Below are 56,749 nucleotides of genomic sequence, written 5' to 3' on the forward strand. Positions count from 1 at the left end.
CGGAGTGTCGCTCTCACAGAGGTGCTGTGTCAGGCCGTAGCCCGGATGCAATCCGGAGCTTTGCTCAGGAGGCGGTCAGTATGGTCGCTGGCTCGATATCGCTGCAGTCCAGCGGCGTTGGCGTGTGGATTGCCGCCTGGCGGTGCTTGAGCATGCCGCCTGTGCGCAGGTTAATGGCGGCGGTCATCTCGGCGAGAATCGCCGTGGCCACGCTTTCCGGCGTATCGCCGCCGATATCCAGGCCGATGGGATAGTGCAGCCGTTCCAGCGCCGGTAGTTGTTCGCTGTGCTGGCGAATCTCGTCCAGCAGGCGTTCGGTACGGTCGCGCGGCCCCAATTGGCCGATGTAAGCCGGTGCGCCCTGTAGCACGCTGCCTAGCCAATGACGATCCTGGCTGTAGCTGTGACTCATGATCGCCACCATGGCGCCGTCGGTGAGCGTGTGCAGATCGTAGGGCGGCCGGGCATCGACCTGCAGTACAGCATCGGCGTCGGGAAAGCGCTCTGCGCGGGCGAAATGGGCGCGGCCATCGACCACGGTGACGTGCCAGTCCAGCAGCTTGGCCATATGCGTCAGGGGCTGTGCATCATGCCCGGCGCCGAAGATCACCAGGCGTCGCTGCGGTGCCAGGTATTCGCAGAACACCTCGATCTCGCCACGCGCATCACGGTAGCTGCGCAGTGAGGATCGGCCATCGGTCAGGGTTCGTTGCAGATCGGCGCGAACCTCGGCGTCGAGCGCGGGATCGAGCAGGCGGCCGTTGTCGCTGAGCGATGGATGCAGCAACAGGCGCTCACCCACACGCACACGGGCGTTGCGATAACTGCAGATCACCGTGGCGACCGCCCCCCCCTGGCCGCTCTCACGCACCTGGCGCAGCAGTTCGAGCACGGCCAGCGGCTTTTCCGCGCTGTGGCGCTCGAGCAGCACATGCACGGTGCCGTTGCAGCCGAGGCCGAAGGTCAGTGCGGCGTCCTGATCGTCATCGTCGTCCTGGGTGGCGGTGCTGTAGCGACGGATTACGGCTTCGCCGCCATCGGTCAGCCACCAGGCCTTCTTCGCCACCTCGGACTCCAGGCAGCCGCCGCTGATGGTGCCCACGGTGCCGCCGTAGAGCGGGATCAGCATGCGCGCGCCGGGGCGGCGATAGGCTGAGCCTTCGACCTTGACCACGGTGGCGAGCACGGCCTGGCCGTTGTCGCGTTCGAGCGCGCGAAGGGCGCCGAGCAGGGCGCTGATTCCCGACAGCATTGATTTCTCCCAGGCAGGTTTTGGTGGAGCGATCCCAGGCTGCCAATGTCCCGTATGCCAGTTAAGAAGGGTTAGGCCGATCCTGCGAGATTCTTGCCCGATCCTGCGTGGCTGGGCTGGAAGCGTTCGGCCAGTTTGACGATTTGCGCGCGCTCGGTGCGGATGAAGTCGACGAAGGCCTGCGCCACTGGCGACAGGCGCCTGCCACGGATATTCACCACGCACCAGCTGCGCTGCAGCGGCAGTTCGGCCACCGGCAGTTCGCGCAGCAGGCCATGCTGCAATTCCAGGCGCACAGCGTGGCGCGGCAGCAGGGCGATGCCGAGACCGGCCAGCACCGCTTCGCGCTGCGATTCCAGCGAACCGATTTCCAGGGTGCTCGGGAAGTGCGCACGTTTCTGATGGCAGTACTCCTCACAGGCGCGGCGGGTCCCCGAGCCGCTTTCGCGAATCAGCAGCGGGTAGGGCGTGAGGTCGTGCAACTGCAGGCTGTCCGCCTCGCACAGGGGATGATCCGGCGGCGCCACGGCAATGATTGGGTTGTTGAGGAAGGGCATGAAGTCCAGCGCCATGTCCTGTGGCACCTGGCTCATGATCATCAGGTCGTCGCGGCTCTGGGTCAGGCGACGCACCACCAGCGCGTGGTTGACCACCGTTAGGTTGAGGCTGACTTCCGGGTATTGGCGGCGAAATTCGGCGAACAGGTGGGGAATGAAATATTTCGCGCTGGATTCCACGCACAGATTGAGCTGCCCCTGCAGCGAGCCCTGCAGGTCGGACAGCTGCATGTCGAGGCTTTCCAGGCGGCCGAAAATATCGCTGCTGGCGCGTTTGAGTGCCTCGGCGGCTTCGGTCAGGTAGAGCTTCTTGCCCACGTATTCGAACAACGGCTGGCCCACCAGCTCCTCCAGCTGACGAATCTGCAGGCTGACGGCGGGCTGGGTCAGTGACATCTCCTCGGCTGCGCGGCTGTAGGAGCCGTGTTCGCACACGGCACGGAACACCTGGAGCTGGCGCAAGGTCATGCGCAGCAGGGTTTTACGCACGGTTTCGTCCTCGTTCGGTCAATGCATAAGTAATTACTTATGCTCGATCAAATAATTATTCATTTTTGTTAATTCGTATAGCCGGATAGGGTTTCACCACGTTTGCAACCAACTGTTGCAGCGGCCCTTGCAGCTCTGCGCTGAGGATTGGATCGTGATAAGAAAAATACTGATCGCCAACCGTGGTGAGATTGCCGTCCGCATCGTGCGGGCCTGCGCCGAGATGGGCATCCGCTCGGTAGCGATCTACTCCGATGCGGACCGTCATGCCCTGCACGTCAAGCGTGCCGACGAGGCGCACAGCATTGGCGAAGATCCGCTGGCCGGCTATCTGAACCCGCGCAAGCTGGTCAATCTGGCCGTGGAAACCGGTTGCGACGCGCTGCATCCCGGTTACGGCTTTCTTTCCGAAAATGCCGAACTTGCAGAGATCTGCGCCGAGCGTGGCATCAAATTCATAGGGCCGAGCGCGGAAGTCATCCGCCGCATGGGCGACAAGACCGAAGCGCGCCGCAGCATGATCAAGGCCGGTGTACCGGTCACACCCGGTACTGAAGGCAACGTTGCCGACCTGGCTGAAGCCCTGCGTGAAGCCGAGCGCATCGGTTATCCGGTGATGCTCAAGGCCACCTCCGGTGGTGGCGGTCGCGGTATTCGTCGCTGCAACAGCCGCGAGGAGCTGGAGCAGGCCTACCCGCGGGTCATCTCCGAGGCGACCAAGGCCTTCGGCAGTGCGGAAGTCTTCCTGGAAAAGTGCATCGTCAATCCCAAACACATCGAAGCGCAGATCCTCGCCGACAGCTTCGGTAACACCGTGCACCTGTACGAGCGCGATTGCTCGATCCAGCGTCGTAACCAGAAGCTCATCGAAATCGCCCCCAGCCCGCAGCTTACCCCCGAGCAGCGTGCCTATATCGGCGACCTGGCTGTGCGCGCTGCGCAGGCCGTTGGGTACGAGAACGCCGGCACCGTGGAGTTCCTGCTCGCCGAAGGCGAGGTGTACTTCATGGAGATGAACACCCGGGTGCAGGTGGAGCACACCATCACCGAGGAAATCACCGGCATCGATATCGTCCGCGAGCAGATCCGCATCGCCAGCGGCCAGCCACTGTCGGTCAAGCAGGAAGACATCATCCACCGTGGATATGCCCTGCAGTTCCGCATCAATGCCGAGGACCCGAAGAACAACTTCCTGCCCTCGTTCGGCAAGATCACCCGTTACTACGCGCCCGGCGGCCCCGGCGTGCGCACCGACACGGCGATCTACACCGGCTACACCATTCCGCCCTATTACGACTCGATGTGCCTGAAGCTGATCGTCTGGGCGCTGACCTGGGAAGAGGCAATGGACCGTGGCCTGCGCGCGCTGGACGACATGCGCGTGCAGGGCGTGCGCACCACCGCGCCCTATTACCAGGAAATTCTGCGTAATCCGGAATTCCGTAGCGGCCAGTTCAACACCAGCTTCGTCGAAAGCCACCCAGAACTGACCCAGTACTCGATCAAGCGCAACCCGTCGCACCTGGCCATCGCCATCGCCACCGCCATCGCTGCCCACGCGGGCCTGTAGGGGACATCATGAGCAAGAAGATCACCGTTACCGATACCGTCCTGCGCGATGCCCACCAGTCGCTGCTGGCCACGCGCATGCGCACCGAAGACATGCTGCCGATCTGCGACAAGCTCGACCGCGTCGGCTACTGGTCGCTGGAAGTCTGGGGTGGCGCCACCTTCGACTCGTGCGTGCGCTTTCTCAAGGAAGACCCGTGGGAGCGCCTGCGCCAGCTCAAGGCGGCGCTGCCCAACACCCGCCTGCAGATGCTTCTGCGCGGGCAGAATCTGCTTGGCTACCGCCACTACAGCGATGATGTGGTCAAGGCCTTCGTGGCCAAGGCGGCGGTCAATGGCATCGACGTGTTCCGCATCTTCGACGCGATGAACGACGTGCGTAACCTGCGCGTGGCCATCGAGGCAGTGAAGGCTGCCGGCAAGCACGCCCAGGGCACCATCGCCTATACCACCAGCCCGGTGCACACCACCGAGGCCTTCGTCGCCCAGGCCAAGGCCATGCAGGCGATGGGTATCGACTCCATCGCGATCAAGGACATGGCCGGCCTGCTCACGCCTTACGCCACCTTTGCGCTGGTCAAGGCACTGAAGAGCGAAGTCGACCTGCCGGTATTCATCCATAGCCACGATACGGCCGGTCTCGGTTCGATGTGCCAGCTCAAGGCCATCGAAGCGGGTGCCGACCATATCGACACCGCTATCTCCAGCCTGGCCTGGGGCACCAGCCATCCGGGTACCGAGTCGATGGTCGCCGCGCTCAAGGGCAGCGAGTTCGACACCGGCCTCGATCTGGAGCTGATCCAGGAGATCGGCATGTACTTCCATGCAGTGCGCAAGAAGTACCACCAGTTCGAGAGCGAGTTCACCGGCGTTGATACCCGCGTGCAGGTCAATCAGGTGCCGGGCGGGATGATTTCCAACCTGGCCAACCAGCTCAAGGAACAGGGCGCGCTGAACCGCATGAACGAAGTGCTGGAAGAGATTCCGCGCGTGCGTGCCGACCTCGGCTTCCCACCGTTGGTTACGCCGACCTCGCAGATTGTCGGCACCCAGGCGTTCTTCAACGTGCTGGCCGGCGAGCGCTACAAGACCATCACCAACGAGGTGAAGCTGTACCTGCAGGGCCGCTACGGCAAGGCGCCGGGCAAGGTCGACGAGCAACTGCGCAAGCAGGCCATCGGCAGCGAAGAAGTGATTGACGTACGCCCGGCCGACCTGCTCAAGCCCGAGTTGGCGCGCCTGCGTGAAGAGATCGGCAGCCTGGCCAAGTCCGAAGAGGACGTGCTGACCTTCGCCATGTTCCCCGATATCGGGCGCAAGTTCCTCGAAGAGCGCGCGGCCGGCACCCTCAAGCCGGAAGAACTGCTGCCCATGCCGAACGGTCAGGGCAAGGCCGCGCCGGTGGGTGGCGAAGGCGTGCCGACCGAGTTCGTGGTCGACGTGCATGGCGAAAGCTACCGCGTGGACATCACCGGTGTGGGCGTCAAGGGCGACGGCAAGCGCCACTTCTACCTGTCCATCGACGGCATGCCGGAAGAAGTGGTGTTCGAGGCGCTCAATGAATACGTCGCAGGCGCCGCTGGCAAGCGCAAGCAGGCCGGTGCACCGGGCGACGTGTCCACCACCATGCCGGGCAACATCGTCGATGTGCTGGTCAAGGAAGGTGACACGGTCAAGGCTGGTCAGGCGGTGCTGATCACCGAAGCAATGAAGATGGAAACCGAAGTGCAGGCGCCGATTGCCGGTACCGTCAAGGCCGTTCACGTGGCCAAGGGCGACCGCGTCAATCCGGGCGAAGTACTGGTGGAAATCGAAGGTTAACCTCTATGGAGCCCGGCCTGTTGGATGGGCAAGTTTGACGGGGCGTAACCCGGGCTCCTTTTTTATTCAGCGCCACGGCGCAGGTTTGTCCCGGGGGCCGCGAGGCTCCCTTTTTTTGCACGGCACATCCATGTGCTTCACCCCTCGGCGGCCCCGCGCAAAATGCTAACGGCGTTTGTGCGACTCGCCAGCGCGGGGGCAGCCGGGCATGTCGGCTAAGCTTTTCGGCCATGCCCCGGCGTTTCGCCTTCGTGGCGAGGCAAAGCAGGGCGATCAGCACCGCCTTGTGCCGGGGTATGGCCCTTTCCTTTGCGTGTACGTGGCCGTCCGGGTGGGGTGCGCCGTGCGCACCGGGGCGGGTGGTGAACAGTGGCAGGCGTGCACAGCGCACCCTGAGAAGCAGGGGAGGTGAACTGAGGTGGGTCTGGATCCGGTGGTGCTGTTTTTCGTCTTCGGCCTGGTCGCCGGCCTGCTCAAGAGTGAGCTGAAGTTGCCGGCGGCGCTGTACGAGACGCTGTCGATCATTCTCTTGCTGGCCATCGGTCTGCACGGCGGTGTGGAGCTGGCACAGCAGGCCAGCCTGCAGCTGCTCGGTCAGTCGGCGCTGGTACTGGCGCTCGGCATGCTGCTGCCGATCCTGGCGTTTGTCCTGTTGCGCGGCCTGCGCTTCGACCGCGTCAATGCTGCGGCGGTGGCGGCGCACTACGGTTCGGTCAGCGCCGGTACCTTCGCCGTGGTGGTGGCCTACATGCTGGCCAAGGGCATCGAGTTCGAGAGTTACATGCCGCTGTTCGTGGCCATCCTGGAGATTCCAGCGATCCTGGTCGGTATCGTCCTGGCCAAGGGCATTTCGCGCGAGACGCACTGGGGCGAACTGGGCCGCGAGATCTTCCTGGGCAAGAGCATCATGCTGCTGCTCGGCGGCCTGGTGATCGGCGCGATCGCCGGCAAGGAGGCGATCAAGCCGCTGGAGCCGCTGTACACCAGCATGTTCAAGCCGGTGCTGGCGTTCTTTCTGCTGGAGATGGGCCTGATCGCCTCCGGCCAGCTCGGTGCGCTGAAGCAGTTCGGTGTGCGCCTGGCGGCCTTCGCCCTGCTGATGCCGCTGCTCGGTGCGTTGATCGGCGCCTTGCTGGCGCGCTTCATGGGCCTGAGCCTGGGTGGCACGGCGATGCTTGCCACGCTCGCGGCCTCGGCGTCCTATATCGCGGTGCCGGCGGCCATGCGCCTGGCCTTGCCCGAGGCCAACCCATCGCTGTCGCTGACCGCCTCGCTGGGCATCACCTTCCCATTCAATATCCTGATCGGCATTCCGCTCTACCTGGCGCTGGCCGAACGACTGATCGCCTGGGGGTTCTGAGATGAACGCACATAGCCGCACCCTGCTCACCGTGATCTGCGAGGCGGCGTTGGAGAAGCGCCTACTGGCCGATCTGGAAGCGCTCGGCGCACCCGGCTGGACCATCTCCGACGCCCGTGGCCGCGGCCACCGTGGCGTGCGCAGCGCCGGCTGGGACACCGAAGGCAACATCCGCCTGGAAATCATCTGCAACCGCGAATTGGCCGAGCGCATCGCCGAGCATCTGCAGGCGCGCTACTACGACCACTTCGCCATGGTCTGCTACCTGGCGCAGGTGGAAGTGCTGCGTGGGGAGAAGTTCTAAGGCGCATCAGGGGACGGAGCCGCCTGGGCCGTGAAACTCTGGGAGGAGCATCGCGGCTAAAGCCCCTCCCACAATACCCACCGTGACCCTGGGAGGGGCTTTAGCCGCGAGCCTGCGTATCAGCTTTGTGGAAAACGCGCGCGTGGCGTCGCCATTGGAATCTTGTCGCCGTCGAGCGGCAGGAAGCTGCCCAACTCTGCATCGTAGGCCTTGATCTGGCTGGTTTCGATGTCATACACCCAGCCATGGATGAACAGCTGGCCGCGCGCCAGTTTGGCCGCCACCGACGGGTGAGTACACAGGTGGTTGAGCTGCGCCACCACGTTCTCTTCGGTGAGTACGCTCAGGGCTTCCTTGTCGTCGCTGCAGTTGCAGTTCTCTGCCACTACGCTGCGCGCCACCTCGGCATGACGTAGCCAGGCTTTTACAGTGGGCATGGTTTCCAGTGAGGCCGGGTTGAGCACCGCCTTCATCGCGCCGCAGTCGGAGTGGCCGCAGATGACGATGTGTTGCACGCCCAGGGCCATCACCGCGTACTCGATGGCGGTGGAGACGCCGCCCATCATCTGCCCGTAGGCCGGCACCACGTTACCGACGTTGCGGTTGACGAACAGGTCGCCAGGCGAGCTCTGGGTGATCAGCTCCGGCACCACGCGCGAGTCGGCGCAGGTGATGAACATGGCGCGTGGGTTCTGGGCGGTGGCGAGCTTCTTGAACAGTTCTTCCTGCTGCGGGAAGACCTCGTTGCGAAAGCGCTTGAAGCCATCGACGATGCTGTGCAGCGCCTGCTCGGCGGTTTCGTTGCCCTCGTGGACCTGAAGCGGAATCACCTGATGTTTGTAAGGCATGCCCTGAACCTCTGGGTTATCTGAAAATACGCTGCTAGAACGACAGTCGCTGCGCTGTGCGAGTCACACACCAAGTGTCGCCTCCAGCGAGCTGAGCGACAACCGGCGGTTTCGGGCCATTCGCCTTGGCGCACAGGGAGCCTGTGCCGCTGCCAGGTGATGCAGCGAGGGGTGGCTCGGTCAGCGCGCGCTCTGCCGCTCCAGCTCATGCAGGTAGGGCAGGTCGGGGCCGACCCGCGAGCAGGTCAGCGCAGCAGACTCGATGGCCAGGCGCAGCATGTCGTTGATCTGTTCACGGCTCAGCGTTTCCAGCGCCTCGGGGGTGTCCAGGGCATGGCGGGCCAGGTAACTGAGCAGCGCGGCCTGGAAGGTATCGCCAGCGCCGACGGTGTCACGGGTGTGCACCTCCACTGCCGGGGCCGACCAGTGCCCGTGGCGGCAGTGGACGCTGGCGCCTTTGCTGCCGTGGGTGAGAAACACCAGTTGGCAGCGCTGGTTGAGCCAGCTCGCCGCTACCTGCTGCGGGTCGCGCTCGGGGTACAGCAGCTGCAGATCCTCTTCGCTGACCTTGATCAGGTGCGCGTAGCCGGCGAAGGTCTCGACGCGCTCGCGCCAGTGGGCGATATCAGGCGCTGGACCGAGACGCACGTTCGGGTCGAGGCTGATCAGGCGCTGCCGGTGTTCGCGTTGCACCAGCTGCAGCAGCGTGCTGGCCACCGGCTCCACCACCAGAGAGAAGGAGCCGACGTGCAGGCCGCGCACCTGCGCATCCAGTGTCGGCAGGTGCTCGGTGAGCAGTTGGCGGTCGGCACAGCCTTTGCCACGGAAGGAATACTGCGGTGAGCCGGCAGCGTCCAGGCCGACCATCGCCAGGGTGGTCGGCGCATCGCTGGCGATCAGGTAGGCATCGCTCACGCCCTCGTCACGCAGCACCTGGCGCAGGCGCTGGCCGAGGCTGTCCGAGGAAATCCCGGTGAACAGCGCCGAGTCGGCGCCCATCCGGCGCAGGCCCAATGCCACGTTGAACGGCGAGCCACCGGCGATGGCCTTGAAGGCCAGCTCATTGCCACGCCCATCGTCGCTCTGGATGAACACATCGAACAGTGCTTCGCCACAGACCAGGTACATAGGCGTCTCCTCTATCGTCGTGGCGTTCTCACGCCGGTATGTTTTCGGCGAGCCGGCGGACCTGCTCGCGGTAGCGTTGATAGACCATTTCGTACTGCGCCGTGCGCGCTGGGTCTGGCTGCGTTTGCGTGCTGGTATCGAGGTGCACGCAACGCTCGCACAGCGCGGCCAGCTGCGCCTGGCGATCCGCTCCGGGCGTCAAGCACCAGGCGGCCTGGATTGCGGCGCCCAGTGCGGCGGCTTCGGTGTGCTGCGGGCAGACCAGTGGCGTGCCCATGATGTCGGCGATCACCTGGCGCCACACCGGGCTCTTCGCCGCGCCGCCGATCAGGCGGATGGTCTGGCTCTGCAGGCCGCTGGCGCGCAGCAGGTCGAGGCCGTAGCGCAGGCTGAAACTGGTGCCCTCGACCACCGCCCGACACAGATTGGCGCGGGTCAGGTTGTCGCTGTCCATGCCCAGCAGGCTGGCGCGCGAGCGGGGCAGCGCCGGCACCCGTTCGCCATTGAAGAACGGCAGCATCAGCAGGCCCTCGGCGCCGATGGGTGATTGCCCGACCAGCTCGCCGAAGGCCTGGATGTCCAGCTCCAGCAATTGCTGGATCAGCCCGGTGGCGCTGGTCAGATTCATGGTGCAGATCAATGGTAGCCAGCCGCCGCTTGATGAGCAGAAGGTCGCCACCTGTGCATGCGGGCTGACCGTCGGTTGGTCGCTGTAGGCGTAGAGGGTGCCGGAGGTGCCCAGGCTCATGGTGATCGCGCCCGGGCGAATGTTGCCGGTGCCGATGGCGCCCATCATGTTGTCGCCGCCGCCGCTGGCTACCACGGCATCCGGGTTCAGGCCCAGTTGCCGGGCGATCTGCGGGCGGAGGCGGCCCACTGGCTGATCCGACTCGATCAGCTCTGGCAGCGCGTTGCAAAGGCGCCCGCTGGGGTCGATGAGATTCAGCAGTTCGGTATCCCAGGTGCGCGTGCGTACATCGAAATAACCCGTACCGGAGGCGTCGCCGTACTCGCTGCAGGCATGGCCGGTGAGCCAGTGGTTGAGGTAATCGTGCGGCAGCAGGATATGCGCGATACGAGCAAAGACATCGGGGTGCTGCTCCTGGGTCCAGAGTAGCTTGGACACCGTGTAACCGGGCGCGATGGCCACGCCCAGGCGCTGCAGCGAACCGGCCTCGCCGCCGAGATGATTGAGCAGGCGCTGGTTCTCCGGGGTCGATTCGGTGTCGCACCAGAGCTTGGCCGGGCGCAGCACCGCGCCCTGTTCGTCGAGCAACACCAGACCATGCTGCTGGCCGGAGACGCCGATGCCGAGAATCCGCTCGCCGCTGATTCCGGCGGCTGTCAGCGCCTGGCGGGTCGCCTGCTCGAAGGCATCCAGCCATTGCTGCGGCTGTTGCTCGCGGCGGCCGTAGGCACCGCTCTGCAGGGTATGGCTGGCGCTGCCGGCGCCAAGCACCTGGCCGCTGCCTGCGTCCAGGACTAGGGCTTTGGTGCCCTGAGTGCCGCAATCGATACCGAGGTACATGGCTCAATCGCCCAGCAGGGTCTGCAGGGTGCGCGTCACGCCGAGCTTGCGCAGGCTGTCGTAACACAGCTCGAAGGCGGCGGCGAACGCCGCCGACTGCGGGATGACCGTGCCAAAGATCGCCTCGACGCCCAGTACCCGTTCACACACCTTGTCGTCGTCGGCCACCAGTGCCTGGCAGAACTCGGCGCGCGGATCGGGGATGCGATAGCGCGTGCCGTTCTCGTCGATTCCTTTCAGGTACAGCGCCCAGGCTGCGACCACCAGCGCCACGCGCTCCAGCGGTCGACCGTCCTCGATCAGGCGGTTGAGGGTGGGCACGATGAACTTGGGAAACTTCGACGAGCCATCCGAGCAGACCCGCTCCAGCTGATCGGCGATGGCCTGGTTGGAGAAGCGCTCGATCAGCGTGTCCTTGTAGGTGCTCAGGTCGATGCCCGGCACTGGCGCCAGCTGCGGCGTCACGTCGAGGTCCATGAAGGTGCGCACGTACTGGCGCATCAGCGGGTCGTTCATTGCCTCGTGGACGAAGCGATAGCCCTTGAGAAAGCCCAGGTAGGTCAGCGCCAGGTGGCTGCCATTGAGCAGCTTGATCTTCATCTCCTCGTAGGGCGTGACATCGTCGGTGAATTGCACGCCGACCTCTTCCCAGGCCGGGCGGCCGCTGACGAACTTGTCTTCCAGCACCCATTGCACGAAGGGCTCGCAGACCACCGGCCAGGCGTCATCGACGCCGTGCTGCTCGGCCAGTTGCTGGCGATGGGCGGCGCTGGTCATCGGCGTGATGCGGTCGACCATGGCGTTGGGAAAGCTCACGTGCTGGTCGATCCAGGTGGCCAGCTCATGATTGGCCAGGTGGGCGAAGGCCAGCAGCGCCCTGCGCGTGACATCGCCGTTGTGCGGCAGGTTATCGCAGGACATCAGGGTGAAAGCCGGAATGCCGGCGGCGCGACGTTTGGCCAGGGCGGCGCAGAGAAAACCGAACACGCTTTGTGGCGATTCCGGGTGGCGCAGGTCGTGGGCAATGGCTGGCAGTTCGGCGAGAAATTCGCCAGTGCTGTCGTCGATGCAGTAACCACCCTCGGTGATGGTCAGCGAGACGATGCGAATCGCCGGGTCGGCCAACTTGTCGATCAGTGCCTGCGGCGACTCTTCGGCCAGCAGCATGTCGTTGATCGCACCGATCACCCGCACCGGCAGGTTCGGCTCGTCGCCCAGTTCGACCAGGGTGTAGAGGTAATCCTGGCTGGCCAGGGCATCGCGCATGGCGCGGTCCTCACTGCGCACGCCGACCCCGCAGATACCCCAGTCCAGCGCCAGGCCCTGGTTCATCAGGGCGTCGGTGTAAACCGCCTGGTGGGCGCGGTGAAAGCCGCCGACGCCGAAATGGGCGATGCCGGTGCGGATCATCTCTGCGGTGTAGCCGGGCAGCGCGACGGCGCCGCCAAGCCGGGAAAGCTGCTGGCGATTGAGTTTCATCTGGAACATCCCGTGGTGGAGCGGCGTCAGGCGGCCTGCTGCAGTGGTTTGGCGACGGCTTGGCCATCGGCGTCGAAGAGGTGGCAGTGCGCCGTGTCGAAATCCAGGGTCAGGGCTTCGCCATAACGCGGCGCGAAGTCGCCGCGTACGCGCACCGTGAGCATCTCGCCCGAGGTGCAGCGCACATGGCAGAAGGTGTCGCTGCCCAGGCGCTCGCTGACGTCGGCGGTCACCTGCATGCGGCCCGCGCCGGTGCTGACCACGTTGAGGTGTTCCGGGCGTACGCCCGGGGTCACCGTGCTGCCGACGCTCAGGCCAGCGGCGGACTGCGGCAGCGTCAGGTGCGTGCCGCACTCCAGTTGCACGTCGCAGTTGTCGGCCTCGACCCTGTTCAGGGTGCCACGCAGAAAGCCCATCTTCGGTGTGCCGAGAAAGCCGGCGACGAACAGGTTGGCCGGGTGGTGATACAGCTCCAGCGGCGAGCCGACCTGCTCGATACGCCCGCCATTGAGCACCACCACCTTGTCGGCCAGGGTCATGGCTTCGACCTGGTCATGGGTCACGTAGATCATGGTCGCCTGCAGGTCCTTGTGCAGCCGCGCCAGTTCCAGGCGGGTCTGCACGCGCAAGGCGGCGTCGAGGTTGGACAGCGGCTCGTCGAACAGGAAGATCTTCGGGTTGCGCACGATGGCGCGGCCGATGGCGACGCGCTGGCGCTGGCCACCGGAGAGCTGTTTGGGCTTGCGTTCGAGCAGGGCGTCGAGCTGCAGGATGCGCGCGGCGTTGGTGACCTTGGTCTCGATCTCCTGCTTGCCCACGCGGGCCAGGTCGAGGGCGAAGGACAGGTTCTTGCGCACGGTCATGTGCGGGTACAGCGCGTAGGTCTGGAACACCATGGCCAGGTCGCGGCGCGCCGGGGCCATGTCGGTGATGTCCTGGCCATCGAGCTCGATGTGGCCGCTGCTGACTTCTTCGAGCCCGGCGATCAGGCGCAGCAGGGTGGATTTGCCGCAGCCCGAGGGGCCGACGAACACCACGAACTCGCGGTCGCGGATGTCCAGATCGATGCCCTGGATGATCGCCGTGCCGTCGAAGCCTTTTTGCAGATTGCGGATTTTCAAATCAGCCATAGCGAGCTCCAGTCTTGTTCTTCGATTAGTTACAGACGCTGCAATTTTGCTTCGGTCCGACGGGCGTAGGAGCCCGGCTTGCCGGAGATCTGCTGGGAACCAGCAGCAAAAACTCCCTCGACCGTGACAGCAAAACGGCGTCTATCAGCGCTACTGCCGGTTCCCGGCAGATCGCGAGCAAGCTCGCTCCTACGGCCTGCGGCCAGAATCAAACACATATCGGCATACTCATTTCACGGCGCCGAAGGACAGGCCGCGTACCAGTTGTTTCTGGCTGATCCAGCCGACGATCAGGATGGGCGCGCAGGCCAGGGTCGAGACGGCGGAGAGCTTGGCCCAGAACAGACCTTCGGGGCTGGAATAGGAGGCCACCAGGGCGGTCAGCGGAGCGGCGGCGGAGCTGGTCAGGTTGAGCGACCAGAACGCCTCGTTCCAGCACAGGATCAGCGACAGCAACATGGTCGAGGCCAGGCCGCCGCGAGCGATTGGCAGCAGCACGCGGACGATTTCCTGCCAGGTGGTGGCGCCATCCAGGCGCGCCGCTTCGAGGATGTCCACGGGGATGTCCTTGAAGTAGGTGTACACCATCCACACGATGATCGGCAGGTTGATCAGGGTGTAGATGATGATCAGCGCCAGCCGTGAATCGAGCAGGCCGAACTGCTTGGCCAGCAGGTAGATCGGTACCAGCACGCCCACCGGTGGCAGCATCTTGGTCGACAGCATCCACAGCAGCGTGCGCTTGGTGTGGCGGGTTTCGAAGAAGGCCATGGAGTAGGCGGCTGGCACGGCCAGGAGCATGCACAGCAGCGTCGCGGATACTGAGATCAGCACAGAGTTCCAGGCGAAGGCGAAGTAGTCGCTGCGCTCGTTGATGTGCAGGTAGTTCTCCAGCGTCGGGGTGAAGATGAATTGCGGCGGCGTGGCGAACGCGTCGATCTCGGTCTTCAGGCTGGTCAGCACCATCCAGAAGATCGGGAAGAAGATCACCGCGGCAATCGCCCAGGCCAGGGCGCCGATGATCAGGCTCTGCAGGCGACGGGATTGTTTCAGCGTCAGCATCTCAGGGCCCTCACTGCTTGTCGGTCAGGTTCTTGCCGATCATGCGGATTAGCACGATGGCAGCGATGTTGGCGATCACCACCGCGATCAGCCCGCCGGCCGAAGCCATGCCGACGTCGAACTGCAGCAGCGCCTGGGTGTAGATCAGGTAGGCGAGGTTGGTCGACTCGTAGCCGGGGCCGCCGCTGGTGGTGGTGTAGATCTCGGCGAACACCGAGAGCAGGAAGATGGTCTCGATCATCACCACCACGGCAATTGGCCGCGCCAAGTGCGGCAGGGTCAGGTGCCAGAAGATGGCGATGGGGCCGGCGCCGTCCAGGCGCGCGGCTTCTTTCTGCTCCTGATCGAGCGACTGCATGGCGGTCATCAGGATCAGGATGGCGAACGGCAGCCACTGCCAGGACACGATCATGATGATCGAGAACAGCGGGTGGTGCGCCAGCCAGTCCACCGGTTGGGCCCCGAAGAACTGCCAGATGGCGGCGAGAATCCCCGATACCGGATGGAAGATCAGATTCTTCCATAGCAGCGCGCTGACCGTGGGCATGATGAAGAACGGCGAGATCAGCAGCACCCGCACGATGCCCCGGCCGAAGAACTCACTGGCTTCCAGCAGTGCGGAGATCAGCACGCCGAGCACCACGCTGATCAGCAACACGCTGCCCACCAGCAGCACGGTATTGCCGGCGCCGGAAAGGAAGGCGGCGTCGGTGACGAAATATTCGAAGTTCTCCAGGCCGACGAAATCGTTCTCGCCGGGGTACAGCAGGTTGTAGCGGATCAGCGAGAAATAGACGGTCATGCCCAGCGGCACGATCATCCAGATCAGCAGCAGGGCGACCGAAGGACTGACCAGAAACCAGCCGGGCGCCAGGCGTCGGGACTTGCGCGCTACCGGCGTGCTGGCCTGCGCGGCGGGGGTGTCGATGGCCGGAGAATTCATCATGCCTCCGAGGGCGGGATGGATGGTGGCGTAACGCGAGTGGCGGCCGGTAGGGTGGGCTTCAGCCCACCGTTCTGCTCGTTCCTACGCTCCGCGTTGGAATGCATCCTCGGGCGCTCTGCGCCCCGTGACACCGAGTCAGCGGACGCGGAGCGTCCTCACATGCGCTCCCACGCAGAGCGTGGGAGCGATCCTGGTGGTGTTACTTGGGATACCCGGCGCGCTTCATTTCCCGTTCGGTACTCTGCTGTGCGGCCTGCAGGGCCTGCTCCGGTTGCATCTGCCCGGTGAGCGCGGCGGTGAACAGCTTGCCGACGCTGGTGCCGATGGCCTGGAACTCGGGAATGGTCACCAGCTGGATGCCCACGTAAGGCACCGGCTTGGCGCTGGGGTGGGCCGGGTCGGCCTTCTTCAGCGAGTCCAGGGTGACCTTGGCGAACGGCGCGGCCTGCATGTAGGCGTCGCTGTAGGTCGAGGCGCGGGTGCCTGGCGGCACGTTGGCCACACCATCCTTCTCGGCGACAAGTTCGGCATAGGCCTTGGAGGTCGCCCAGGCGCTGAAGGTCTTGGCGGCGTCCTTGGACTTGGAGCTGGTGGGAATCGCCAGTGCCCAGGAGTACAGCCAGGAGGCGCCCTTGTCGGTGACTTGGGTCGGCGCGAAGGTGAAGCCGACGGCGTCGGCGACCTTGCTCTGCGAGGTGTCGGTGACGAAGGAGCCGGCCACGCTGGCATCGACCCACAACGCGCACTTGCCGCTGTTGAACAGCGCCAGGTTCTCGTTGAAACCGTTGCTGGAGGCGCCGGGCGGGCCGTACTTCTTCATGTTGTCGACGTAGAAGTTGAGCGCGTTCTTCCATTCGCTGCCGGTGAATTCAGGCTGCCACTGCTCGTTGAACCAGCGCGCACCATGGGCATTGGCCAGGGTGGTGATCAGCGCCATGTTCTCGCCCCAGCCGGCCTTGCCGCGCAGGCACAGACCGTACTGGCCCTTGTCCGGCTGGTGCAGCTTGCCGGCGAATTCCGCCATCTGCTCCCAGGTGGGCTGCTCGGGCATTTCCAGACCGGCCTGCTCGAACAGATCCTTGCGGTAATAGGTGATCGAGGCTTCGGCATAGAACGGCAGGGCGTACAGCGTGCCCTTGGCGGAAAGGCCTTCGCGTACCGAGGGGAAGACGTCGTCGAGGTCGTAGTTGGCCGGCAGCTCGGTCATCGGCTCCAGCCAGCCTTTCTCGCCCCACAGCGCCGCTTCGTACATGCCGATGGTGAGCACGTCGAACTGGCCGCCCTGGGTGGCAATGTCGGTGGTCAGGCGCTGGCGCAGCACGTTCTCCTCGAGCACCACCCACTTCAGGCGGATGTCGGGGTTCTGTTCTTCGAAGGTTTTGGCGAGCCGCTGCATGCGGATCATGTCGCTGTTGTTGACCGTGGCGATGGTCAGGGTTTCAGCGCCCTGGGCGATCACGGTGAGGGACAGGCAAGAGGCTGCAACGAGGGCCTTGATCGAGTTGTTCATGTTTGTGAACTCCTCTCCCGCGCCACTACGGCTACGGAAGAACGTTATTGTTTTTGTTTGGCTCGGGCCGGATTACACCCCCGCAGGTCTGCACGAACAAATCCTTGAGCGCACAGTGACCGATACTTTTTTGCACAGACTGGTCAGCAAGAAACCGGCTGAGTAAGGGATGGAGCTCTCTGGCATGAGGGGTGTAGGTGACGCCGGGGTAGAGAACGGCTGCCGATTCAGTACAGGTTTTGCTCGGTCAGGCGCTGCACTGCGAGCTTGCGATAGCCCGAGGGTGTCATGCCCTTGAGCTGCTGGAAGCGGCGGTTGAAGTTGGAAATGTTGCTGAAACCGGACTCGAAGCACACGTCGGTCACTGGCTTGTCGCTCTTGCTCAGCAGCTCGCAGGATTTGCTCACCCGCAGGCGATTGACGAATTCGACGAAGCCGCGCCCGGTGGCCTGCTTGAAGAAGCGCGAAAAGTAGGTGGTGGTCATGCTCAGGTGCTCGGCGACTTCCTCCTGGCTGATGCCCTGGGCGTAGTGCTGGAAAATGTAGTCCACCGCCCGGTTGATGCGCTCGACATGCTGCTCGTCGCCCAGCTCCGAAGAGGTCACGGCCGAGAGCAACTGGTAATCCTCGCTGCCGGCGAGCAGCTCCATGAGGATGAAGAAGTGCCCCAGGCGGGTGATGCCGCGGCTGCTGGCGATCTTGCCCATCAGCACGCCGGCTTCGCGTATCAATTGCGGGTCGCGGAACTCGATACCGAACTGCGCGCGGGCCAGCAAGGGCTGCAGGGTCTTGAGCTCGGCAAACACCGCAGTACCGCCGTCCAGCACTTCATCGGTGAAGTTGACCAGCATGTCGCGGGTTTCCACCACCTCGCCTTCCTCGACCTGGCTGATCCAGTTGTGCGGCAGACCAGGGCCGGTGAGGAACAGGGTGTAGGGTGAGAAATTGCCGATGTAGTCGCCGATGAACACCTTGCCGGAGCTGGCGACGATCAGGTGCAGCTCGTATTCCTTGTGGAAGTGCCAGCGCACCAGCGGCGAGGGAAAGCCGTGCTGACGGTAGATCAGCGAATGGCCTTCATGGTCGTCCATCAGTTCGTAGGAGGGGTCGGCTACGCGGGATGTGCGGGTCATGGTCGTCGTCGGTCAATGCCTCAAGAAGGGTCTGTACGAAAAATATCTGCGCTCGGAAACTTTCCGTACGGACCCTGCCACGTTTTAACATATCGAGACGTGCTGCCAAGTCAGAGCAGGCTCAATTGCGCACCTGGTGGACAGAACTGCGAACAGTCCAGCACCACGCTGCCTCGTCGATCCAGGCCGAGCCTGCGCCGCGCCAGGCGAAAGCGCTGCTCCAGCAGGTCGGCGAACTGGCCTTCGCCGCGCATGCGGCTACCGAAGCGGCTGTCGTAGTTCTTACCGCCACGACTCTGGCGAATCAGGCTCATGACGTGGGCGGCGCGATCCGGAAAGTGCACCTGCAGCCATTCCTCGAACAATCCGACGATCTCCAGCGGCAGGCGCAGCAGCACATAACCGGCCGAGCGGGCGCCGGCATCACGGGCGGCTTCGAGCAGCGCCTCCAGCTCCATGTCGTTGATCTGCGGAATCATCGGCGCGCAGATGGCGCTGACTGGCACACCCGCTTCGTGCAGCGTGCGCATCGCGCGCAGGCGAGCTGCTGGGGCGGCAGTGCGTGGCTCCATGATGCGTTTCAGTTCGTCATCCAGGGTGGTCAGGCTAAAGGCCACGCTGACCAGGTTGTGCCTGGCCAGCTCGCTGAGCAGGTCGAGGTCACGCAGGATCAGCGAGCCCTTGGTGATGATGTGCAGCGGGTGCTTGTAGCGCAGCAGGATTTCCAGGGTCTGGCGGGTCAGGCGCTGCTCGCGTTCGATGGGCTGGTAGGCGTCGGTGTTCATGCCCAGAGCGATGGGTTGTGGCACATAACCGGGCTTCTGCAACTGCTCTTCGAGGCGCTCGGCCAGGTTGGTCTTGGCGATCAGGCGGGTTTCGAAGTCGATACCGGGCGACATGTCCCAGTAGGCGTGAGTTGGTCTGGCGAAGCAGTAGATGCAGCCGTGCTCGCAGCCACGGTAGGGGTTCACCGAGCGGTCGAAGCCGACGTCCGGTGAGTTATTACGGGTGATCGCCGTCTTCGCCTTCTCCTTGCGCACTTCGGTGGCGCGACTTGGCGGTGTTTCGTCGTGATACCAGCCGTCGTCTTCCTGCTCCGAACGGGTCGGCGCATAGCGGTTGTGCGGATTGCTGGCGGTACCACGGCCACGTGGCGGCAGGCTGACGGACATGCTCGGACTCCAAAATATACTGTATAAAAATACAGTTATCTGGAGCCTGGGCAAGTCCCTTCTGTCGTGGCGTCGATCAGGCTGCCGCTATTTGCGGCGCTTCCTCGCGCTTGGCATAACGCTGCGCCAGCACCGCGCAGACCATCAGCTGGATCTGGTGGAAGAGCATCAGCGGCAGGATCAGTACGCCGATGGTGCTGCCGGCGAACAGTACCTGGGCCATGGGTACACCGGTGGCCAGGCTCTTCTTCGAGCCGCAGAAGAGGATGGTGATGCGGTCTTCCAGGCTGAAACCCAGCCACTTGCCCAGCAGGTGGGTCAGCACCAGGGCCAGGGCCAACAGCACGCAGCAGGCGGCTATCACGGTCAGCAGGGTGACCAGCGGCACCTGCTGCCACAGGCCGCCAATAACTGCGGCGCTGAAGGCGGTGTAGACCACCAGCAGGATCGAACTCTGGTCGACGTATTTCAGCCAGCTCTTGTTCTGGTTGACCCAGCCGCCGATCCAGCGCTGAGCGATCTGGCCGAGAACGAAGGGCAGCAGCAACTGCAGGCTGATCTTGCCGATGGCGTCGAGGGTCGAGCCGTTGTCGCCTTGTACGCCCATCAGCATGGCCACCAGCAGCGGGGTGACGAAGATACCGAGCAGGCTGGAGGCCGCCGCGCTGCAGATAGCCGCCGGGATGTTGCCGCGCGCCAGCGAGGTGAAGGCGATGGCCGATTGCACGGTGGCCGGCAGGGCGCACAGGTAGAGCATGCCTAGGTACAGCTCTTTGCCCAACAGCGGCTCAAGCGCTGGTCTGAGCGCCAGGCCGAGCAGCGGGAAGAGGATGAAGGTGCAGGCGAACACCAACAGGTGCAGGCGCCAGTGCCCGGCGCCAGCGAGAATCGCCTGACGCGACAGTTTGGCGCCGTGCATGAAGAACAGCAGGGCAATGGCCAGGTTGGTGATCCACTCGAAGATCGTCGCAATCTGGCCGCTGGCAGGCAGCAACGTGGCGGCGAGCACCACGGCAAGCAGGGTCAGGGTGAAATTGTCGGGCAGCAGGCGGCGCAGGAACATGGCGAATCTCGGGCTTGCGATACAGGAGGGCGCCAGACTATCGTCGTCGAAAATTTCCGGCTAACGCTAAAGAGCCAGCAAGTGTCGCCAAACAGACATCCCCCCACCCTGCATCGCAGCCTGCCCGAGTTGCCCAGCCTGCCTCGGCCGCTGTATGGCCGCACCGAATCGCTGACCAACCGCGCCCTGACCTTTCGCCATAGACACCCATGGGTGCAGCTGTCTTACGCCATCGCCGGGGTGCTCGAGGTGCAGACCGCTGGCGCCCGCTTCGTCGCACCGCCGCAGCGGGCGGTGTGGGTACCGGCGGGTGTCGAGCATCAGGTATTCAGCTCGCCACGTACCGAGATGCGCAGCCTGTACATCGACGGCAGCGCGGTGCCCTGGGGGCCGGATGAATGTCGGGTGCTGGCGGTCAGCCCGCTGCTGCGCGAGCTGATTCGCGGTTTCAGCGCGCTGCCGGCCGAATATGACGAGCAGGGGGCGCCGGGTAGGTTGGCGGCAGTGCTGCTGGACGAACTGCGGGCTGCGCCAGACGTTGAGTTGATGCTGCCGCTGCCGCAGGATGCGCGGCTGCGCGAGGTCTGTCAGGGGCTTGAGGATGCGAACCTGCGCCAGCTTGGCCTGGGCGAATGGGGCGAGCGCCTGGGTGTTTCGGAAAAGACCCTGAGCCGGCTGTTCCTGCGCGAAACGGGCCTGAGTTTCCGCGTCTGGCGTCAGCGCCAGCGCCTGCTCGATGCGCTTACCCCGCTGGAGCAGGGCGAGCGCGTCACCGACGTGGCGCTGGCCTGCGGCTACGACTCGCTATCGGCCTTTATCGCCGCCTTTCGCCGCCAGTTCGGCGCAACACCGGGGGAGTTCTTTCGCGATTAACCTACCGAGCGGCCGTTGCGTAGCCCGGATGCAATCCGCGGAATGCTTGGCACACTGCCCCGGATTGCATCCGGGCTACGCGCTGCGGCGCCGCTAACCCACGCGTCACTCGCTCGGCTTCTTCAGCTTCGGGTTGGGAAAGAACTGCACGGCCTGCACATTGGGGTCGGCCGCCTTGGGCTTCAGGCCGCTGACGTTGACCCGCGTGGGGATCTCCTTGGGCACCGAGTTGCCGCGTGCGTCGAGGGTGTCGGCGTAGCCGCACTTGACGCATTCACGGTGCGGCACGCCGTCGACGTTCCACATCTTGATGCTGTCGGTTTCGCTGCACGCCGGGCACACGGCGCCGGCGATGAAGCGTTTCGGCGTGCTGTTCACAGGCGCATCGCTCATGCTGCCTCCTGGCTCAGACCGAGGTGACGCAGCAGGGCGTCGATGCTCGGCTCACGGCCGCGGAAGTCGACGAACAGCACCATCGGTTCCTGCGAGCCGCCACGGGCCAGGATCGCTTCGCGGAAGGCACGGCCGGTATCGGCGTTGAACACGCCTTCTTCCTCGAACTTGGAGAAGGCATCGGCGCTGAGCACTTCGGCCCACTTGTAGCTGTAGTAACCGGCTGCATAGCCGCCGGCGAAGATGTGCGCGAAGCCGTTGGCGAAGCGGTTGTAGGCCGGCGGGCGTAGCACCGAGACTTCACTGCGGATCGCCTCGATCACGTCCAGCGCGCTGCGGCCGTCGCCGTGGGTGGCGTGCAACTCGAAGTCGAACAGGGAGAACTCCAGCTGGCGCACCATCATCAGTCCGGACTGGAAGTTCTTCGCCGCCAGCATCTTGTCCAGCATGGCCTGTGGCAGCGCCTCGCCGGTTTCAAAGTGGCCGGAGATCAGCGCCAGGCCTTCCGGCTCCCAGCACCAGTTTTCCATGAACTGGCTCGGCAACTCGACCGCATCCCAGGCCACGCCGTTGATGCCCGAGGCACCGGCGTGCTCGACGCGGGTCAGCAGGTGGTGCAGGCCGTGGCCGAATTCGTGGAACAGGGTGGTGACCTCGTCATGGGTCAACAGCGCCGGCTTGCCGCCGACCGGCGGGGTGAAGTTGCACACCAGGTTGGCCACCGGGGCGATCAGTTGGCCGTCGGCAGTGCGGCGTTTGTCGCGGGCGCCGTCCATCCAGGCACCGCCGCGCTTGTTGGCACGGGCGTAGAGGTCGAAGAAGAAACGCCCAACGTGCTGGCCGTTCTCCTGAATCTCGAACAGGCGCACGTCCGGGTGCCAGGTGTCGAAGTCTTTCAGCTCGCGAATCTCGATGCCGTAGAGCTTATGCACAATGGCGAACAGACCGGTGAGCACCTTGTCCACCGGGAACCAGGCGCGTACTTCTTCCTGGGAGATGCTGTAGCGCTGCTGGCGCAGGCGCTCGCTGTAGTAGCCGACGTCCCAGCTCTGCAGGTCATCCAGGCCCTGCTCGGCGGCGAAGGCCTTGAGCTCGGTCAGATCCTGCTCGGCGAAGGGTTTGCTGCGCACCGCCAGGTCGCGCAGGAAGCTCAGCACCTGGTCGGTGTTCTCGGCCATCTTGCTGGCCAGGCTCAGTTCGCTGTAGTTGGCGAAGCCGAGCAGGCGCGCCAGCTCCTGGCGCAGGTCGAGAATCTCGCTCATCAGCGGGCCGTTGTCGTTCTGCCCGGCGTTCGGCCCCTGGTCGGAGGCGCGGGTGCAGTAGGCGGCATACACCTCTTCGCGCAGGGCGCGGTCGTCGGCGTAGGTCATCACCGCGTAGTAGCTGGGGAATTCCAGGGTGATCAGCCAGCCGTCCAGGCTCTTGGCCTCGGCGGCCTGCTTCATCTGCGCCTTGGCCGAGTCGGTCAGGCCGTTCAGGCGCGTTTCGTCGGTGATCTGCTTGGTCCAGGCCTGGGTAGCGTCGAGCAACTGGTTGGAGAACTTGCTGGTGAGCTCGGACAGGCGCATCTGGATCTCGCCGTAGCGCTTCTGCTGCTCGACCGGCAAATCGATACCGGACAGACGGAAGTCACGCAGGGCGTGTTCGAGGATGGTCTTCTGCGCCACATCGAAGCTGGCGGCGGCCGGGCTCTTGGCCAGCGCGTCATAAGCCTCGAACAGCGGCTTGTTCTGGCCCATTTCGGTCCAGTATTCCGACAGTTTTGGCAGGCAGGCCTCGTAGGCCGCGCGCAGCTCGGCGCTGTTGCATACAGCGTTGAGGTGGCTCACCGGGCTCCAGGCTCGGCCCAGGCGGGCGCCCAGTTCGTCCAGTGCCAGTACCAGGCCGTCCCAGCTCGGGTTGGCTTGCTGCTGTTCGAGCAGTTTGGCGATGGCAGCGCGGCTGTCTGCCAGGATCTGGTCGACGGCAGGTTCGACGTGTTCCGGTTTGATCTGCGAATAGGGCGGCAGGTCGAAGTCTTGCAGCAGGGGATTGTTCGCGGTCACGACGAGGCACCTGTGGCGAATGAATGTGGGGTTGCGGCGCAGAGCGGCAATAATTCTGGCGCGATAGCAACCGACATGGGGGTCATCTTAATTAGAATCAAGCTTTCCCGCAGCTCAGGAGCTTCTATCGTGGCGATTCGCAAATACCAGCAGCACGCTCCACAACTCGGCGCGCGCGTCTTCGTCGACGCTTCTGCCGTGGTCATTGGCGATGTCGAACTGGGCGAGGACAGCTCGGTCTGGCCGATGACCGTGGTCCGTGGCGACATGCACCGTATCCGCATCGGTGCGCGCACCAGCGTGCAGGACGGCAGCGTGCTGCACATCACCCATGCCGGACCGTTCAACCCGGATGGCTACCCGCTGATCATCGGTGACGAGGTGACCGTCGGGCACAAGGTCACCCTGCATGGCTGCACCCTGGGCAACCGGATTCTGGTCGGCATGGGCAGCATCGTCATGGACGGCGCGGTGGTCGAGGACGAGGTGATCATCGGTGCCGGCTCGCTGGTGCCGCCTGGCAAGCGCCTGGAAAGCGGCTACCTGTACGTCGGCAGCCCGGTGAAACAGGCGCGCCCGCTGACCGATAAGGAGCGCAACTTCTTCAGCTACACGGCCGGCAACTACGTGAAGCTCAAGGATCTGCACCTGGCCGAAGGCTATGCCTGCGGAGCTTAGTGCCGTGCATCACCTCACTCGCTGCTCAGCGCTGTGACCGGGTCGAGGGCCGCTGCGGTCTTCGCCGGAAGGTAGCCGAACAGCAGGCCGGTGCCGACCGCGCAGGTGAACGCCAGCACGATCGCGCTGAGGGAAAATATCAGTGGCACGCCAGCGGCCAGCAGTGTTGCGCCGGCTGCCAGGCCGAGCAGCACGCCGGCGCTGCCGCCGAGCAGGGTGACCAGCACGGCTTCACTGAGAAACTGGCGCAGAATGTCGCGCTGGCGTGCGCCGGTGGCCATGCGGATACCGATTTCGCGAGTTCGTTCGCGCACTGTCATCAGCATCACGTTCATCACGCCGATGCCGCCGACCAGCAAGGACACGGCGGCGATCAAGCCAAGCAGCAGGGTCATGCTGTCCTGGGTCTTGGCCTCGGCCAGCAGCTTGGCGGCGGCGTTGCCGATGGCGATGTCGTCGCGGCCATGGCGGGCCCGCATCAGCCCGCGGATGGCGGCTTCGGCGGCCAGCACCTGCTCGCTCGAGGTGGCGTCGATTACGGAGTAGTCGGGCTGATCGAAGGCCTGGAATACGCGGATGCGACCGGAGCGGTAGGGGATGAAGACCATCTCGTCGTAGTCCTCGTTACCCGAGTCGGCGCCTTTCTCGGTCATCACCCCGATCACCTCGAAGGGAGCATCGGCGATCAGCAACTGGCGGCCGAGCGGGTTGTCGATGCCGGCAAAGAACTGCTGCCGGGCCTTGTGCCCGAGCACCACCACCGGGGCCAGCGCGCGGTCATCGGCGGCGCTGAAGAAGCGTCCCAGGGCCACCGGCCAGTGGTGAATGCGCGGCATCTCATCAGTGCCGGCGAGGGTGTAGACGCGTCGTGAGACGTTGCCGTGGCGCAGGGTCAGCGGGTCGCCGATCACCGGCATGGCGGCGCGCACCTCGGGCAATCCGGCGATGGCTTCGAGGTCCTCCAGGGTGACCACGCCTTCCGGGCCGCCTTCCTCTGGCTGGGTGCCGCCGAGGTACATCATGGTCGCGCCCATCGAGGCCATCTGCGCGACGACCCGCTGCTTGGTGCCCAGGCCGATGGCCAGCATGACGATCACCGAAGCCACGCCGATGACGATGCCAAGCAGGGTCAGCGCGGTGCGGAAGCGATTCAACGCCATTACCCGCCAGGCGGCGCGGAGTACCTCGCCCAGTTCGCCGCAGAAGCTGGCGCCACTATCGATTCCAGCGTGTTGCAGATCCCAAGGCACCTGGGCGCTTTGGGGGGGAGTCGCGCCGCTGTCGGCGACGATCTGGCCGTCGCGAATCTCGATTATCCGCCGGGCCTGCTTGGCGACGTTGTGGTCGTGGGTGATGAGAATGATGGTGTGGCCGGCGTCGGCCAGTTCGCCCAGCAGCGCCATGACCTCGCGGCCGCTGTGGCTGTCGAGGGCGCCGGTGGGTTCGTCGGCGAGGATGATGCGACCGCCGTTCATCAGCGCGCGGGCGATCGACACGCGCTGCTGCTGGCCGCCGGAGAGCTGGGCTGGACGGTGTTCCAGGCGTTCACCGAGGCCGAGGCGGTCGAGTAGAGCGCTGGCCCGTGCGCGGCGCTCGGCGGCTGGCACGCCGGCGTAGAGCGCCGGCACTTCGACGTTTTCGCGCGCCGACTCGGTGGCGATCAGGTGGTAGCCCTGGAACACGAAACCAAACGCCTCGCGGCGCATCCAGGCCAGTTCGTCGGCATTCAGTTGCGCCACGTCGCGGCCGGCGAAGCGGTAGTGGCCGGCGCTGGGCCGGTCGAGGCAGCCGAGCAGGTGCATCAGGGTCGACTTGCCAGAGCCACTGGCGCCGACGATGGCGACGAACTCGCCGGCGTGGATCTGCAGGCTGATACCGCGCAGGACTTCGACTTCCGGCGCGCCACCCGCGCCGCCGTAATGGCGGCGGATGTCATCCAGTTCGATCAGCGCAGGCGTCACCACTGGAACCTCGGCGGGCGTTCGTCGAGGTGTTCGCCGGTGATCAGACGTTCGCCTTCGGTCAGGCCAGCGAGCACTTCGGCGCTCTGCCGGCTGCGTGTTCCGACACGCACCACGCGTGGCTGCGCACGGCCCTCGGCATCGAGTACGCGGGCGGCGAACAGTCCGGGGTTACCGGGCTGCTGGGTGAGGGCTTCCAGCGGGGCGGTGAGCACATCGCGGGCCACGGCAGTGATGAACGTCACCTGCGCGGTCATCTGCGGCAGCAGTTCGCCGTCGCGATTGTCCACGTCGAACAGCACGGTGTACTGCACGGCCTGGGTGCTGCTCGGCGCGCCGTCGCCGACGGCGGACGTCTCCAGCGGCGGCGCTGGCAGTACCTGGCGGATCTGACCGTCCCAGCGCCGCTCGTCGCCACCCAGGGTGGAGAAGTACAGCGGCATGTCCGGCTCCAGCGCGCGGATGTCGGCCTCTGAGACCTTGACCCAGGCGGTCATCTGGGTGAGATCGGCGATGCGCATGACGGTCGGGGTCTGATAGGTGGCATTGAGGGTCTGGCCCTGCTTGACGTCGATGCCCAGCACGGTGCCGTCGATCGGTGCGTAGAGCCGTGTGTAGCTGAGCTGCGCCTCGTTGCCGCGCAGGCGCGCCTGAGCTTCGGCGATCTGCGCGCGCAGTTGCCGCTGCCGAGCCTCGGCCGAACGCAGAGTGGCCAGGGCGATCTGCACCTCTTCCACGCGGGTGGCGGCGGCGGCCAGCAGACGTTGCCGGCGCACATGCTGCTGTTGCGCCAGGTCGAGCTGCGCCTGCTGCTCGGCCAGTTGTGCGCGCAGGGCTTCGAGCGCGGCGCGGTCGGCCTCGACCTCGGCCTGGTGCAGGCTGGCGTCGATCTCGACGAGTAGTTGGCCTTGCCTGACCTGTTCGCCGGGCTCGACGTGCAGGCGGGTGACCTGGCCGGACACCTGTGCGCCGACCTCCACCGACTGGCGCGGTTTCAGGGTGCCGATGGCCACCACCGTGGCCTCGATATCGCCGCGAGCGATGGGCTGGCTGAGATAGCGCTCGGGCGGTCCGCTCTGCCACCACCAGCCGCCCAGCAGCAGGGTGAGCAGCAGCGCCGGCAGGCCGCGGGTTAACAGTGATCGCATGTTTCACGTCCTTGGCGGGGGCGGCAGGCCGAGGCCTGCCGCCCGACTCTTAGAACTCCAGGCGCAGGCCGAGGCTGGCGTTGCGTGGGGCGCCGTAGTAGCTGGAGGAGGTACTGGTGTAGTACTTCTCGTCGAGCAGGTTGTTGAGGTTGAGAGTGGCGCTGAGCTGGCGGCTGAGCGGGTAGCGCGCCATCAGATCGACCAGCGCGTAGTCGTCCTGGGTGAAGCGCTGATTGCGTCCCGGGCCGACGCCGTCGCTGTAGATCTCGCTCTGCCAGTTGACCCCGCCGCCCAGGGTCAGGCCGTTGCCGACACCACGCAGGGTGTAGCTGGTGAACAGCTTGAAAGTGTTCTGCGGGATGTTGGTGTTGAGCTTGTGGCCATCGGCGTCCTGCACCAGGTTGCGACTGAAGCTGACGCTGGCCTGCCAGTCGGTAGCCAGCTCGCCGCTGACTTCGACCTCGACGCCACGGGTCTCGGTGCCGGATTCGGCACGGTAGGCCTGGCTGCCGTCGGGGGCGAACTCTCCGGGAACGGCCACTGCCAGGTTGTCCTGATCGATCTGGTACAGCGCCAGACCGAGGTTGAGGCGGCCATCGAAGAACTCTGCCTTGCTGCCGATCTCGTAGCCGACCCCTTCCAGCGGGTCCAGGTAGCCACCGGTATTGGTCATGCGACTCTGCGGCTTGAAGATCGAGGTGTAGCTGGCATAGAGCGACCAGTGCTGGTCGAGGTCGTAGACCACCCCGGCATAGGGCGTGAAGACCCCGGACTCGCTGCGTTTATCCACGCTGTCGGCCTGGCTGGGATCGAAGTTATCGGTCTTCTTGGTGCTTTCCCAGTTGCTGACGCGGCCGCCGAGGATGATCGACAGGTCGTCGCTGGCCCTGATCCGGGTATTGGCGTAGGCACCGCTCTGCTGCTCGCTGGTGTCGATGCGACTGACGGCCGGCATGTCCGGCCGGGCCGGTTGCTTGCCGTCCCAGTTGTAGATGTCCTCGATGCTCCAGTCCCAGTTGTCGTGCCACCACAGGTTGTAGCCTGGGGCCTTGTAGTCGGTGTGATGGCGGGAGTAGCCGAGCACCGCGTCGTGCTCCTGGCCGAACAGGGCGAAGCTGCCGATGCTGCTTAGGTCGATGCCGGTCTGTACCGGCTTGGCCTCCCAGCGCCCGGCCCACAGGTTGACGCCCGTGCCAGTGGCCGGGTTAGGGTTGCCGCCGGCGGCGTAGCCGAGCACCTCGTCGTACTCGAAGCGGCCCTGGCTGAGGTTGGCGCGCACCTTCCAGGCATCGTTGAACTGGTGTTCGAGGGTGGCGAAGGCGGAGACGAAGTGTCTCTCGGAAGAGGCCCAGGCTGCTGCCGCTGAGTCCGAGCGCGACCAGTCGGTCCGCGATCCGTCCTGGTTGAACAGCGGAAGGCCGCCGCGCGAGTGATTGTCGGCGTCGTGGTACTGGGCGTCCATACCGAGGGTCAGCAGGGTGTCCGGGCTGAGGTCGGCTTCGACGATGCCGTAGAGTACCTGCTTGCGCTCGTGCAGACGCTCGACGTACGAATCGTTCTCCTGGTAGGCGCCGACGATGCGGGCGCGCAGCGTACCCTCGGCGTTGAGCGGACCGCCGACATCCAGTTCGCCGCGCTGGTAGTCCCAGGAACCGCCCTTGAGGGTGACGCTGCTCTGCCACCGGGCGGTCGGCCGCTTGCGCACCAGGTTGATGGTGGCGCCGGGGGTGCCGATGCCGTTCATCAGACCGGTGGCGCCGCGAAGCACCTCGACGCGGTCATAGATGACCATGTCGCTGGTCTGGAAGATGGAGTTGTAGTTGCTGTCGAGCAACTGTTCGCCGTCGATCTGGTAGTTCTCCACGGCGAAGCCGCGTGAATAGATCTCACTGCTGTCGGAGCCGGCGTTACCCGCTTGGTTGACGCTCAGGCCCGGGGTCTGGCGGGCGACGTCGAGCAACTGAGTGAGGTTCTGGTCGTCCATGCGCTGGCGGGTTATCACGCTGACCGCCTGCGGTGTCTCACGCAGCGACAAAGGCAGCTTCAGCGCGGTGTTGCTCGACCCGCTGGTGTAAGAGCCGCTACCCTCGGTGGTGGCGTCCAGGCCCCTGGCGGTGACGGTGGTGACGCCCAGGTTCAACGCACTGTCGTCGCGCACGGGCTGCAGCGAGTAGCTGCCGTTGGCCTGGCGCTGTGCCAGCAGGCCACTGCCGGCGAGCAGTGCCTGCAGCGCCGCGTCGCTGGCATAGCGCCCGTGCAGACCGGCGGACTGGCGGCCGTGCACGGCCTGCGGCGCGAACGACAGGGTGACCCCAGCGGTGGCGGAGAACTCCATCAGCGCCGCCTCCAGCGAGCCGGCGGCGATTGCGAAGTCGAACTCGGCCGCGCGCTCCTGCGCCTGCACCGGCGGCGCCAGCAACAGACCGCCGACGAGCGGTGCGGCCAGGGTCGCGCCGAGCAGGGCCAGGCGGACGGCCTGGTGCAGAGGCGACACGCGGAGCGAAGGGGAGAAAGCACGGAACGGATTGGCCATGGAGTTTCCTATCGGGTCTTGGCAGGTGGCGTCTGCAGCGCCGTTAACTTCCAAGTCGAACGAGAATCGGAATCAACAACCCCTGGGATCAAATTTTTTCTCAGCTCGCTTCGATGCGGGCCCAATACCGCGTGAAATAGCGGATGCGCACCGGCAGGGTGCTGGCGATATTGGCCAGCACTGCATCGATATCCTGCAGATGAAAAGCCCCGGACAGGCGCAGGTCGGCCACAGCCGGGTCGCAGCTCAACTGGCCGGGGCGATAGCGCGCCAGTTCGGCGGTCAGCTCGGCCAGGCGCCAGTCGCTGACGATCAGCAGGCCACGGCTCCAGGCGTCGGCATTGGCCGGCAGCGGGCGGCTGGGGTACAGCTGGTTGCTGGAGAACCACAGCTGTTGCCCGGCCTCGAGACGCTGGGGCGCTACGCCGGTTTTGGCCGGAGTCACCGCTACCGCATGCTGTAGCACACCGACGTGGGTGCGATGATCCTCGCAGCGCACGGTGAAGCGGGTGCCCAGGGCGCGCACGCTGCCGTGCGGGCTGTACACCACAAGGGGGCGGCGCGCGGCATCGGTGGCGCTGTGCACGAGGATCTCCCCGCGGAGCAGCTGGATCGTCCGGCTGTGCGCATCGAAGCGCAGGTTCAGCGCGGTGTCGGTGTTGAGCTGCAGCTCGCTGCCGTCGTCCAGATGCAGGCGGCGCTGTTCGCCGACGGCGGTGCGCTGCTCGGCCAACCAGTCGCGCCAGGGCGTCGCCTGCCAGGCCAGGGCGCCACTGCCGCCGCACGCCAGGAGCACGCCGAGTGCCTTGACCAACTGTCGTCGCGAGCGACGTTCGCCATCCAGTACCGGACGGGCCACCGTGGCAGGCAGGGCGGCGAAGGTGCTCTGCAGTCTTTCCACACGTGCCCAGGCCTGGCGATGGCGCGGGTCACGCTCCAGCCATTGGCGGTGGGCGGCATGCTGTGGCGCCCCCGGGGCGGCGTCGCGCAATTCGAGGTACCACTGGGCGGCGGTTTCGAGGACCTGCAGGTCAGGCTCGTCGCGCATCTCAGTCGCCGATCAGCAGCAGGCAGTGCGCCACGGCGCGCACGAAGTGCTTGCGCACGGTGTTGACCGACAACCCGAGACGCCGCGCGATGTCGATGAAGCTGAGGCCGTCGAGTTGGGCCATGAGGAATATCTGTCGTGTTCGCGCACCGAGGCCGTCGAGCAGGGCGTCTATCTCCAGCAGGGTTTCCAGAAGCATGCTGCGTGCCTCCGGAGACAGCTCCAGCGGTTCGGGCAGATTGGCCAGGGTGTCGAGGTAGGCCTGCTCCAGGCTGCGCCGCCGGAAGCGGTCGATCAGCAGGCTGCGGGCGATGCTGCTGAGGTAGGCGCGCGGCTCGCGCAGATCGAACGCCTTGCGCGTCAGCAGCACGCGGACGAAGGTGTCCTGAGCCAGGTCGGCGGCGCTCTCCGAACAGTCCAGGCGCTTGCGCAGCCAGGCTCTGAGCCAGTCGTGGTGCTCGTCGTAGAGCCGGTGCACGGCGTGTTGCAGGGTCTGATCGGGACTGGACATGGAGGCGGCTCAGGGCGGATGCGATTGAATGATAATAAATGTCATTCGCTATCTTCCAGCAGAATTATGCATCTTCTGTCGGCCGGTCGGAGGTACTGGTGAATTGGGTCGCGCCGACAATTACCTTATCCTGCAGCCATCAATCAGCGGATTAGCGCCCAACGCCATGCATTACCAGACCATCCTCTTCGATCTCGACGGCACCCTCACCGACCCGCGCGAGGGCATCACCCGTTCGGTGCAGTACGCGCTGGCCAAGTTGGGCATCGACGAGCCGGACCTGGCTGCGCTGGAGCATTTCATCGGCCCGCCCTTGCTGCAGTGTTTCATGGCCACTTATGCGCTGGATGAGGCGACGGGCTGGCAGGCGGTCAATCACTACCGTGAGCGCTTTCGGGTGACCGGGTTGTATGAAAATCGAGTGTTTGACGGTGTGGAGGCATTGCTCGAAGCGCTGGTGGCGCAGGGGCGAACGCTGTATATCGCGACCAGCAAACCGACGGTGTTCGCCGAGGAGATTGCCCGGCACTTCGGCTTCGACCGCTACTTCAAACGCATCTACGGCAGCGAGCTCGATGGCACCCGCACCAACAAGGTTGAGTTGCTGGCGCATCTGCTGGAATCAGAACGACTGGCGCCTGCTTCGGCGCTGATGATCGGCGACCGCAAGCATGACCTGATCGGCGCACGCAGTAACGGGTTGCCGGCAGTGGCGGTCGGTTACGGGTTTGGCAGTCGTGAGGAGTTGCTCGGCGAGGCGCCGGACTTTCATTTCGAGACGCTGGAGCAGATGCACCGGGCGTTCGGCTGCTGAGAACTGTAGGAGCGAGCTCTGCTCGCGAATGAAAGCGAAAGCTTCGCGAGCAAGCTCGCTCCTACAGGGGCGTATCAGCCGTTGCGCTGATAGATGATCTTCCTGGTGCCGCCGTCGCAGCTGCCGACGACCATGCTCTGATCCTGAACTTCGTCGTTGGGCACGATTTCCAGGGTGTAGCTGGGCACGTTGTTGGCCTGAATCTTCACTTCGATTTCCTGCTTGAGTTCTTCGCAGGGTTTGGGCGCGGCCAGCGCGCCGCCAGCAAGGAGCATCAGGGCCAGGGCGGGAATCAGTCGTTGCATCGCTTGTACCTCCGGTGTTGGGCGAAACCTGAGTAGGTTGGACTGGCAATCTGCCCCGCAGTTCTAGTGGTTTTGCATCAGGCTTTCCAGCGCGGCCCGACGATCCGCTTCCGGTAGCCGACTGAGCGCGGCCACGGCGGCATAGAACGCGCGCCAATCCCGGCCCTCGCGCGCGAACAGTGCCGCGAAAGCCGGCACCCATTGATCGTAGAGGCCAAAGGGCAGCAGCTTGGCGTTGTTCAACGGGCTTTCGATCCAGGCGTCATAGCGACCCTGACCACCCCATTCGCGTTGGCGCAGGGCGCGGTATTCGCGGCGCAGGCGCTCGAACTCGGTCTGCTTGGCGGCGCGCATGGCTGTCTCATCCAGTTCGCTGGCGTACAGTCGACGCAAACGCTCGCGGCTGGCCAGCACCAGCTCGATGAATTGCTGGCGCTGATGGTCGTCGCTGGCTGGCGGCGTTTCCCCACGGGCCGCGTGCCATTGGCGCAGCCCCTCACGTTCGACGAAGGTGGCGAAGGATTCGTTGAAGGCCGTATCGCCCGGCAGGTAGTACTGCTGGTGCGCCAGCTCATGGAAGATCACCGCGATGAAGCGCTCGTCGCTCCAGCGCAGCATCGTGTTGAGCAGCGGGTCATCGAACCAGCCCAGGGTGGAGTAGGCCTCGACGCCACTGATGTAGGTGTCCAGGCCCTGCTGGCGCAGCAATGCAGCAGCACCGCGTGCACGACCCTGCTGATAGTAGCCGCGGTAGGCGACGCAACCGGCGATGGGGAAGCAATGCAGTTCGGGGTCGAGGGAGAACTCCGGCGTGGCGAAGACATTCCACACCACGAAGGGGCGCTCCAGGTCGGCGTACAGGCGATAGCTGCGGTTCTCCGGTAACTGCAGGCTGGCGCTGGCGAAGTCCCGCGCCTGCTGGCTCAGCGTCAGGCGCCTGGCCAGATCGGGGTCGGTAGCAGGGTCGTGCAGCAGGCGTTCGATTGGCTGGCGTGCCTGCAGCAACTGCCATTGGCCCTGACCGAGATGAGCGTAGTAGTCGAGGGTCGAGCAGCCGCCCAGCAGCAGGGCGAGCAGGGGAACCGCGCAGCGGCGCAGCAGGTCTTTAGGAGAGGCGTTGGGCATGCCGTCACGCTAGCTGATCGCGTTGCTTGTCTCCAGCCCCATGCGTGTGAATACGCCGGTTCGCCTCGGTTTTGCCCGCCTCCCGATGTAGGCTGGTGTCTGAACCCTATCGTGGAGGTCGCCATGCGCGCCCTGTTTCTCGCTCCCGCCCTGCTGATGCTCGGGGCCTGTGCTTCACCTCTGCCCAAACCCGACCCGCAGCAGGCCTGGGTCGAGCTGTATTCCAGCGCCGACACCCTGCTGATGGCCGACCGCCTGGATGACAAGCGCTGGCCGGATGGCCGCTACTTTCAGGTGACACCCGGCCAGCATGAGCTGGAAACACGCTTCCAGTTCGAGGTGCGTAGCGGCGGGTCGATTGGCATGCAGAGCGAGCCATTGCGCATGACCTGCGAGATTCGCTTGCGCTATGACGACTTCGTTGCAGGTCAGCGCTATCGCATCGAGGCGCGCCAACAGCTGATGAAAGCGCAGGCCTGGCTGTATGACGAGCAGCGCAATGTGCTGGCGCGTGGCGAGGTGCTGCGTTGCGGGACAGCCATCTAGGCCGCGCCTGATCCGCACGGCGCACCCCGTTGATCATCGGGTGCGCCGCCGGTACCAGTTCAGGCTTCGAGTATGCCTTCCAGGGTGATCGTAGCCTTCAGCAGCTTGGATACGGGGCAGCCGGTCTTGGCAGCCTCTACGGCTTTCTCGAAGGCGACGCGTTCGGCGCCCGGGATCTTCGCGCGCAGCGTCAGATGCACCGCGCTGATCTCGAAGCCGCCATCGACCTTCTCCAGGGTCACTTGCGCCTTGGTGTCGATGCTCTCGGCGGTCATGCCGGCGTCGCCCAGCTCCTTGGACAGTGCCATGGAAAAACAGCCGGCATGAGCGGCGCCGATCAGCTCTTCGGGGTTGGTGCCGGGCTTGCCCTCGAAGCGGGTGTTGAAGCCATAGGGCGAGTCCTTGAGGACGCCGCTTTCGGTAGAGATGGTGCCCTTGCCGTCCTTGATACCACCTTGCCAGTGGGCCGAAGCTGTCTTCTTCATGTGCGTCTCCTATCGAATGAACGGGGCCACCGGTCTGGCGGCCTGTTCTGATTCAGAGGGCTGTCTCGCGTACAAGTTCGCACTGAGCAGGCTGTTGAAAAACCAACTCGGCTTTGGCCTCGTGCGTCGACTAGGTTTTTCAACGGCCTATTAGCCGCGTTGCAGCTCGGCAAGAATGTCAAAAGCGTGCAGGCGGTCGGCGAAGTCGTACATGTCGCAGGTGAAGATCAGTTCGTCCGCTTCGGTCTGCTCCAGCAGTTGTTCCAGGCGCTGGCGCACGGTCTGCGGTCCGCCTATGGTGGCCAGGCCGAAGAACTCGCCCACGGCCTGGCGCTCGTGCGGCAGCCACAGGCCGTCCATGCTCGGTACGGGCTTGCGTTGCACCAGGCTCTGGCCACGGATCAGTGCCAGGATGCGCTGGAACGCGGAGGTGGCCAGATACTGCGCCTGCTCGTCGCTGTCGGCTGCCAGCAGCGGTACGCCAAGCATCACGTAGGGCTTGTCCAGCACCGCCGAGGGGCGGAAGTGGTTGCGGTAGATGCGGATCGCCTCGTGCATGTAGCGCGGTGCGAAGTGCGAGGCGAAGGCGTAAGGCAGGCCCTTCATGCCGGCCAGTTGGGCGCTGAACAGGCTGGAGCCGAGCAGCCAGAGCGGCACATTGGTGCCCGCGCCGGGCATGGCGATCACCCGCTGCCCTTCCTGGCGAGGCCCGAGGTAGGCCTGCAGTTCTTCGACGTCATTGGGGAAGTCGTCGGCGCTGCCATCGCGACTACGGCGCAGGGCATGGGCTGTGTACTGATCGGCGCCGGGTGCGCGGCCCAGGCCAAGTTCGATACGGCCGGGATAGAGCGTGGCGAGGGTGCCGAACTGTTCCGCGATCACCAGCGGCGCATGGTTGGGCAGCATCACGCCGCCAGCACCCAGGCGGATTTTCGAGGTGCCGGCGGCCAGGTAGCCGATCAGCACTGAGGTGGCGGAGCTGGCGATGCCGTCCATGTTATGGTGTTCGGCCACCCAGAAACGCTCGAAACCGAGGCTCTCGACATGGCGAGCCAGCGCCAGCGAATTGTGCAGGGCCTGAGCGGCATCACCATCGTCGCGAATCGGCGCCAGGTCGAGGGTGGAGAGCTTGATGGAGGCCAGTCGGCTCATGGGGAGTCTCCTCATTACGTGGCCGGCCACTCTAACGTCTCGGCTGCATGTCGCGCACGCCAGGCCCAGGCATAGTCATCATCAATATGGCTGATAGGCCGGCTGATCTGCGGATCGGAGCGCCGGGCCATGATGGTTGCGAGCGCTACGCAGTGTGAGTCTGCGACTCAGCCAGCGCCGTGCTGGGAGCGGTATTCGCCAGGGGTCAGACCGGTCCATTGGCGGAAGGCGCGGAAGAATACGCTGGGTTCGGAGTAGCCCAGCAGCAGGGCGATTTCCGCGGCAGGCAGACGTCCGTCGCGCAGGTGCTGTTCGGCCAACTGGCGGCGCGTGTCAGCCAGCAGGTGCTGATAGCTGCAGCCTTCTTCGGCCAGCCTACGTTGCAGGGTGCGTTCGCTGACATTCAATGCGCGGGCCAGTTCGGCGCGGTCGGGCTCGCCGTGCGCCAGTTGCTCGCCGAGCAGGCCGATGACCCGCGCACTGAGGCTGGCACTGGGCAGGCGGGCGAGCAGGGTTTCGGCATGCTGGCGCAGCAGTTGCTGCAGCGGCGGGTTGGCCTGGATCAGGGGCACCTGACACAGGTCGCGGGGCAGGGCGATGGCGTAGTCGTCGCTGGCGAACTGCAGTGGGCAGGCGAACACATCCTGATAGGGCGCAGGGTCGGCAGGTGCAGCGTGACGAAATTGCGCGCCGAGCAGATGGAAGTCGTCGAGCAGCGGCCTGGTCATCTGCACCCAGCAGGCCATCATCGCCAGTACGCGGATGCGGGTCGCCGGATGCTGCGGATGCAGTGGGCGGTACAGCAGCAACAGGCTGTCGTCGCGCGTCTCGATATGCAGTTCGCCGCCCTCGCCGCCGAGGCGTTGGTAACGCAGTGCGGCGTGCAGCGCATCGCCCAGTGTGGCGCTGCTCTGCAGCAGGTAGCTGAGCACGCTGAAGGGCCCGGGCGTCAGGTTGCGCCCGAGCAGCAGACCGGGCTCCGGGTGCTGCAGGCGTACATCCAGCTCGTGCCAGAGGCTTTGCTGGGTGATGAACGGGATACGTGCGTCAGGATCGGCCAGTTGCTCATCAGCCAGGTTGCAGGCACCGAGCAGGGCCTGACGGTCGAGACCGAGACGGCTGGCTGCATGTAGCACGGCCTGGGTCAGACTGGCGCTGACCGAGGCCTGTGATGATTCGTGAAGGACGTTCGACATTGGCCGATTCTGCCCAATGCCGGGGGTAGGCGATAGCCCGCGCCCCACACAAGGAGTTACGACCGGTTGTTCAACAAGGCGTGCATATTCGCCGCAAGCGGTTAGACTTCCCACCCGGACGTCGCTCACAAGGCACGCTCGCTCAAAACAACAGAAAAAAGGAGATATCCCATGAAAGGCAAATCCTTGGCATGGGTCCTGTCCGCCGCGCTCGCGGGTACTGCCCTGAGTGGCATGGCACAGGCCGAAGAGAAATTCGTCACCATCGGCACCGGCGGCCAGACCGGCGTCTACTACGTGGCCGGTCAGTCCATCTGCCGCTTCCTCAACCGTGGCTCGGCTGAGCACGGCATCAAATGCAACGCACCAGCCAGTGGCGGCGGCGTGGCCAACGTGAATGGCATTCGCAGTGGCGAATTCAACTTCGGCATCATGCAGTCCGACCACCAGTTCAAGGCCCTCAACGGTGCTGCACCGTTCCAGGCTGAAGGTGCGATGAGCGACATCCGCGCCGTGTTCTCGCTGCAGAGCGAAGTGTTCACCATCCTCGCCCGTCGTGACGCCAACATCAAAAGCTTCGATGACCTCAAGGGCAAGCGTGTCAACGTTGGCAACCCGGGTTCCGGTCAGCGTGACACCCTGGAAGAGATCATGGCCGTCAAAGGCTGGGATCGCTCGGCCTTCGCCCTGGCTGCCGAGCTGAAGCCGGCCGAGCAGGCCAGTGCTCTGGGTGACAACAATATCGACGCCATGACCTATTTCGTCGGTCATCCCAACGGCGCGATCCAGGAAGCCACCACCACCACCGACGCCGTTCTGGTTCCGGTGACCGGCGCCGAGATCGACAAGCTGCTGGCCGAGAAGACCTACTACACCAAGGCTGATATCCCGGGCGGTCTGTACAAGGGCAATGACCAGCCGACCCCGTCCATCGGCGGCAAGGCTGTGCTGTCCACCAGCGCCAAGGCTGATCCGGAAGTGGTCTATCAACTGGTCAAGTCGGTATTCGACAACATCGATCGCTTCAAGCGTCTGCACCCTGCCTTCGCTGACCTGAAGGAAGAGGAGATGATCAAGGTCGGTCTGACTGCCCCGCTGCATGAGGGCGCCGCGCGCTACTACAAAGAGCGCGGCTGGCTGTAAGCCAGCTTTCGGCTGACAGAAAACCGCGGCCTCGGCCGCGGTTTTCTGTTTTCAGGGGCATGACTCAGCCCTGTTCCTCAAGCAGACCGATCGCCAGGGTCTGCAAACGCTTCAGCAGGGCTTGATGAGCTGCAGAGGGTGTTTCGTCGACCCGCCGCAGCAAGTGCAGCGTTACAGGGATGTTGGGTTCCAGTGGGCGGGCCTGGACGTCGCCCAGGTTGCCAGACAGTGCGGTAAAAGGATCGACCAGGGCCAGCCCTTGTCCTGCCGCCACCAGCATGCGGGCCAACTGGTAGGTCTGTACCGAAATGTCGATGCGGGCAGGCGGCTCCAGCTCCTCGATGTGGCCACGCAGCAGGCCGCCCAGCGCATCCCGCGTGTCCAGGCCAATCAGGCTCAGGCCGGCCATGCTCTGCAGGCGTATCGGTGTCGTGCACGCATCGTCGCTCCACCAACCGGGCGGCGCGATGGCCATCATCCTTCCCTGTGTCAGAACTTCCGTATGCAGATCCGGGTGCTCGACGCGTTGCAGAGTCAGGCCGAGATCGGCTTCGCGTAGCAACAATGCCTGAACGATTTCACTGGTGTGCTGGGTCGCGAGGTCGCATCGGATCTGTGGAAACTCGGCGCGCCAGCCGCACACCACGTCGGGAAGCAGAGTCTGCGCCAGAGTGGGGGTACAGACGAGGCGCAATGCCCGTTCTTCTCCACGGCGCAAACTGGCAGACAGCCGACGCAGATCCTGGAGTTCGGCGGACAGTCGCTCGGTCTGCTGCTGCAGGATTCGCGCTTCTGCGGTGGGGAGCAGCTTGCCGCGCACGCGGCTGAACAGTGCGAACCCCAGCTGTTGTTCCGCATGCTGGAGAATCTTGCTGGCGGCCGGCTGCGATATATGCAGCAACTCAGCTGCGGCCGTGAGGCTGCCGGTTTGCAAGACCGCCTGAAACAACTCGATATGACGTAGGCGCATGATCCGTTCGTGTTCCCGCGAGACCTGCTGGAGCATAACCTGGGGTTATGGGCTGCCACTATCTTTTCATTGGTCGGCCGCTCCACGCATCCCTACCCTCAGTCACATTCAGAGGTGGGAGATGGATGATGCGGGTCGCGGTTATCGGTGGGGGCGTGATAGGCCTGACCACGTCCTATGCCCTGGTTCGCCAGGGTTATCGGGTCGATTTGATCGAGCAGCGTGATGAAGTGGCGCTGGAGACCAGCTTCGCCAATGGTGGTCAGCTCAGTTATCGCTATGTTTCGCCGTTGGCCGATGCCGGAGTGCCGCTGCAGGCGCTGTCCTGGATGCTGCAGGGTAACGCCCCGCTGCGGTTCCGTCCCAGCCTGAGCCCGCACCAGTGGCAATGGTGCCTGCGCTTCCTGTTGGCCTGCCGCCGCTCGGTGAACCAGCGCAATGGCGAACACCTCCTGCGCCTGGCGTTGTACAGCCAGTCGGTATTACAGGACTGGCGTGAGCATCACTCGCTGGACGATTTTTCCTGGCGCGCCAATGGCAAGCTGGTGATCTACCGCAACGCGGCGAGCTGGAACAAGGCGCGCAGCACCATCGGGGAATCGGCACATCAACGCCCTCTCGACGCCGACCAGTGTCTTGAGCTGGAACCCGCGCTGGAAGGGTTGGCCGGACGATTCCGGGGTGGAATCTTCGCTGCTGGCGACGAGGTTGGCGATTGTCATCAGTTTTGCCGGAAGTTGCTGCGCAAGCTGCGCGGCAATCCCTCGTTCCGTCTGCATGCCGGACAGCGGGTCACCGGCATACCCCTGGAGCGCGGCAGGGTGAGGGCTGTGTCTCTGCAAGACGAGGAGCTGGAGGTAGACCAAGTGGTGGTCGCTGCAGGTGTCGGCAGTGTGGCATTGCTCCGCCCGCTGGGGTTGCGACTGCCGATTTACCCACTCAAGGGCTACAGCCTCACCTTGCCGCTGGCCGACCTGACAGCGGGCCCGGAAACCAACGTCACCGATTATGACAACAAGGTGGTCTACGCCCGCCTGGGTGAGCGCTTGCGGGTTGCCGCCATGGTCGATATCGGCAGTTGGGATGCCACGCCAGACCCGGATCGGCTTGCCGGGTTGAGGCAGCTTGCTCAGGCCAGCTTTCCGCGGGCGGGCGATTACGCCGCCGCCGAAACCTGGGCAGGCATGCGTCCCGCGACGCCGGAGGGAACGCCGCTGCTGGGGGCCAGTGGTATCGACAATCTCTGGCTGAACGTGGGCCATGGCAGCCTGGGTTTTACCCTGGCCTGCGGCAGCGCTGAGGTACTGACTCAACTGATAGGCCAGCAGCAACCGGCGATCGCTCTCGATGGCATGCAGCTGGCTTCCTGAGCTCAACGAACACTCATAACAGCAGGAGATTGCCATGTCCGTGCAACGTATTCAGACCAACGACCGCCTGTCCGGCGCGACGATTTTCTCCGACCTGATCTTTCTTTCCGGCCAGGTCCCGACCGACCGCACCCAGGATGTCTTGGGCCAGACGGCCCAGGTGCTGGACAAGATCGACGCCCTGCTGGCCGAGGCCGGGTCGGATCGTGCTCATCTGCTCAGCGCGCAGATCTGGCTGAAAGACATCGAAAAGGATTTTGCCGCCATGAACGATGCCTGGAGCCGCTGGCTGCCGGTCGGCTGCGCGCCGGCACGTGCCACGGTCGAGGCGCGTCTGGCCAGCGCCGATATACGGGTCGAGATCATGGTGACAGCGGTGCGCAAGCCCGCGTAACTGCCGCAATGGCTCCATCGATGGTGTCGGCGGTGACGGCCCATCTACCGTTCGAAAAACAAAAATACGAGGACGTTGATATGCAGCAACATCGAATCATGGGTTTGTTGGCGTGCGTGCTGGGTAGCAGCCTGTTGGCCAGTCCCCTTGTCGCCGAAGAGCGCTACGTGACCATCGGCACGGGCGGGCAGACCGGGGTCTATTACACCGCAGGTCAGTCGATCTGCCGTTTCCTCAACCGCAGTGGTGCCGAGCATGGCATCAAGTGCAACGCACCTTCCTCGGCGGGCAGCGTCAGCAACATCGCTTCGATCAAAGGCGGTGACTATGACTTCGGCTTCATTCAGTCCGATCACCAGAACAAGGCGCTGACGGGGCAGGCGCCTTTCGACAGGGACGGTGCTGTCGAGGACCTGCGAGTGGTCTTCTCGCTGCAGAGCGAGATCCTTACCGTGGTCGCTCGTGCCGACAGCGGCATCCAGCGTTTCGCGGACCTCAAGGGCAAGCGAGTGAATATCGGTGTGCCAGGCTCGGGCAGTCGCGACACATTCGATGAGGTGATGCAGGCCAGTGGCTGGAGCAAGTCCGACTTCGCGCTCGCGGCCGAGCTGAAACCGGCAGAGATGGCTGCTGCGCTGGGGGACAACAATCTGGATGCCATCACCTATGTGGTCGGCCATCCAAGTGGCGCCATCCAGGAAGCGCTGACCACGGTCGATGCCCGCCTGATCCCGGTCACCGGTCCGGGTGTCGACAAACTCCTGGCCGAGGCCAGCTATTTCACCCGGGCAGATATTCCTGCAGGCCTCTACCCTGGGGTCGCTGAGCCTATTGCGTCGATTGGCGGCAAGGCCGTACTCGCCACCTCGGCAAAGGCCGATCCCGAGGTCGTCTATCAATTGGTCAAGTCGGTATTCGATAACCTGGAACGCTTCAAGCGTTTGCACCCGGCGTTTGCCAATCTGCGCGCCGAGGACATGATCAGAGCGGGACTGACGGCTCCGATGCATGAAGGAGCACTACGTTTCTACAAGGAAAAAGGCTGGCTCTAGGTCGGGTGGAGATAACCTGGCTGAGCGCTAAAACGGGCGCAGTTGAGTTTGTATAGGTAAACTGCGTGCCTAGAGACCCGCTAACAGGGTCAAGAAACCGGGCCCCTCCGTCAGTGAGGGGCTCGCCGTTTTATCAGAATGACAACGTAGGTGTACCCCCCTATGGCCGAAAAACAACTCTCCACCGAGGAACTGATCGCCCAGGATGTCGGCGCGCGTATGCCCGTCGGCCTGATGGCTCAGGTGATCACCGGCCTTGCCTTGCTCTGGTCGCTGTTCCAGCTGTGGATCGCCTCGCCACTGCCGTTCATCTTCGGTGTTGGCGTACTCAACGATACCCAGACCCGCGCCATTCACCTGGCTTTTGCCTTGCTGCTGGCATTTCTCGCCTATCCGGCGTTCAAGCGCTCGCCGCGTGATCGTGTGCCGTTGATGGATATCGCCCTTGGCCTGGTCGCCGCTGCCAGTGCCGCCTATCTGTTCATCTTCTACCAGCAGCTGGCCCTGCGCCCCGGTAGCCTGACCACGGGCGACCTGGTTACCGCCTGCATCGGTATTCCTCTGTTGCTGGAAGCCACGCGCCGTGCGCTTGGCCCCCCCCTGGCGATCATCGCTCTGCTCTTTCTCGTCTACAGCCTGGCCGGCCCCTACATGCCCGGCCTGCTTGCGCACCGTGGGGTCAGCTTCAATGCGTTGGCCAACCACCAGTGGATTACCACCGAAGGCGTGTTCGGTATCGCTCTCGGCGTATCCACCAGCTTCGTGTTTCTCTTCGTGCTGTTCGGCGCGCTGCTCGAGCGGGCCGGTGCCGGGCATTACTTCATCCAGCTGGCATTCAGCTTGCTGGGTCACTTCCGTGGTGGCCCGGCCAAGGCCGCGGTGCTGGCGTCCGGCCTGACCGGGATGATCTCCGGCTCGTCGATCGCCAACGTAGTGACCACCGGCACCTTCACCATCCCGATGATGAAACGCACCGGGTTTTCGTCGGAGAAGGCCGGTGCGGTCGAAGTGGCTTCGTCGGTCAACGGCCAGATCATGCCGCCGGTGATGGGCGCAGCAGCCTTCCTGATGGTCGAGTACATCGGCATGCCCTATGTCGAGATCATCAAGCACGCCTTCCTGCCTGCGGCGATTTCCTATATCGCGCTGCTCTATATCGTTCACCTGGAATCGTTGAAGCTCGGTCTGCAGCCCATCGGCGGTCATCAGCCCAAGCCCTGGCTACGTCGCCTGACCGGTTTCGCCTTCGGCGCAGCGCTGATCAGCGGCCTGTCGCTGGCGGTCTACTACGGCCTCGGTTGGCTCAAGCCTGCGCTCGGCGAATATGCCCTGCCGGTGATCGGCGCTCTGCTCGCGGTTGTCTACCTGGCGTTATTGAAGGTCGCTGCCAGCGTGCCGGTGCTGCCTGCCGAAGACCCCAATGCGCCGCTGGAAGAGTTGCCGCAGACCCGCGCCGTGCTGCTGTCCGGTCTGCACTTCCTGCTGCCGGTAGTGGTGCTGGTCTGGTGTCTGATGATCGAGCGCTTGTCTCCCGGCCTGTCGGCCTTCTGGGGCAGCGTGATGCTGATCATCATCCTGCTCACCCAGCGTCCGCTGCTGAGCTGGATGCGCCGCGACGGCAGCCATGACCATGGCACCTTCATCGATGGCGTGGTCGATCTGCGCGAAGGCCTGATCGCCGGCGCGCGCAACATGATCGGTATCGGTATCGCCACGGCGGCGGCAGGTATTATCGTCGGTGCGGTGTCGCAGACCGGCGTGGGCCTGGTGCTGGCCGACCTGGTCGAATTGCTGTCGATGGGCAACCTGATGCTGATGCTGCTGCTGGTGGCGGTGTTCAGCCTGATTCTTGGCATGGGCCTGCCGACCACGGCCAACTACATCGTGGTGTCCAGCCTGCTGGCGCCGGTGGTAGTGGCGCTGGGGCAGCAGAATGGTCTGATCGTGCCGCTGATCGCGGTGCACCTGTTCGTCTTCTACTTCGGCATCATGGCCGACGTGACGCCACCAGTGGGGCTGGCTTCGTTCGCCGCGGCAGCGGTGTCCAAGGGCGACCCGATCAAGACCGGCCTGGTGGCGTTCTTCTACAGCCTGCGTACCGCCGCGCTGCCGTTCCTGTTCATCTTCAACACCGACCTGCTGCTGATCGACGTCGACTTCTGGCATGGCGTGATCATCTTCATCGTGGCAACGGTGGCGATGCTGATATTCGCCGCCGGTACTCAGGGGTTCTTCCTGGTGCGCAGCCGCTTGTATGAAAGCGCATTGCTGCTGCTGGTGGCCTTCACCCTGTTCCGCCCCGGTTTCTGGATGGACATGCTGCACGATCCCTATCAGGACATACCGCCTGCCGAACTGGCTCAGGCACTCGATGGGGTGGAGGACGGTAGCTCGCTGCGCCTGCGTATTCTCGGGGAAGACGCCGTGGGTGATCCACGTGAGCTCACCGTGCTGCTGCCGGTGCCCGATGGCGCCTCGGGTCAGGAGCGTCTGGAGAAGCTCGGCCTGAACCTCTATGAGGAGGGCGACAAGGTGCTGGTGGACAGCGTCACCTTCGGCAGCATGGCAGCCGATGCCGGCCTCGAATTCGACCAGCAGATCCTCAACGTGCGGGCACCGACCGACCGCTGGATGAAGGAGCTGATGTGGATTCCCGGCTTCCTGCTGTTCGCGCTCGTCGTGCTGCTGCAGCGCCGCCGCAAGGTGGCTCAGGCGGCTTAGAACGCGGCCTCACCTCCAACAAGGCAGCTTCGGCTGCCTTGTTCGTTTATGCCCTGGCGGCGGGTTGCTAGACTCGCCGACCTGACCATGTAGACCACAAGGACTCAGCCCGTCATGTCGACGCCGCGCGTGCATTACCCCTGGTACAAGAAGGAAGACACCGACGCCTTTTTTGCCCTGTTCCAGAACAACATCGCCAACTTCGTGATCATCGCCATCAGCATGCTGGGTATGGGTTTTCCCGCCGAGATCGTGTTCGGCCAGGTGTTGCCGGGGGCTGCGGTAGCGGTGATGGCCGGTAATTTCTACTACGCCTGGAGCGCCGCGCGACTGGCGCGCAAGGAGAACCGCGCCGACGTCACCGCGCTGTCCTATGGCATCAGCACGCCGGTGATGTTCGTCTTCCTGTTCGGCGTGCTGTTACCGGCAAAGAACCTCACCGGCGACGCCGAGTTGGCCTGGAAGGTGGCAGTCGCCGCCTGCTTCATCAGTGGTCTGATCGAGGCCGCCATCAGCCTGATTGGCGGCTGGGTGCAGCGTCACCTGCCACGTGCGGCCATGCTCGGCGCGGTGGCTGGCGTCGCACTGACCTTCATCGCCGGCGAGATGCTGTTCAAGACCTTGGAAATCCCGGTGATCGGTCTGCTGGTACTGGCCATCACCATCGTCGGTCTGGTGGCGCGGGTGAGCATGCCGTTTCGTCTGCCGGCCTCGTTGTTCGCCATCGTCATCGGTACGGCGCTGGCCTACCTGATTGGCGCGGCCGATAGCGGCAAGTTCAGCGAGGCCTTCACTCACCTGGGTTTCTATCCGCTATTGCCCAACCTGGCCTGGTACGAAGGCCTGGGCCTGTTGTTCACCACGATGCTGGCGCTGATGACGGTGATCCTGCCGATCACCCTGTACAACGCCATCGAGACCATGAACAACGTCGAGGCCATGAGCGCCGCCGGTGACAGCTACAGCGTGCGCGAGTGCCAGGCGGTGGACGGTCTGGGCACCTCGCTCGGGGCGCTGTTCGGCGGTGTATTCCCGACCACCGTGTACATCGCCACCGTGGGCTCGAAGTGGATGGGCGCGGGGCGCGGTTACAGTCTGCTCAACGGCGCGGTGTACGGCCTGGCGACCATGTTCGGTCTGATCGCCTTCATCGCTGCGCTGATTCCTGTGGCGGTGGTGGCGCCGATTCTGGTGTTCGTCGGCATGTCGATGATCGCCACGGCGTTCAACAGCAACCACGCCCGTCATTACCCGGCGGTCGCGCTGGCGATGCTGCCGTATTTCGCCAACTACCTGATGACCCGTTTCAATCGGGGCGCACCCGAGGTGGTCGAGGGTATTTCCAGTGCCATTGGTGCGTTGGGACAGGGTGCGATGTTCAGTGCCATTCTGCTCGGCGCCATGTGCGTGGCGGTGATCGACCGCCAGTTCCGCCAGGCCACTGTCTTCGCTCTGGTGGCGGCCGGCATGGCCTTCGTCGGCCTGATGCATGCACCGAAGCTGGCCTGGTACGCCGCGCCGGACTTCGTCCACGGCTATCTGCTGATGGCGCTGTTCTTCGCCTGGTATGCCTGGCGCGGCGTGGAGCCGGCGGCGCCCGAGCGAGTGACCAGCGCCGACTGAGTCACTCGCCACCTTCGAGCCTGAGAGCACCCGTTTCCTGGCCCTCCAGCACCACATAGGCGCTGGCGCAGAACAGCGAGTTGAGGCGCTTCATGTCGGCGATCAGCTCCAGGTGCAGGGAGCTGGTCTCGATGCTCTGCACCACCTGGCGCTGCAGCCGGCCGATATGAGCATGCGCCAGGCGGCGTTCCTGCGCGCGGAAGCGGCGTTTCTCGCGTAGCAGCTGGCTGGCGCTGGCATGGTCGGCACTGAGAAAGACATTCAGGCCCAGGCGCAGGTTGGCCATCAGCTGGGTGTGCAGGTGAGTCAGCTCCTCCAGGCCCTTTTCGGAAAACGCCCGGCGCTGTGCGGTTTTCTCATTCTGGATCTTGCCGAGCATGCGCTCGATCAGGTCCCCGGCCTGCTCAAGGTTCACCGCCAGCTCGAGAGTTTCCGCCCAGCGCCGCCTTTCATGCTCACTCATCGCTTCGCGCGGGATCTGCGCGAGGTACAGCTTGACTGCCCGACACAGGCTGGCGACATCGTCATTGAGGCTGCGCAACTCCTTGTTCAATGCGGGTTGGTTCTGTTCCAGCACTGGCTGCAGATGGCCGAGCATGGCCTCGATCTTGTCGCCCACGCGCAGGGTTTCACGCACGGCGTTGGCCAGCGCCAGGCTGGGCGTGGTCAGGGCCGTCGGATCGAGGTGGCGCGGTCGAGCGATGCCGCTGTCGTCAGCACGGTCCGGCAGCAGCCAGTTGCAGAAGCGCGCCATCAGCCCGACGCTGGGCAACATCAGCACGGCGCGCAGGCTGTTGTAGAGCAGGTGGAAAAAGATCACCAGCTCCGCCGGGCGCCAATTCAGGCTGTCCAGCCAGTCGGCCAGCGGCTGTAGCACGGGCAGCACCAGCACCAGCCCGATCAGCTTGTAGATCAGGCTGCCCAGCGCCACGCGACGCCCGGCAGGGTTTTGCAGACTGCTGGTAAGAAAGGCCAACAGGCCGCTGCCGATGTTGGCGCCAATCACCAGGCCGATCGCTACCGGCAGGCTGATCAGCCCGGCGCCGGCCAGGGTCGCGGTGAGCAGCACGGCGGCCAGGCTCGAGTAGGTGAGCAGGGCGAACAGCGCACCGACCAGTGCGTCGAGCAGCAGGTCGCCGGTCAGTGACGCGAACAGCACGCGAATCCCGCGTGCTTCGGTGATGGGCGTGGCGGCGGCGACGATCAGCTCCAGCGCCAGCAGCATCAGGCCCAGGCCGATGGCGACGCGGCCGAGTTGGCCCGCGCGGGTCTGTCGACGCGAGAGAAAGAAGAGTACCCCGAGAAAGATCAGCAGCGGGCTGAGCCAACTGAGGTCGAGCGTCAGTACGCGGGCCATGAGCGCCGTACCGACGTCAGCTCCGAGCATGATCGCCAGGCCCGGCGCCAGCGCCATCAAGCCCTGGGCGACGAACGAGGTGACCAGCAAGGCTGTGGCGTTGCTGCTCTGCACCAGCGCCGTGACGCCGATGCCGGCGACGAACGCCAGCGGCCGGCGGCCGATGTTGTGGCTGAGTACCTTGCGCAACTGCGAGCCGAATACGCGCAGGATGCCGGTACGTACGATGTGTGTGCCCCAGACCAACAGAGCAATGGCTGACAGCAAATGCAGCAGGGTCAGCATGAATCGGCCCCCTGAAAGACGGCCGATGAGGAGTTATGGTTTCGGCCTGTATAGATGAGCATCGGCCGAAATCACTGATAAAGCCAGTCAGCCGTCGCGCAGCACCTTGAGTTCGGCGTCGTCTGCAGAGAACCCGCGCTCGAGCTTGAACTTGAGGCTGAGGTCGGTCCGCGAGTCGGCGAACTTGAGCGCTTCGGCCAGGCTGATACGGCCGGCTTCGAGCAGGGCGAACAGGTGCTGGTCGAAGGTCTGCAGACCTTGCTCAGCTGCCCGCGCCGTGGCTTCGCGCAACGCCTCCAGTTCATCGCGCTGGATCAGATCGCGGATATAGGGCGTACCCAGCATCAGCTCCACCGCTACCACGCGTTTTTGCGCGATGCCCGGCACCAGGCGCTGTCCGATCACCGCGAGCAGGTTGTGCGCCACGTCGGCCAGCACCTGCGTGCGGGCTTCGTCGGGGAAGAAGCGGGCGATACGCTCGATGGCGTGGCTGCTGCTGGTGGCATGCAGCGTAGCCACGCACAGGTGACCGGTTTCGGCGTAATGCAGCGCGTGCTGCATGGTGGCAGCATCGCGGATCTCACCGAGCATGATCACATCCGGCGCCTCGCGCAGCACGTTGCGCAGGGCATCGCCGAAGCTGTGGGTATCGAGGCCGACCTCACGCTGGTCGATGATCGAGCGCTGATGGCTGTGGAGGAACTCGATGGGGTCTTCGATGCAGACGATATGCCCGCTCTTGTGCCGATTACGGAAATCCAGCATCGCCGCCAGGGTGGTGGACTTGCCTGAGCCGGCCGCGCCGGTAACCAGGATCAACCCGCGATCCTGCATGGCCAGCTTCTCCAGCATTTTCGGCAGACCGAGCGCCTCGAAGCTGGGAATCTGGCTCTTGATCAGGCGCACCACCATGGCTACTTCGCCGCGCTGGTAGTAGAGGTTGACCCGATAACGTCCAGCGCCCTGCAGACTGACCGCCAGATTCATCTCCAGATCGCGCTCGAACTCGGTGACCTGCTTCTGGGTCATCAACTGATAGGCCAGCTGTTGCACCTCGCCGGCCTTCATGATGCGCTGACCCACCGGCTGGCTGTGTCCTTCCACTTTCATGTGCGGCGGTGCGCCGACGCTGAAGAACAGGTCCGAGCCGCCGTGCTGGTGGATCAGTTGCAGGTAGGGGAAAACGTCAGGCTGATCGTTGGCGTTGGTGTCATTCATCGATGTGCCGCACCTCGTTCGCTTTGCGGCAAGAATAGACGGCGTCTTGCCCTGTCTGTTGCTTCGTATCAAGAGAACAGGACGAATTGTCGCCCTATAGCCTGGTTGCACTGGACAGGCGTGCTTGTGAGAGCAAGAGTCAATGATCAGGGGGCAGGAAGGCGATTGCACGCCAGTGACTGGAGATCGATGGTGGGATTATGGGGGGCGGCTCTGCTGAGTCTGCTGTTGTGCGCATCGGCGCGAGCCGAGGTGTTGCACCTGGCTACGGGCGATGACTATGCGCCGTTCACTGGCAAGGCATTGCCCGGTCAGGGCATGCTCACCCAGGTGGTGCGTGCGGCGCTGGCCGAGCAGGGTTCGGCAATCACACTCGACTGGCTACCCTGGAACCGCGGTTACCTGAAGGCCAGGCGCGTTGAGTACGACGCCACCTTTCCCTACGTCCGTTCTGCAGAGCGCGAGGCGGAATTTCTCTATTCGGCGCCCATCTATGTGGCCGAGCAGTACATCTTCAGCCGGGCCGGAGATCACATCGAACTCGATGATCTGCCGACCGTGAGCGGCCGCCGCCTTTGCTATCCCCTGGGTTGGCAGCCGCCGGTAGCTATCCAGCAGCTGATTGATCAGGGCGTGCTGCATCGTCACTCTCCGCTCGGTCTGCAGGAATGCGCGCGGCTGTTGCTATTGCAACGCGATGATCTGTTTGTCGCTGATCGCAATCTGGGCGATAGCGCGCTGCGATCTACCGGCGCCGAACTGAGCAAGTTTCATCGTTCGCAGACGGCGTTTCAGAGCAATACGCTGCACTTCATCGTCTCCCGACAGCATCCGCGCGCTGCAGAGTTGATCGAGCGCTTCAATCGTGGCCTCGAAGCACTCAAGACGAGCGGCGAATATCAGCGGTTGATCGAGAGCTACGTGGAGTAGCGGGCCAGTCAGGCTAGCAACATCATGATCGCCACCAGGCTGCCCGCTGCCAGTAGCGTTTGCAGGGTGATGATGCCGGCCATCAGTTGGCTGTCGCCGCCGAGCTGGCGGGTCAGTACGTAGGCGGTCGGTGCGGTCGGCAGGGCGAAGAACAGCACCAACACTGCGCTTTCCATTGCCGGCAGCGCCAGCGCCCAGGCTACGCCCCAGGCCAGCAGCGGCATTGCCAGCAGGCGCAGCGCGCTGTTCCAGGTCAGCGCAGGGATTTCTCCGCCCAGCTGTTCGGGCTTGAGTGCCGCGCCAACGCAGAGCAGGCCCAGCGGCAGGCTGGCTGCAGCGAGCAGGCTGAGCAGGCGCTCGGTGCCGCCTGGCAGGCCGATGCCCGTGAGGTTGAACAGCGCGCCGCCGACGCAGGCGAGGATCAGTGGATTCTTGATGATCGGCAGCAGCAGGCTGCGCGCGCTGACGCCACGTTCGGCAGTCAGCGACCACACCGACAGCACGTTCACCGTCGGCACCATCAAGGCCAGCATCAGCGCGGCGAGGGTCAGGCCTTCCTGGCCAAACAGGCTACCGACCGCAGCCAGGCCCAGGTAGGTGTTGAAGCGCAGGATGCCCTGGGTGAAGGCGCCAAAACGCCCGGCGGGCCAGCCACGCAGACGACGTACCAGCAGCAGCGTCAGCCAGGCAATGCCCAGGCCGAGCAGCACTGCCAGCGCCAGGCGCGGCAAGGCCGGGTTGTTCAGCGGCGCACGGGCCAGGCTGGAGAACAGCAGGGCAGGGAACAGAATGAAGTAATTGAGGCGCTCGGCGCCTGGCCAGAAAGCTTCGCTGGGGAACTCGCGCAGGCGTAGCCAGTAGCCGGCGACTATCATGGCGAACAGCGGCCACAAGGCCAGCAACAGGTCTATCACGGCAACCCCCGATGGTGGTGAGCGCCCATCTTGGTCAGCGGCGCGGGGCAATGCAAGGCGGAGGCAGGATGAAGGTCGAACATCAGGGCGGCTGCCAGTGCGGCGCACTGCGCTATCGGGTCGATGCGCCGCTGACGGACATCGCTCATTGTCATTGCTCGATCTGTAGGCGCAGCAGCGGCGGCATTCTCACCACCTGGGTCACGGTGCCGCGCCAGGCATTTCACTGGCTGCGCGGCACGCCGAAGGCTTTCGCCTCATCGGCCAGCTGCACGCGCTACTTCTGTGGTGACTGCGGCGCGCATCTGACGTTGTTCACTTCGCTCAGCCCGAACACGCTGGATGTGACCGTCGCCACGCTGGACGAACCGGAGCAGGCCCCGGCGGATCGACATATCTGGGTAGGCAGTCGGCTGCCTTGGCTGCGATTGGACGAGCAATTGCCACGAGAAGACGAAGAGGACATTCCGTGAGCAGGTAGCTTTCGGGTTGAGTGCCACTATTTTGATGTCAAATTCTTGTTTGCTTTGCTTGTGAGCTGTGTCACATTTCTGCGCCAAGCTATATCAAGGATGTTCTTGTGCTTTCAGGGATGCGCCTCAGGCAAATTTTTCTTGCTCCATTGCTCAACAAACCTGGCGCTGTTCTGGGTTTGCTGTTGATGCTCTTCGTCGCGTTCTTCAATCCGTTCGGTCTGCGCGATGCCTCCGACCGTCATAGCGAAACCTGGCTGTTGCGCATGCTGGCGCCTTTCTACCCTGAGGCTGGGCAGGAAGACGTGGTAGTGGTGCTGATCGATGATCAGGCGCTGACAGATCTGGGTGCTAGCTGGCCGTTGCGTTATGGCGAGCAGGCGCGCCTGTTGCGGCAGTTGCTCAGCTATCAGCCCAGGTCACTATTCGTTGACCTGCTATATACCCAGCGACGTTACGACGGCGGTCCCACCGAGAGCCTGCAGCGGGTCTTGAGCAGCTTTCGCGAGCAGGGCGTGCCGCTGATTCTTGCCGATTACCACGATGCGCAGGGCCGCTCTTTGGTATTGCCCGAATTCGCCGCCATGGCGAACACCGCTCCGACCCATTGGAGCGGCTATGGCGAGCACTATCCGCTACTTTTGCCAAGCCCGCAGGGGACACTGCGCACGCCTGCGTTGCAGTTGTACCAGGCGGCTTGCCTGGAGTGGGACTGCCCGCAGGAAGGCTTCGATGCACCGCTGTTGGTGCGCTGGGGTTACTGGAGCGACGCGGGTATGCAGGACTTCGTCGACCTGACCGGTTGTGATGTGCGTGGGCAGCGGGGGGATTGGGGGCAGGTGTTCAGTATGCTGGCCGCCGATGCATTCCGTTCGCAGCGCATCGCCAGTGAGGTTGAGCGACCACAGCCTTGTCCCTACACCCGCACCCTGTATGCCAATCAGTTGCGTGACCCGAGTGTCGCCGAAGTCTTGCGTGGCAAGCATGTGCTGTTGGGGGCGCATATCCGCGGCATCCCGGATTTTGTCAGCAGCCCGGTGCAGGGGCTGTTGCCGGGCGTATACGTGCATGCGATGGCTCTGGACAACCTGCTGACGCAGGGACACAGCTACTGGCGAGCGGCGCCAGATGGTTGGCTTGGTATCAGTTTGAGCGACTGGCTGGAGATCGCCTTGCTGCTGCTGGCGGGCTTGGTGGCGCTCTGGATTCCGTCACAACCACCAGCCAAGGGTGGGCGCCTCTATCGCTGTGCGAGCCATTACCTGTTCTGGTTCGTTCTGCTCAGCAGTCTCGCATTGCTGATCAGTTTCTATCTCGCGCGCTGGCTGCATATCGCGCCATTCGACTGGCTGGGACTGCTGCTGATGATCGGCCTGTTCTACGCCTACCTGGGGGAGGCCAGGGTTGCCGAGTGGTGGCACCAGCGCAGGGGTCGCACGTCAACTGAAAGGGAGATCTAGCAATGTTCAGAGCCACAGTATTCGGGCTGTTGCTGTGTAGCGTGTCGGCATGGGCGCAGGAGCCGCTGAAAATTATCGGTTACCCGTTGGAAAAGGTCGCGCTGTATGACGAACAGGGCGAGTTTCTCGGCGATATGAGTCGTGATCAGCTCCCTGTTCCAGACGTGCAGGTGATCAGCTTCAGCGAAGCCAAGAACCTGCTGCTGATCGCCGTTGGTGAGCGCCAGGTCTGGCTTGATCCGCTGGATGTGAAACTCAATCACGGTAAGACAGTTGCCTTCGATTGCCGCAAGGTCGCCGAGACCAGCCTTCTGGCAGACAGCAAGACCAATGCGGTGATGGGCTATTCGAAGGCCTGCGGCAAGTGAATCAGGGAGTATTCATGCGTAAGGAAATGACATTGGCAATTGCCTGTTCGCTGTTGATCGGATGCCAGCAGATGCCGTCGACCGGCAATGTGCCACTTGAAGGCAAGTTCATTGACAGTCCGCGTGCTCGCCCGCTGGCACTGCAGCCGGTGACCAACAGCCCCTGGTTGAATAATGCTCTGGTTGATCGATTGGCCGGTGCCAGCGATCCGGATGAGATTCGCGGGTTCGGCAAGGTAGACCTGACCGAGCAGATGGCCCAAGTCGAAAGCTTTCAGGTCCCGGAGCTGCAGGTTTACTGCGATCAGGTGCTGAGCCGTTTGCTGGCCCACTGGCCGCATGCCAAACCAGACATCAAAGTGCGCTTCAGCGCTTCGGAGAGTTTTGGTGCGCGCGCTACCGCAGAAAATGTCATCTACCTCAACTTGGGCACTCTACAGGCCATCGAGAGCGAGGACGAACTAGCGGCGATGCTTGGCCACGAAGCGGCTCACTTGCTGCTGGGACACCTCGATCGCGAGCATTTCTTCAATCAGCAGAAGAAGTTGCTGGATGCATCGGTAACGGCGGTCAGCCTGGGCGTTACGGTGGCCGGGCTGGAAAGCCAGAAGAGCGGTACGTCACGCAAACTGGTTGTGGGTGATCCCGACGCAGTGGGCAAGACAATCGTACAAAGCAGCCTGTCAGGTACTCTGCTCAAGGCAGTATCCGACAATTTCTGGAACAGCAGCTGGACGCGTGCTCAGGAGGATGAGGCTGATTTGCTGTCCGTCGATCTGCTCAGTCGTGCGGGTTACTCTCCGCGTGGTGCGGTACATGGCATCCAGCGGCTACAAAGCTTCGAGGGTAGTAATGTCAGCCAGTTGCAGCGCTATCAGGCCATGCAGAAACAGCTGTTCAGCCAGGCGATGCAGAAGAAGGGCATCGGCGGTCTGCTCGAGCAGGGTATCCAGAGCGGGGTGACCGCTGCGCAGCTGGCAGCCGTGGATGTATGGACGGACTTTGGCAAGACCCACCAGTTGCCTGCCCAGCGGGAGGAGGCGTTGGTGCGTTATATCGCCAGCGAGTATCGCAGCGAGCGACGCAGAAGCCCGCAGCTTGCCAGTTATCAGCGACAGCTCCTTGGTGGTCAGAGCGGCAAGATTCTCGCCGGACAGGTGCTGATCAACCGTGCGACCAAGGCCCTCGACAAGGGCGATCTGAGCGAGGCGCGCCAGTTGGCCAAGGAAGTGGCGAGCGGACCGGCTGCCAGGAGCATGCGTGCACAAACCTTGCAGTTCGTCCTGGCGGTTCAGCAAAGACGTTACAAGGATGCACTCGCCAATCTGGAGCAGGTTCCAGAAAGCGAATGGCAGTATGCGTCCCTCTCCAGCTATGACCAGATCATCACGTTGTCGCTCAGTCTCGACCGGCAGGCTCAGGCCGAGCGCTATCTGCAGCGCGGTCAGGCACATTGGGGCAATCAACTGATGACGCCACTGGAGATTTCCGTGCACCTGCAGAGCGAGCGGGTCGTCCAGGCACAACAGGCCTATCAATCATGCCAAAGCGCAACGAGCAAAGGCTTGTTGGCTCAGTGCGAATCGGCGATTGGTCGCTTCAAACCTCAGCAACAGGCGCCTGCCAATCCGCTGCAGCAGTTGGGCCTGCCTTCGATGGGCAAGCTGCTAGGTAGCTGACTCAGGGCAGCTGCAACCCACCACTGGCCTTGTGCAACACACGCAGGTGTTCGCCCAATGCCACCAGGTTGGCCTCGTTGGCCTCCAGTTCGGCCAGGCGCTCGGGTTGCAGCAGGTTGCGGACTTCGTCATCGAGTTCATCGCTGAGCTGGCGCAGTTGCTGCTGGCGCTCACGGCTGCTGATTTCGAGGCGCTGCCATTCCTTCTGTTGCGGCAAGCCGTAACCGCCTTCGAGCAGTTCGGCCGGGCGGCTGAGGAAACCGCTGTTTGCGAGAATTTGTTCCAGCGCGGCACCGGCCTTGTTCAGGCTCGGATCGCCAGCGGCGCGGCCGGTCAGGTAGCGGCGCTTCAGTTCGTCCTGGGCCAGCAGCAGTTGCCGGCGCAGCGCGGCCTGCTCCAGCAGCAGCAGGGCGGCACTGGCGCGCAGGTCGGCCTCGTCGAACCACTGGCGGCGAGCCTGTGCGGACTGTTCCAGCCAGGACTCGACGCTGTCCTGCTGGATGGGCAGGCGCTGGCGCAGCACGGCGAACATGGCCTGATAGCGCTCGCGGAAGGAGTCGAAGCGATAGCCCAGACGCAGCGCCTCGCGCGGGTCGTCGAGCACTGTGGTGTCGGCCAGCCCGCGAGCATCCATCAGTTTCAGCAGGCCATTGGGCAGGATGCTGTCGAGTGCGTGCAGACGCGGATTAGCGGTGCCGCTGCGCAGCAACTTGAGGGTTTCCACCGCGCAGTTGTTGGAGACGAAGTAGTAGTCGCCGTCATAGCTCCAGTGCTGTTCGGCGGCGCGTACCACCAGTTGTTCGACCTCGTTGCGCGACAGGCGCAGCGGTACCGAGGCCAGGCTGCGCAGCTCGACCTTGGTGTATTCATCGATCACCTGCTCCAGCGGCAGGACGAACAGGCGTGAGGGGTAGACGCCGGTCAGGCCATCCCAGCTCGACAGTTGCAGGTCGCCGACGAAGGCACGATAGGACAGCACCAGGTGGTGGTCGAGATCCAGGCGGCAGTCCGGGCCACGTGGCCGGCCCGGTGCGCAGACCACCAGGCGCAGCATGCTGTGGCCCCAGCGGCTCATCCAGGCATCGTTGGCTTCAGCGAGCAGGTAGTCGACCTCATAAACGCGCTCAGGATCGAGTCGCCCCAGTGGCTGCAAGGCAAAGTCGCGCCCGGCATTGAGGTAGGGATAGTCGTTGGCGCAGTTCTCGCTGGGCGGCGTCCAGTCGAAGTGCTCACGGAAATAGCGCGCCAGCGAGGGGCGGCGGCAGGCGTAGCTGGGGTCGAGCAGGAAGTATTCGAGGTTGACCGCGACGAACTCCAGCGCATTGGTCAGCTCGTAGCTGTCCGGGCTGCGTGCGACCTGGCCGTTGTTCAGATCGCGCGCGCCATGCTGGCCGACCCGCTGCGACCAGCCAGCCAAATCGAGCAGGCGCGGGTCGTCGCTGAGGGTAAAACGCCGCTCGGTCTGGCCACGACAGTCCTCCGGCAGCCCAACCGGACCCATTGAACTGGCGCGTTGTCGGCACTGGCTCATGTGGCGGCGTTCGGCGACAGGCCAGAGGCGGGCGCGGTCGTAGAGGTGGGTCAGCTCATGCAGCAGCGTGGCCAGCAACTCCTGGCGCTGGGTGCCG

The 56,749-nt window shown here is 64.2% G+C and carries 49 protein-coding genes (1 of these 49 cut by a window edge); 19 read left to right on the forward strand and 30 right to left on the reverse strand.

What is annotated here, in order from left to right:
* Positions 1 to 64: 64 nt before the first annotated feature.
* Both GV002_RS00265 and GV002_RS00270 read right to left on the reverse strand, forming a co-directional pair.
* Positions 65 to 1,252 carry an XdhC family protein gene (locus GV002_RS00265; protein ID WP_160016526.1) on the reverse strand — a complete coding sequence of 396 codons (1,188 nt, stop codon included), beginning with the start codon at positions 1,250 to 1,252 and terminating at the stop codon, positions 65 to 67.
* Positions 1,253 to 1,323: 71 nt separating this feature from the next.
* Positions 1,324 to 2,283, reverse strand: a complete 960-nt coding sequence (locus GV002_RS00270; protein WP_218580332.1) for a LysR family transcriptional regulator — start codon at positions 2,281 to 2,283, stop codon at positions 1,324 to 1,326.
* A gap of 169 nt (positions 2,284 to 2,452) precedes the next feature.
* Here GV002_RS00270 and GV002_RS00275 point away from each other — a divergent pair, with 169 nt between their 5' ends.
* The 4 genes from GV002_RS00275 to GV002_RS00290 all read left to right on the forward strand — a co-directional run bounded on the left by GV002_RS00275 (position 2,453) and on the right by GV002_RS00290 (position 7,352).
* The gene (locus tag GV002_RS00275; RefSeq protein WP_160016528.1) at positions 2,453 to 3,868 is read left to right on the forward strand and encodes an acetyl-CoA carboxylase biotin carboxylase subunit; all 1,416 of its coding nucleotides are present in this window, start codon (positions 2,453 to 2,455) and stop codon (positions 3,866 to 3,868) included.
* 8 nt (positions 3,869 to 3,876) lie between these two features.
* Positions 3,877 to 5,688: a sodium-extruding oxaloacetate decarboxylase subunit alpha gene (gene oadA, locus GV002_RS00280; protein WP_160016529.1), complete on the forward strand. Its 1,812-nt coding sequence runs from the start codon at positions 3,877 to 3,879 to the stop codon at positions 5,686 to 5,688.
* A 418-nt stretch (positions 5,689 to 6,106) separates the two neighbouring features.
* Entirely contained in the window at positions 6,107 to 7,048 is a 942-nt protein-coding gene (locus GV002_RS00285; protein ID WP_160016530.1) for a sodium-dependent bicarbonate transport family permease, read from the forward strand.
* Position 7,049: 1 nt separating this feature from the next.
* Positions 7,050 to 7,352, forward strand: a complete 303-nt coding sequence (locus GV002_RS00290; protein WP_116620385.1) for a P-II family nitrogen regulator — start codon at positions 7,050 to 7,052, stop codon at positions 7,350 to 7,352.
* Positions 7,353 to 7,471: 119 nt separating this feature from the next.
* On the opposite strand, the gene GV002_RS00295 is transcribed toward GV002_RS00290, so the two are convergent.
* The 11 genes from GV002_RS00295 to GV002_RS00345 all read right to left on the reverse strand — a co-directional run bounded on the left by GV002_RS00295 (position 7,472) and on the right by GV002_RS00345 (position 20,351).
* Complete coding sequence (locus GV002_RS00295; protein ID WP_160016531.1) at positions 7,472 to 8,200, reverse strand: carbonic anhydrase; 729 nt, start codon at positions 8,198 to 8,200, stop codon at positions 7,472 to 7,474.
* A 180-nt stretch (positions 8,201 to 8,380) separates the two neighbouring features.
* The gene (locus tag GV002_RS00300; RefSeq protein ID WP_160016532.1) at positions 8,381 to 9,328 is read right to left on the reverse strand and encodes a carbohydrate kinase family protein; all 948 of its coding nucleotides are present in this window, start codon (positions 9,326 to 9,328) and stop codon (positions 8,381 to 8,383) included.
* Positions 9,329 to 9,356: 28 nt separating this feature from the next.
* Entirely contained in the window at positions 9,357 to 10,856 is a 1,500-nt protein-coding gene (gene xylB / locus GV002_RS00305; protein ID WP_160016533.1) for a xylulokinase, read from the reverse strand.
* Positions 10,857 to 10,859: 3 nt separating this feature from the next.
* Positions 10,860 to 12,335 (reverse strand): mannitol dehydrogenase family protein, encoded by a 1,476-nt coding sequence (locus GV002_RS00310; protein WP_160016534.1) that lies wholly within the window; start codon positions 12,333 to 12,335, stop codon positions 10,860 to 10,862.
* A gap of 26 nt (positions 12,336 to 12,361) precedes the next feature.
* Positions 12,362 to 13,465: an ABC transporter ATP-binding protein gene (locus tag GV002_RS00315; protein WP_160016535.1), complete on the reverse strand. Its 1,104-nt coding sequence runs from the start codon at positions 13,463 to 13,465 to the stop codon at positions 12,362 to 12,364.
* Between the two features lie 228 nt (positions 13,466 to 13,693).
* Positions 13,694 to 14,527 carry a carbohydrate ABC transporter permease gene (locus GV002_RS00320; protein WP_160016536.1) on the reverse strand — a complete coding sequence of 278 codons (834 nt, stop codon included), beginning with the start codon at positions 14,525 to 14,527 and terminating at the stop codon, positions 13,694 to 13,696.
* Between the two features lie 10 nt (positions 14,528 to 14,537).
* Positions 14,538 to 15,470, reverse strand: coding sequence for a carbohydrate ABC transporter permease (locus GV002_RS00325; protein ID WP_160016537.1), 933 nt, complete (start codon positions 15,468 to 15,470; stop codon positions 14,538 to 14,540).
* Between the two features lie 202 nt (positions 15,471 to 15,672).
* Positions 15,673 to 16,983, reverse strand: a complete 1,311-nt coding sequence (locus tag GV002_RS00330; protein WP_160016538.1) for an ABC transporter substrate-binding protein — start codon at positions 16,981 to 16,983, stop codon at positions 15,673 to 15,675.
* Positions 16,984 to 17,210: 227 nt separating this feature from the next.
* Entirely contained in the window at positions 17,211 to 18,116 is a 906-nt protein-coding gene (locus GV002_RS00335) for an AraC family transcriptional regulator (protein ID WP_160016539.1), read from the reverse strand.
* A gap of 110 nt (positions 18,117 to 18,226) precedes the next feature.
* Positions 18,227 to 19,288 carry a PA0069 family radical SAM protein gene (locus GV002_RS00340; protein ID WP_160016540.1) on the reverse strand — a complete coding sequence of 354 codons (1,062 nt, stop codon included), beginning with the start codon at positions 19,286 to 19,288 and terminating at the stop codon, positions 18,227 to 18,229.
* Positions 19,289 to 19,364: 76 nt separating this feature from the next.
* On the reverse strand, positions 19,365 to 20,351 hold the full coding sequence (locus GV002_RS00345) for a bile acid:sodium symporter family protein (RefSeq protein ID WP_160016541.1): 987 nt from the start codon (positions 20,349 to 20,351) through the stop codon (positions 19,365 to 19,367).
* An 81-nt stretch (positions 20,352 to 20,432) separates the two neighbouring features.
* On the opposite strand from GV002_RS00345, the gene GV002_RS00350 reads away from it, so the two are divergent.
* The gene (locus tag GV002_RS00350) at positions 20,433 to 21,224 is read left to right on the forward strand and encodes an AraC family transcriptional regulator (RefSeq protein WP_160016542.1); all 792 of its coding nucleotides are present in this window, start codon (positions 20,433 to 20,435) and stop codon (positions 21,222 to 21,224) included.
* Between the two features lie 105 nt (positions 21,225 to 21,329).
* Here GV002_RS00350 and GV002_RS00355 read toward each other — a convergent pair whose 3' ends face one another.
* Together GV002_RS00355 and prlC are read right to left on the reverse strand one after the other, a co-directional pair.
* A complete protein-coding gene (locus GV002_RS00355; protein WP_017676141.1) occupies positions 21,330 to 21,617 on the reverse strand; it encodes a YheV family putative zinc ribbon protein in 288 nt (95 codons plus the stop codon).
* On the reverse strand, positions 21,614 to 23,662 hold the full coding sequence (prlC, locus tag GV002_RS00360; protein ID WP_160016543.1) for an oligopeptidase A: 2,049 nt from the start codon (positions 23,660 to 23,662) through the stop codon (positions 21,614 to 21,616). Before prlC ends, GV002_RS00355 begins: the two co-directional genes overlap by 4 nt.
* Before the next feature lie 129 nt (positions 23,663 to 23,791).
* Between prlC and GV002_RS00365 the strand changes: the two genes are divergently transcribed.
* The gene (locus tag GV002_RS00365) at positions 23,792 to 24,340 is read left to right on the forward strand and encodes a gamma carbonic anhydrase family protein (protein ID WP_160016544.1); all 549 of its coding nucleotides are present in this window, start codon (positions 23,792 to 23,794) and stop codon (positions 24,338 to 24,340) included.
* A gap of 14 nt (positions 24,341 to 24,354) precedes the next feature.
* On the opposite strand, the gene GV002_RS00370 is transcribed toward GV002_RS00365, so the two are convergent.
* The 5 genes from GV002_RS00370 to GV002_RS00390 form a co-directional block, all read right to left on the reverse strand.
* The gene (locus GV002_RS00370) at positions 24,355 to 26,301 is read right to left on the reverse strand and encodes a MacB family efflux pump subunit (RefSeq protein ID WP_160016545.1); all 1,947 of its coding nucleotides are present in this window, start codon (positions 26,299 to 26,301) and stop codon (positions 24,355 to 24,357) included.
* Entirely contained in the window at positions 26,298 to 27,449 is a 1,152-nt protein-coding gene (locus GV002_RS00375) for an efflux RND transporter periplasmic adaptor subunit (protein WP_160016546.1), read from the reverse strand. Before GV002_RS00375 ends, GV002_RS00370 begins: the two co-directional genes overlap by 4 nt.
* Positions 27,450 to 27,498: 49 nt before the next feature.
* Entirely contained in the window at positions 27,499 to 29,982 is a 2,484-nt protein-coding gene (locus tag GV002_RS00380; RefSeq protein WP_160016547.1) for a TonB-dependent siderophore receptor, read from the reverse strand.
* Between the two features lie 100 nt (positions 29,983 to 30,082).
* A complete protein-coding gene (locus tag GV002_RS00385) occupies positions 30,083 to 31,030 on the reverse strand; it encodes a FecR domain-containing protein (protein WP_160016548.1) in 948 nt (315 codons plus the stop codon).
* A gap of 1 nt (position 31,031) precedes the next feature.
* A complete protein-coding gene (locus tag GV002_RS00390; protein ID WP_160016549.1) occupies positions 31,032 to 31,541 on the reverse strand; it encodes a sigma-70 family RNA polymerase sigma factor in 510 nt (169 codons plus the stop codon).
* A gap of 166 nt (positions 31,542 to 31,707) precedes the next feature.
* On the opposite strand from GV002_RS00390, the gene GV002_RS00395 reads away from it, so the two are divergent.
* Positions 31,708 to 32,355 (forward strand): HAD family hydrolase, encoded by a 648-nt coding sequence (locus GV002_RS00395; RefSeq protein WP_160016550.1) that lies wholly within the window; start codon positions 31,708 to 31,710, stop codon positions 32,353 to 32,355.
* A 74-nt stretch (positions 32,356 to 32,429) separates the two neighbouring features.
* Here GV002_RS00395 and GV002_RS00400 read toward each other — a convergent pair whose 3' ends face one another.
* Both GV002_RS00400 and GV002_RS00405 read right to left on the reverse strand, forming a co-directional pair.
* A complete protein-coding gene (locus tag GV002_RS00400; protein ID WP_160016551.1) occupies positions 32,430 to 32,660 on the reverse strand; it encodes a DUF1161 domain-containing protein in 231 nt (76 codons plus the stop codon).
* A gap of 63 nt (positions 32,661 to 32,723) precedes the next feature.
* A complete protein-coding gene (locus GV002_RS00405; protein WP_160016552.1) occupies positions 32,724 to 33,785 on the reverse strand; it encodes an aminopeptidase in 1,062 nt (353 codons plus the stop codon).
* Between the two features lie 123 nt (positions 33,786 to 33,908).
* Between GV002_RS00405 and GV002_RS00410 the strand changes: the two genes are divergently transcribed.
* Entirely contained in the window at positions 33,909 to 34,331 is a 423-nt protein-coding gene (locus GV002_RS00410; RefSeq protein WP_160016553.1) for a hypothetical protein, read from the forward strand.
* A 59-nt stretch (positions 34,332 to 34,390) separates the two neighbouring features.
* Here GV002_RS00410 and GV002_RS00415 read toward each other — a convergent pair whose 3' ends face one another.
* The 3 genes from GV002_RS00415 to GV002_RS00425 form a co-directional block, all read right to left on the reverse strand.
* The gene (locus GV002_RS00415) at positions 34,391 to 34,816 is read right to left on the reverse strand and encodes an OsmC family protein (RefSeq protein WP_160016554.1); all 426 of its coding nucleotides are present in this window, start codon (positions 34,814 to 34,816) and stop codon (positions 34,391 to 34,393) included.
* Positions 34,817 to 34,966: 150 nt separating this feature from the next.
* Entirely contained in the window at positions 34,967 to 35,968 is a 1,002-nt protein-coding gene (locus GV002_RS00420) for an LLM class flavin-dependent oxidoreductase (RefSeq protein ID WP_160016555.1), read from the reverse strand.
* A 167-nt stretch (positions 35,969 to 36,135) separates the two neighbouring features.
* Positions 36,136 to 37,164 carry an AraC family transcriptional regulator gene (locus GV002_RS00425; protein WP_160016556.1) on the reverse strand — a complete coding sequence of 343 codons (1,029 nt, stop codon included), beginning with the start codon at positions 37,162 to 37,164 and terminating at the stop codon, positions 36,136 to 36,138.
* A gap of 171 nt (positions 37,165 to 37,335) precedes the next feature.
* On the opposite strand from GV002_RS00425, the gene GV002_RS00430 reads away from it, so the two are divergent.
* The gene (locus tag GV002_RS00430; RefSeq protein WP_160016557.1) at positions 37,336 to 38,307 is read left to right on the forward strand and encodes a TAXI family TRAP transporter solute-binding subunit; all 972 of its coding nucleotides are present in this window, start codon (positions 37,336 to 37,338) and stop codon (positions 38,305 to 38,307) included.
* 64 nt (positions 38,308 to 38,371) lie between these two features.
* Here GV002_RS00430 and GV002_RS00435 read toward each other — a convergent pair whose 3' ends face one another.
* A complete protein-coding gene (locus GV002_RS00435) occupies positions 38,372 to 39,277 on the reverse strand; it encodes a LysR family transcriptional regulator (protein ID WP_160016558.1) in 906 nt (301 codons plus the stop codon).
* A 128-nt stretch (positions 39,278 to 39,405) separates the two neighbouring features.
* On the opposite strand from GV002_RS00435, the gene GV002_RS00440 reads away from it, so the two are divergent.
* From GV002_RS00440 to GV002_RS00460, 5 genes are all read left to right on the forward strand, one after another.
* Positions 39,406 to 40,647: a D-amino acid dehydrogenase gene (locus tag GV002_RS00440; RefSeq protein WP_160016559.1), complete on the forward strand. Its 1,242-nt coding sequence runs from the start codon at positions 39,406 to 39,408 to the stop codon at positions 40,645 to 40,647.
* 34 nt (positions 40,648 to 40,681) lie between these two features.
* Positions 40,682 to 41,041, forward strand: coding sequence for a RidA family protein (locus GV002_RS00445; protein WP_160016560.1), 360 nt, complete (start codon positions 40,682 to 40,684; stop codon positions 41,039 to 41,041).
* Between the two features lie 80 nt (positions 41,042 to 41,121).
* Positions 41,122 to 42,093: a TAXI family TRAP transporter solute-binding subunit gene (locus GV002_RS00450; RefSeq protein WP_160016561.1), complete on the forward strand. Its 972-nt coding sequence runs from the start codon at positions 41,122 to 41,124 to the stop codon at positions 42,091 to 42,093.
* Positions 42,094 to 42,255: 162 nt separating this feature from the next.
* Positions 42,256 to 44,814 (forward strand): TRAP transporter permease, encoded by a 2,559-nt coding sequence (locus tag GV002_RS00455; RefSeq protein ID WP_160016562.1) that lies wholly within the window; start codon positions 42,256 to 42,258, stop codon positions 44,812 to 44,814.
* Between the two features lie 114 nt (positions 44,815 to 44,928).
* Entirely contained in the window at positions 44,929 to 46,437 is a 1,509-nt protein-coding gene (locus GV002_RS00460; protein WP_160016563.1) for an NCS2 family permease, read from the forward strand.
* A 1-nt stretch (position 46,438) separates the two neighbouring features.
* Here the strand turns inward: GV002_RS00460 and GV002_RS00465 are convergent, their stop codons facing one another.
* Both GV002_RS00465 and GV002_RS00470 read right to left on the reverse strand, forming a co-directional pair.
* Positions 46,439 to 48,079: a Na/Pi cotransporter family protein gene (locus tag GV002_RS00465; RefSeq protein ID WP_160016564.1), complete on the reverse strand. Its 1,641-nt coding sequence runs from the start codon at positions 48,077 to 48,079 to the stop codon at positions 46,439 to 46,441.
* Positions 48,080 to 48,166: 87 nt separating this feature from the next.
* Positions 48,167 to 49,297, reverse strand: a complete 1,131-nt coding sequence (locus tag GV002_RS00470) for a PilT/PilU family type 4a pilus ATPase (protein WP_160016565.1) — start codon at positions 49,295 to 49,297, stop codon at positions 48,167 to 48,169.
* Between the two features lie 189 nt (positions 49,298 to 49,486).
* On the opposite strand from GV002_RS00470, the gene GV002_RS00475 reads away from it, so the two are divergent.
* Positions 49,487 to 50,227 (forward strand): substrate-binding periplasmic protein, encoded by a 741-nt coding sequence (locus tag GV002_RS00475; RefSeq protein WP_160016566.1) that lies wholly within the window; start codon positions 49,487 to 49,489, stop codon positions 50,225 to 50,227.
* A gap of 8 nt (positions 50,228 to 50,235) precedes the next feature.
* Here the strand turns inward: GV002_RS00475 and GV002_RS00480 are convergent, their stop codons facing one another.
* Positions 50,236 to 51,102, reverse strand: a complete 867-nt coding sequence (locus GV002_RS00480) for an AEC family transporter (RefSeq protein WP_256667019.1) — start codon at positions 51,100 to 51,102, stop codon at positions 50,236 to 50,238.
* A 107-nt stretch (positions 51,103 to 51,209) separates the two neighbouring features.
* Between GV002_RS00480 and GV002_RS00485 the strand changes: the two genes are divergently transcribed.
* The 4 genes from GV002_RS00485 (at position 51,210) to GV002_RS00500 (ending at position 55,121) form a co-directional block, all read left to right on the forward strand.
* On the forward strand, positions 51,210 to 51,614 hold the full coding sequence (locus tag GV002_RS00485) for a GFA family protein (RefSeq protein WP_160016568.1): 405 nt from the start codon (positions 51,210 to 51,212) through the stop codon (positions 51,612 to 51,614).
* Between the two features lie 188 nt (positions 51,615 to 51,802).
* Entirely contained in the window at positions 51,803 to 53,074 is a 1,272-nt protein-coding gene (locus tag GV002_RS00490) for a CHASE2 domain-containing protein (protein ID WP_160016569.1), read from the forward strand.
* A gap of 2 nt (positions 53,075 to 53,076) precedes the next feature.
* On the forward strand, positions 53,077 to 53,442 hold the full coding sequence (locus GV002_RS00495; protein ID WP_160016570.1) for a hypothetical protein: 366 nt from the start codon (positions 53,077 to 53,079) through the stop codon (positions 53,440 to 53,442).
* A gap of 14 nt (positions 53,443 to 53,456) precedes the next feature.
* On the forward strand, positions 53,457 to 55,121 hold the full coding sequence (locus GV002_RS00500) for a M48 family metallopeptidase (RefSeq protein ID WP_160016571.1): 1,665 nt from the start codon (positions 53,457 to 53,459) through the stop codon (positions 55,119 to 55,121).
* Position 55,122: 1 nt separating this feature from the next.
* Here the strand turns inward: GV002_RS00500 and GV002_RS00505 are convergent, their stop codons facing one another.
* Positions 55,123 to 56,749 carry the 3' portion of a DUF4105 domain-containing protein gene (locus tag GV002_RS00505; RefSeq protein ID WP_160016572.1) on the reverse strand. The gene runs 329 nt beyond the window's last position, so 1,627 of the gene's 1,956 nt are visible here — the last part of the coding sequence; its start codon lies off the right edge, out of view; its stop codon occupies positions 55,123 to 55,125.

It is taken from the genome of Pseudomonas sp. 8O (genome assembly GCF_902506495.1).
Lineage (GTDB): Bacteria > Pseudomonadota > Gammaproteobacteria > Pseudomonadales > Pseudomonadaceae > Aquipseudomonas > Aquipseudomonas chaetocerotis.

What these genes read in the sequence shown, in the direction of transcription:
- GV002_RS00265 (WP_160016526.1), bottom strand. Translation starts at nt 1,252, where the DNA reads ATGCTGTCGGGAATCAGCGCCCTGCTCGGCGCCCTTCGCGCGCTCGAA.
- oadA (WP_160016529.1), top strand. Translation starts at nt 3,877, where the DNA reads ATGAGCAAGAAGATCACCGTTACCGATACCGTCCTGCGCGATGCCCAC.
- GV002_RS00290 (WP_116620385.1), top strand. Translation starts at nt 7,050, where the DNA reads ATGAACGCACATAGCCGCACCCTGCTCACCGTGATCTGCGAGGCGGCG.
- GV002_RS00295 (WP_160016531.1), bottom strand. Translation starts at nt 8,200, where the DNA reads ATGCCTTACAAACATCAGGTGATTCCGCTTCAGGTCCACGAGGGCAAC.
- GV002_RS00300 (WP_160016532.1), bottom strand. Translation starts at nt 9,328, where the DNA reads ATGTACCTGGTCTGTGGCGAAGCACTGTTCGATGTGTTCATCCAGAGC.
- xylB (WP_160016533.1), bottom strand. Translation starts at nt 10,856, where the DNA reads ATGTACCTCGGTATCGATTGCGGCACTCAGGGCACCAAAGCCCTAGTC.
- GV002_RS00310 (WP_160016534.1), bottom strand. Translation starts at nt 12,335, where the DNA reads ATGAAACTCAATCGCCAGCAGCTTTCCCGGCTTGGCGGCGCCGTCGCG.
- GV002_RS00315 (WP_160016535.1), bottom strand. Translation starts at nt 13,465, where the DNA reads ATGGCTGATTTGAAAATCCGCAATCTGCAAAAAGGCTTCGACGGCACG.
- GV002_RS00320 (WP_160016536.1), bottom strand. Translation starts at nt 14,527, where the DNA reads ATGCTGACGCTGAAACAATCCCGTCGCCTGCAGAGCCTGATCATCGGC.
- GV002_RS00325 (WP_160016537.1), bottom strand. Translation starts at nt 15,470, where the DNA reads ATGAATTCTCCGGCCATCGACACCCCCGCCGCGCAGGCCAGCACGCCG.
- GV002_RS00330 (WP_160016538.1), bottom strand. Translation starts at nt 16,983, where the DNA reads ATGAACAACTCGATCAAGGCCCTCGTTGCAGCCTCTTGCCTGTCCCTC.
- GV002_RS00335 (WP_160016539.1), bottom strand. Translation starts at nt 18,116, where the DNA reads ATGACCCGCACATCCCGCGTAGCCGACCCCTCCTACGAACTGATGGAC.
- GV002_RS00340 (WP_160016540.1), bottom strand. Translation starts at nt 19,288, where the DNA reads ATGTCCGTCAGCCTGCCGCCACGTGGCCGTGGTACCGCCAGCAATCCG.
- GV002_RS00345 (WP_160016541.1), bottom strand. Translation starts at nt 20,351, where the DNA reads ATGTTCCTGCGCCGCCTGCTGCCCGACAATTTCACCCTGACCCTGCTT.
- GV002_RS00355 (WP_017676141.1), bottom strand. Translation starts at nt 21,617, where the DNA reads ATGAGCGATGCGCCTGTGAACAGCACGCCGAAACGCTTCATCGCCGGC.
- GV002_RS00375 (WP_160016546.1), bottom strand. Translation starts at nt 27,449, where the DNA reads ATGCGATCACTGTTAACCCGCGGCCTGCCGGCGCTGCTGCTCACCCTG.
- GV002_RS00380 (WP_160016547.1), bottom strand. Translation starts at nt 29,982, where the DNA reads ATGGCCAATCCGTTCCGTGCTTTCTCCCCTTCGCTCCGCGTGTCGCCT.
- GV002_RS00385 (WP_160016548.1), bottom strand. Translation starts at nt 31,030, where the DNA reads ATGCGCGACGAGCCTGACCTGCAGGTCCTCGAAACCGCCGCCCAGTGG.
- GV002_RS00390 (WP_160016549.1), bottom strand. Translation starts at nt 31,541, where the DNA reads ATGTCCAGTCCCGATCAGACCCTGCAACACGCCGTGCACCGGCTCTAC.
- GV002_RS00395 (WP_160016550.1), top strand. Translation starts at nt 31,708, where the DNA reads ATGCATTACCAGACCATCCTCTTCGATCTCGACGGCACCCTCACCGAC.
- GV002_RS00400 (WP_160016551.1), bottom strand. Translation starts at nt 32,660, where the DNA reads ATGCAACGACTGATTCCCGCCCTGGCCCTGATGCTCCTTGCTGGCGGC.
- GV002_RS00405 (WP_160016552.1), bottom strand. Translation starts at nt 33,785, where the DNA reads ATGCCCAACGCCTCTCCTAAAGACCTGCTGCGCCGCTGCGCGGTTCCC.
- GV002_RS00410 (WP_160016553.1), top strand. Translation starts at nt 33,909, where the DNA reads ATGCGCGCCCTGTTTCTCGCTCCCGCCCTGCTGATGCTCGGGGCCTGT.
- GV002_RS00415 (WP_160016554.1), bottom strand. Translation starts at nt 34,816, where the DNA reads ATGAAGAAGACAGCTTCGGCCCACTGGCAAGGTGGTATCAAGGACGGC.
- GV002_RS00420 (WP_160016555.1), bottom strand. Translation starts at nt 35,968, where the DNA reads ATGAGCCGACTGGCCTCCATCAAGCTCTCCACCCTCGACCTGGCGCCG.
- GV002_RS00425 (WP_160016556.1), bottom strand. Translation starts at nt 37,164, where the DNA reads ATGTCGAACGTCCTTCACGAATCATCACAGGCCTCGGTCAGCGCCAGT.
- GV002_RS00430 (WP_160016557.1), top strand. Translation starts at nt 37,336, where the DNA reads ATGAAAGGCAAATCCTTGGCATGGGTCCTGTCCGCCGCGCTCGCGGGT.
- GV002_RS00435 (WP_160016558.1), bottom strand. Translation starts at nt 39,277, where the DNA reads ATGCGCCTACGTCATATCGAGTTGTTTCAGGCGGTCTTGCAAACCGGC.
- GV002_RS00440 (WP_160016559.1), top strand. Translation starts at nt 39,406, where the DNA reads ATGCGGGTCGCGGTTATCGGTGGGGGCGTGATAGGCCTGACCACGTCC.
- GV002_RS00445 (WP_160016560.1), top strand. Translation starts at nt 40,682, where the DNA reads ATGTCCGTGCAACGTATTCAGACCAACGACCGCCTGTCCGGCGCGACG.
- GV002_RS00450 (WP_160016561.1), top strand. Translation starts at nt 41,122, where the DNA reads ATGCAGCAACATCGAATCATGGGTTTGTTGGCGTGCGTGCTGGGTAGC.
- GV002_RS00455 (WP_160016562.1), top strand. Translation starts at nt 42,256, where the DNA reads ATGGCCGAAAAACAACTCTCCACCGAGGAACTGATCGCCCAGGATGTC.
- GV002_RS00460 (WP_160016563.1), top strand. Translation starts at nt 44,929, where the DNA reads ATGTCGACGCCGCGCGTGCATTACCCCTGGTACAAGAAGGAAGACACC.
- GV002_RS00465 (WP_160016564.1), bottom strand. Translation starts at nt 48,079, where the DNA reads ATGCTGACCCTGCTGCATTTGCTGTCAGCCATTGCTCTGTTGGTCTGG.
- GV002_RS00470 (WP_160016565.1), bottom strand. Translation starts at nt 49,297, where the DNA reads ATGAATGACACCAACGCCAACGATCAGCCTGACGTTTTCCCCTACCTG.
- GV002_RS00475 (WP_160016566.1), top strand. Translation starts at nt 49,487, where the DNA reads ATGGTGGGATTATGGGGGGCGGCTCTGCTGAGTCTGCTGTTGTGCGCA.
- GV002_RS00480 (WP_256667019.1), bottom strand. Translation starts at nt 51,102, where the DNA reads ATGATAGTCGCCGGCTACTGGCTACGCCTGCGCGAGTTCCCCAGCGAA.
- GV002_RS00485 (WP_160016568.1), top strand. Translation starts at nt 51,210, where the DNA reads ATGAAGGTCGAACATCAGGGCGGCTGCCAGTGCGGCGCACTGCGCTAT.
- GV002_RS00490 (WP_160016569.1), top strand. Translation starts at nt 51,803, where the DNA reads ATGCTCTTCGTCGCGTTCTTCAATCCGTTCGGTCTGCGCGATGCCTCC.
- GV002_RS00495 (WP_160016570.1), top strand. Translation starts at nt 53,077, where the DNA reads ATGTTCAGAGCCACAGTATTCGGGCTGTTGCTGTGTAGCGTGTCGGCA.
- GV002_RS00500 (WP_160016571.1), top strand. Translation starts at nt 53,457, where the DNA reads ATGCGTAAGGAAATGACATTGGCAATTGCCTGTTCGCTGTTGATCGGA.